Origin of the sequence: Poseidonocella sedimentorum (assembly GCF_900116005.1) — a bacterium.
Classification (GTDB): Bacteria; Pseudomonadota; Alphaproteobacteria; order Rhodobacterales; family Rhodobacteraceae; genus Poseidonocella; species Poseidonocella sedimentorum.
Genome location: NZ_FOYI01000004.1, coordinates 115,344 through 168,527, shown reverse-complemented (window position 1 = coordinate 168,527; position 53,184 = coordinate 115,344). Strand labels below are relative to the sequence as shown.

The following is a 53,184-nucleotide window of genomic DNA, read 5'->3' as shown; positions in this document are numbered from 1 at the left end:
TGAGCTGCACCTCAACATCGTTGAAGTGCGCAAGCCGGAGCTTGACGCCCAGCTGGTCGGCGAGAGCATCGCCCAGCAGCTTGAGCGCCGTGTTTCCTTCCGCCGCGCCATGAAGCGCGCGGTGCAGAACGCGATGCGCATGGGTGCTCTCGGGATCCGGGTCAACGTTTCGGGCCGTCTTGGCGGCGCCGAGATCGCGCGGACCGAATGGTACCGTGAGGGTCGCGTTCCGCTTCACACGCTGCGCGCCGACATCGATTACGCACATTCCGAAGCGATGACCCCCTACGGGATCATCGGGATCAAGGTCTGGATCTTCAAAGGTGAGATCATGGAGCACGATCCTTCGGCGCGTGATCGTCGCACGCAGGAAATTCAAGATGGTCCGGCGCCCCGCGGCGCTGGCGGCCGTCGCTGAGGAGGACTGAGAGATGCTGCAACCAAAGCGCACAAAGTTCCGCAAACAGCATAAAGGCCGGATCAGCGGGCTCGCCAAAGGCGGCTCCGATCTGAACTTCGGCAGTTATGGTCTGAAAGCGACACAGCCCGAGCGCGTCACCGCGCGCCAGATCGAAGCCGCACGTCGTGCCATGACGCGTCACATGAAGCGTCAGGGCCGCGTCTGGATCCGGATCTTCCCGGACACCCCCGTGACCTCCAAGCCCACCGAAGTTCGGATGGGTAAAGGTAAGGGCTCGGTCGATTACTGGGCGTGCAAGGTCAAGCCGGGCCGCGTGATGTTCGAGATCGACGGTGTTGGCGAAGACATCGCCCGCGAGGCCCTGCGCCTTGCCGCGATGAAACTTCCGATCAAGACCCGTATCGTGGAGCGCGAGGACTGGTAAGTCCCGCGCCACACAGGCAAGACGACAAAAAACCCCGCCGGGCGATCGGCGGGGTTTTTCTATTCTCGGCGGTGTGGCGCCAGAGGCGTCAGGCCCATTTATAGTTGAAGGACACCGAAATCCGCTCATCTTCGGACATGTTCATCGGAACCTCGTGGCGCAGCCAGCTTTCCCACAGCAGCACGTCGCCCACATCTGGCGCAACATAGACGAAGCTTTTCAACTCGCGGCGCGCGTCTTTGCGGCGGGGCGGGGCGGCCATCATCATCGGGTGGCGCGGGTCTTCGTATTTGATCGCGCTCGCCCCTTCGGGCATGGCGACATAGGTGGTGCCGCTGATGACGGAATGGGGATGGATATGCGCCGCATGCGTCCCGCCTTCGGGCAGGATGTTGATCCAGATATCCTCGAGCACCAGCGATTGCCCGTCGAGGTCGAACTCGAGGTCCTCCACGAAGGCGGCGACGTGTTTGTCCAGCGCTGCCACGAGATCCCCGAAAATCGGGAAGCGCCAGGGCAGGTCGCTGAGCGAGGCGTAGGAGGTGTAGCCGGGATAGGCGTTTTCCTCGCACCAGGTCTGGCCGGCCTCATCGTCGTTGGCGATGGCCCAGCAGGAGGCTTCGAGCTCGGATTGGTCTATGGGATCGCCGTGCTCTGAGAGCTTGGCGCGGTAGAGGCGGGTGGCGAAGAGCGACTCGATCTGTGACATGGATCTGTGTTACCGCAGAAGCCGCGCTGCGGCGAGGCCCGATCCGGCCGCCGGGCAGGCCTCGGGACCGGGCAGGGGGAGCAAGATTGGCCAATCCCGGGCATCGGGGGTTGCCAGCAGGCGCAATGGCCCCTATACGGCCCCTTCATCACGAACTCCACCAGATTCGCGGTGACCTCAACTATTTGAGGGCCGACTGGTGATGTTGGAAAGGAAGACAGGCGATGAACGCCAACGAACTGCGTGACAAGACGCCCGATCAGCTGCGCGAGCAGCTGACGGCACTCAAGAAAGAGGCTTTCAACCTCCGCTTCCAGCAGGCCACTGGCCAGCTTGAAGGCACCGCACGGATGCGGACCGTCCGCCGCGACGTCGCGCGCGTCAAGACGATCCTCAACCAAAAAGCCGCTGCGGCAGCCGAGTAAGGAGACAAGATATGCCCAAACGCATCCTGCAAGGCACCGTGACCAGCGACGCCAACGAACAGACCGTCACCGTTCTGGTCGAGCGCCGCTTCAAGCATCCGCTGCTGCACAAGACCGTCCGTAAGTCCAAGAAATACCGGGCCCACGACGAAAAGAATACCTTCAAGGTCGGCGACACAGTCCGCATCGCGGAATGCGCGCCGAAATCGAAGACGAAACGCTGGGAGGTCCTGGAAGCGTAAGCTTTCAAGGCCTTTCGGTTTGAGCGAAACCCTGGGGACAAGGCCATGAGCGCCCCCCACAGGTCGGGAGAAACCAAATGATCCAGATGCAGACCAATCTGGATGTCGCTGACAACTCCGGCGCACGCCGGGTGCAGTGCATCAAGGTCCTGGGTGGTTCCAAGCGTAAATACGCATCCGTGGGCGACATCATCGTCGTCTCGGTCAAGGAAGCCATCCCGCGCGGCCGCGTCAAGAAAGGCGATGTCCGCAAGGCAGTCGTCGTACGCACCGCCAAGGAAGTCCGTCGTGAAGACGGCACCGCAATCCGCTTTGACCGCAACGCCGCCGTCATCCTGAACAACGCGGGCGAGCCTGTCGGCACCCGTATTTTCGGGCCGGTCGTGCGCGAGCTGCGGGCGAAGAACTTCATGAAGATCATCTCGCTTGCTCCGGAGGTGCTCTGATGGCTGCGAAACTTCGTAAAGGCGACAAGGTCGTCGTGCTTGCCGGCAAGGACAAGGGCAAGGAAGGGACCATCCAGTCCGTTTCCCCCACCACCGGTAAAGCCGTGGTCGAAGGCATCAACATGGCCATCCGCCACACACGTCAGAGCCAGAACAGCCAGGGCGGCCGCATCCCCAAGGCGATGCCGATCCAGCTGTCCAACCTCGCTCTGCTCGACAAGAACGGCAAGGCCACCCGCGTCGGCTTCCGCATGGAAGGCGACAAGAAGGTCCGCTTCGCCAAGACCACGGGGGACGTGATCGATGCTTGATACGGCAGCCTATACCCCGCGTCTGAAGACGCATTACCGCGAAACCGCGCGCCCGGCTCTCAAGGAAGAGTTCGGCTACGCCAACGACATGCAGATCCCGCGTCTGGACAAGATCGTCCTGAACATCGGCTGCGGCGCTGAAGCGGTGAAAGACAGCAAGAAGGCCAAATCGGCGCAGGAAGACCTCTCTTCCATCGCCGGCCAAAAAGCCGTCACCACCAAGGCCAAGAAATCCATCGCCGGTTTCCGCGTTCGCGAAGACATGCCGATGGGCGCCAAGGTCACCCTGCGCGGCGACCGGATGTATGACTTCCTTGACCGTCTCGTGACCGTCGCGATGCCCCGCATCCGCGACTTCCGCGGCATTTCGGGCAAGAGCTTTGACGGCCGTGGCAACTACGCCATGGGCATCAAGGAACACATCGTCTTCCCCGAGATCGACTACGACAAGGTCGACGAGGTCTGGGGCCTGGACATCATCATCTGCACCACCGCGCAAACCGATGCGGAAGCAAAGGCGCTGTTGACGCAATTCAACATGCCCTTCAACAGCTGATCCGCGGGAGAAAAAGACATGGCTAAAAAAGCAATGATCGAACGCGAGAAGAAGCGTCAGCGCCTGGTGGAGAAATACGCCGCCAAACGCGCCGAGCTCAAAGAGATCGCGAATGACGAATCCAAGCCGATGGAAGAGCGCTTCAAGGCGCGCCTGAAGCTTGCCAAACTGCCGCGCAACAGCTCGCCGACACGGTTGCACAACCGCTGCCAGCTGACGGGCCGTCCGCACGCCTATTACCGCAAGCTCAAGATCTCCCGGATCGCGCTGCGTGAACTGGGCTCCGCCGGGCAGATCCCCGGCATGGTCAAATCGAGCTGGTAAGGAGATCACGAGATGAACGATCCTATCGGCGATATGCTCACCCGTATCCGCAACTCGCAGATGCGCGGCAAAACCACCGTCATCACGCCGGCATCCAAGCTGCGTGCCTGGGTTCTCGATGTTCTCGCGGACGAAGGCTACATCCGCGGCTATGAGAAGGTGACCGGCGCAAACGGTCATCCGGCGCTCGAAATCAGCCTCAAGTACTTTGACGGCACCCCCGTCATCCGCGAGCTGAAGCGCGTCTCCAAGCCTGGCCGTCGCGTCTACATGGGCGTGAAGGACATCCCGCAGGTCCGTCAGGGCCTTGGCGTTTCCATTGTCTCCACGCCCAAGGGCGTGATGTCGGATGCAGCTGCACGTTCTGCCAATGTTGGCGGCGAAGTGCTCTGCACCGTCTTCTAAGGAGGTCACTATGTCTCGTATTGGGAAAAAACCGGTCGAGCTGCCCTCCGGGGTGGAGGCGAACGTCTCCGGTCAGACGATCGAAGTGAAGGGCCCCAAGGGCACCCGCAGCTTCACCGCGACCGACGATGTTACGCTCACGGTCGAGGACAGCTCCATCACCGTGACGCCGCGCGGCAAGTCCAAGCGCGCCCGTCAGCAGTGGGGCATGTCCCGCACATGTGTGGCGAACCTCGTCACCGGTGTGACGCAGGGCTTCAAGAAAGAGCTCGAAATCCAGGGTGTGGGCTATCGTGCCCAGATGCAGGGCAACACGCTCAGGCTGAACCTTGGTCTCAGCCATGACGTCGATTTCCAGGTTCCGGACGGGGTCACCGTGACCGCGCCGAAACAGACGGAAATCGTCATCGAAGGCAATGATGAGCAGCTCGTCGGTCAAGTCGCGGCCAACATCCGCGAGTGGCGCAAGCCGGAGCCCTACAAGGGCAAGGGCATTCGCTACAAGGGCGAGTATATCTTCCGTAAGGAAGGCAAGAAGAAGTAAGGACGCGGAAAATGGCAAACAGCAAAAGACAACTGTTCCAGAAGCGCCGCCTGCGCGTCCGGAACAAACTTCGCAAGGTGAACGCAGGGCGCCCGCGCCTTTCGGTCCACCGTTCCAACAAGAACATCAGCGTTCAGCTGATCGACGACGTCAACGGCGTGACCCTGGCTTCGGCCTCCACGCTGGAGAAAGACCTCGGCTTCGTCGGCAAGAACAACCTCGAAGCGGCCGCCAAGGTTGGCGCGACCATCGCCGAACGTGCCAAGAAGGCCGGCGTGGAACAGGCCTACTACGATCGTGGTGGCTTCCTGTTCCATGGCTCCGTCAAGGCGCTGGCTGATGCGGCGCGTGACGCCGGTCTGAAGATCTGAGGAGAGACGATATGGCAAGAGAAGGTCAACACCGGGGCAACCGTCGCGATCGCGACGAAGCTCCCGAATTCGCCGATCGTCTGGTTGCGATCAACCGGGTCAGCAAGACGGTCAAGGGCGGTAAGCGCTTCGGCTTTGCTGCTCTGGTTGTCGTGGGCGATCAGAAGGGCCGCGTCGGCTTCGGCAAGGGCAAGGCCAAAGAGGTCCCCGAGGCGATCCGTAAGGCCACCGAGCAAGCCAAGCGTCAGATGGTCCGCGTGCCGCTGCGCGAAGGCCGCACGCTGCACCACGACATCGAGGGCCGCCATGGTGCGGGCCGCGTTGTGATGCGCAGCGCGCCGACCGGGACCGGGATCATCGCCGGTGGTCCGATGCGGGCCGTGTTCGAGATGTTGGGCATTCAGGACGTCGTCGCCAAGTCGATCGGCTCCCAGAACCCCTACAACATGATCCGCGCGACCCTCGACGGTCTTGCCAAGGAGGCAAGTCCCCGCATGGTCGCTCAACGCCGCGGCAAGAAGGTGGCTGATATCCTGCGCAAGGATGAAGCCCAGCCCGAAGCGGCCGAAGCGTAAGGAGTAGGGACACATGGCCAAGACCATCGTCGTCAAGCAGATCGGCTCGCCGATCCGACGCCCCCAGGACCAGCGCCAGACGCTGATCGGCCTGGGGCTGAACAAGATGCACAAGACCCGCGAGCTGGAGGACACCCCCTCCGTGCGCGGCATGATCAGGAAGATCCCGCATCTGGTGGAAATCGTCGAAGAGCGCGGCTAAAGCGCTTTTTCCGATACGCTTCAGAAGGCGCCCTGCAGGAGACTGTGGGGCGTTTTCGCGTTTGGGCGGGGCGATTCCGGGCCTTCGCTGCATTGCAGAAACTGCATAGCGGCTTGTCCGTTCTGGACATTGTTAGCGCCAACATCGGGGCCTATCTCTCAGTCATCAAGACAAACCGAGCGGTTCAGACAACCGCGAATGACTGATAGAAAGAGGACCTGATCCATGGCATATGCAGCCAACGCACAAAACACCCTGACCTTCGCCAACTTCGTCAGCGAACCGGTCGCCGCCGTCAAAGCCGCCTTCACGCGCCGCGCGGCCTACAACCGGACCTACAGCGAGCTTTCGGCCCTGACCGACCGCGACCTGAACGACCTCGGCATCAGCCGCTCCGACATCGAGCGGATCGCCCGCGAAGACGCCTACGGCAAGTAAGCCGCGCGTCCGACCGCGGCCGGGGATCGCCCCCAACTCGCTGCCAAAACGCCTCCCGCCCCACGTGGCCGGGGGGCGTTTTTTTATGGTTTGTGCACCAATCCAATACGGCCTTTTAACGCTCTGTTGACCAGGTTCCCGATACTTCTGGCCCAAGAGCAGGTTCCGGCACAAAAATGACGGCCGGGAAGCGGGGCAAGATGGAACACCAAAGAATTCGTCAACTTGACGGTTTGCGCGGACTCGCCGCGCTCGCGGTCGTTGTATCCCATTGTGCCAACGCCGGGCTCATTCCAGAGATTTTCGGTAAGGGCTTCGGCAAGATGGGCGTCGCCCTGTTTTTCGCGCTGAGCGGGTTGCTCATGGGGCGCCTCTACCTCGATCGTCCATTCACCGGGCGGGACATCTGGGGTTTCGCGATCAGCCGGATCGCGCGCGTGCTTCCACTGTACTACGTCGTCCTGCTGCTCGGCCTGATCTTCGGTTTGTCATTCGATGGCGCCCCCGAGGGGCTGAGCTGGGGGAGCGCAGCCCTCGACAGCGCTCTGCTCTGGCGTGGCAATGGCGTTCTGTGGTCCGTGCCGGTCGAGATGCAGTTCTACCTCGCGTTCCTCGCCCTGTGGTGCATCGTGCGCCTGTTGCACCTGTCCTTCGTCCAGGTCGTCCTCTGCGCCCTGACGGCGCAAGCCCTCTGGATCGCCGAGGGCGGGCACGAGCTTTTGCGGGACTGGGGCGAAACCCTGCCGCTCTGGATCCATCTTTTCCTCTTCGGGCTGCTCTTGTCGCGCATTCCCGATCACAGCCGCGCCCGGCTGAGCCGGGCGTTGGACCATGGCCTACCGCCGGCGACCGGGTTTTTCCTCGTCGCGTTGCTGCCCCTCGCGCTCCCGGAGTTGCGGCGCCAGGTGGGCCTTCCGGTCATGCACAACGCGATCGACCCGATCTCCGTCGGGGTTCCGGTCGCCCTGCTCTTTCTGGCCTTCATCGAATCGCGCGGGCTGGGCTGGCTCGCTTCGCGTCCGCTGCGCACCCTCGGGGCGCTGTCGTTCGGCGTCTATCTCGTGCACCTGCCGATCCTGAGCCTGATCCAGCGCACCGCTCTGGTCGAGGTCAGCCCGGCCCTCGCGGCGCTTGCGGTGGCTGTGCTGTCGGTGCTCATCGCCGCCGGCCTCCACGTTTTGGTGGAGCGCCCCGCGCAACGGGCGATAAAGGGGGCCGCACAGCGCGCCCCGACCCCGTGCACGGGCAACTGCCCCGCACCCTGACCGGCGGGGATTCCGCGGGCTCTGTTCCCCTTGCACTGCTCTTCAATCGCGTCTATACGCCCCCGGTGGTCCTGCGGGGCCTCATAACAATTGAAGAAATGCCGTGTCTGGCCCGTCTCGCTTCGGGGGTCAGTTCCGGCTCGAAAGGAAGCGACATGAAACTCAATGAACTGCGCGACAATCCCGGCGCTGCGAAAAAGGCCAAGCGCGTTGGCCGTGGTCCCGGCTCCGGCAAGGGCAAGACCGCTGGCCGTGGTATCAAGGGCCAGAAATCCCGTTCGGGTGTGGCGATCAACGGCTACGAAGGCGGCCAGATGCCGCTCTACCAACGCCTGCCGAAACGCGGCTTCAACAAGCCCAACCGCAAATCCTACGCGGTGGTGAACCTCGGCCTGATCCAGAAATTCGTCGACGCCGGCAAGCTCGATGCCTCCGCCGCGCTGACCGAGGACAGCCTGCTTGAAAGCGGTCTGATCCGCCGCAAACTCGACGGTGTGCGCGTTCTGGCTAAGGGTGAAATCACCACCAAGCTGACCCTCTCCGTGACCGGCGCATCCCGCGCAGCGGTCGAGGCGGTGGAGAAAGCCGGGGGCTCACTGACGGTCACGACCGCTCAAGTCGCCGAATAAGGTGTTGTGGGCGGCGCCCGAGCCGCCTACATATCACCCGATGTTTTCCAAAGACGCCGCCGGCCGGGGAACGGGCTCGGCGGCGCTTGCATGAAAGAGACCCGCGAATGGCATCCGCAGCAGAGCAAATGGCCGCCAACACCAGCTGGGCCGCCCTTGGCAAAGCAACCGATCTTCGCAACCGCATCTTGTTCACGCTCGCACTGCTCATCGTCTACCGGCTCGGGACCTACATCCCGGTCCCCGGGATCGACGGCGGCGCGCTGCGCGATTTCATGGATGAGGCCGCGACCGGCATCGGCGGTATCCTCAACATGTTCACCGGCGGCGCGATCTCCCGGATGGGGATCTTTGCGCTCGGGATCATGCCCTATATCTCGGCCTCGATCATCATCCAGCTTCTGGCCTCGATGGTCCCCTTCCTTGAGCAGCTCAAGAAAGAGGGCGAGCAGGGGCGCAAGAAGATCAACCAATACACCCGCTACGGCACGGTGATCCTTGCGACATTCCAAGCCTACGGGCTCGCCGCCTCGCTCGAAGCGGGCGATCTTGCGACCGACCCGGGCTGGTACTTCCGCGCGGCCTGCGTCATCACGCTGGTGGGCGGGACGATGTTCCTGATGTGGCTCGGCGAGCAAATCACCGCGCGCGGTATCGGCAACGGCATCTCGCTCATCATCTTCGTCGGCATCATCGCCGAGGTCCCCGCCGCGCTGGCGCAGTTCTTCGAGAGCGGCCGCACGGGCGCGATCTCGCCCGCGGTGATCATCGGAGTGATCGCGATGGTCGTGGCGGTGATCGCCTTCGTGGTCTTCATGGAGCGCGCCTTGCGCAAGATTCACATCCAGTATCCGCGCCGCCAGGTGGGGATGAAGGTCTATGATGGCGGCTCGTCGCACCTGCCGGTCAAGGTGAACCCCGCGGGCGTCATCCCGGCGATCTTCGCCTCGTCGCTGCTGCTGCTGCCGACCACGATCGCGACCTTCTCGGGCCAGCAGACCGGCCCGGTCATGTCCACCATCCTCGCCTATTTCGGCCCCGGACAGCCGCTCTACCTGCTGTTTTTCGCGGCCATGATCGTGTTCTTCGCCTATTTCTACACGTTCAACGTCTCGTTCAAACCCGACGAAGTGGCGGACAACCTCAAGAACCAGAACGGCTTCGTGCCCGGCATCCGCCCCGGCAAGAAGACCGCCGAGTACCTCGAATACGTGGTCAACCGCGTGCTTGTCCTCGGCTCGGGCTACCTCGCGCTGGTATGTCTGCTTCCGGAAATCCTGCGTAACGAGTTTTCCATCCCCTTCTACTTCGGCGGCACCTCGGTGTTGATCGTGGTGAGTGTGACGATGGACACGATCCAACAGGTCCAGAGCCACCTTCTCGCCCACCAGTACGAGGGGCTGATCGAGAAGTCGCAACTGCGCGGCCGCTCCGGTGCCAAACGCAAGAAACGCAATACGGGACGTCGATAATTCCATGAACATCATCCTTCTCGGACCGCCGGGCGCGGGCAAAGGGACGCAGGCGAAGATCCTCGTCGAGACCCGCGACATGATCCAGCTTTCCACCGGCGACATGCTGCGCGAAGCGCGCAGCTCCGGGACGGAGATGGGCAAGAAGGTTGCCGATATCATGGATCGCGGTGAGCTGGTGACGGACGAGATCGTGATCGGCCTCATCCGTGAGAAGCTTCAGGGCGACAAGAAGGGCGGCTTCATCTTCGACGGCTTCCCCCGGACGCTGGCCCAGGCCGATGCGCTGTCGGATCTGCTGGTGGACAATGGCGAGCAGCTCGATGCGGTGATCGAGATGCAGGTCGATGACGAGACGCTGGTCAAGCGCATCGTGGGTCGCGCCGCCGAAGCCGTGGCCGCCGGCCAGACCGCCCGCGCCGATGACAACGAGGCCAGCGTGCGCATCCGGCTGATGGAATACTACAAGAAGACCGCGCCGCTCATCGGCTACTACTACGCCAAGGGTACCCTGCGCTCGATTGACGGGCTCGGCGCCATCAGTGAGGTTTCGGCCTCAGTGGCGGGTATCCTCGACAGCTGAACGCGGCCTGGCCCGACCCGGATCTGTTGCATTCGGGCGGGTTTCGGCCCTGGGTTGGGAGACTCCCGCCAGAGGGGGTTGACCTCCGGACCCATCCCCCATAAGCAGCGCCATCCCGCAAGGGAGCTATCCGTGCCGATGCGAATCGGCCCAGATCACCTAAACTCAAAGGCCTTCCCTCATTCGTGGGGGCCGGTTGTGAAAAAAGAGCCTGGCGCTACGGGCTCGCAACGTAAAAGGACATGACACGTGGCACGTATCGCCGGCGTTAACATCCCGACTGCCAAACGGGTTCCGATCGCCCTCACCTACATCACTGGAATTGGCCCTTCCTCCGCCAAGAGCATTTGCGAAGCCGTGGGGATTGACCCGTCGCGCCGCGTGAACGAGCTCTCCGACTCCGAAGTCCTCGCCATGCGTGAGCATATCGATGCGAACTTCACCGTCGAAGGCGACCTGCGCCGTGAAGTGCAGATGAACATCAAGCGCCTGATGGACCTTGGCTGCTACCGCGGCCTGCGTCATCGCCGCAACCTCCCCGTGCGCGGTCAGCGTACTCACACCAACGCTCGTACCCGCAAGGGCCCGGCGAAGCCGATCGCCGGCAAGAAGAAGTAAGGGAGGCACTCAGATATGGCACGTGATACCCGTCGCGGAGGCAAGAAGAAGGCCTCCAAGAACATCGCCGCAGGCGTGGCGCATGTGAACTCGTCGTTCAACAACACCAAGATCCTGATCTCGGATGTGCAGGGCAACGCGATCGCATGGTCGTCCGCCGGCACCATGGGCTTCAAGGGCTCGCGCAAGTCGACGCCCTACGCCGCTCAGATGGCTGCGGAAGACGCAGGCAAAAAAGCGCAGGAACATGGCGTTCGTACCCTCGAAGTTGAAGTTCAGGGCCCCGGCTCGGGCCGCGAGTCCGCGCTGCGCGCGCTGGCCGCGATCGGCTTCAACATCACCTCGATCCGCGACGTCACGCCGATGGCCCACAATGGTTGCCGTCCGCCGAAACGCCGTCGCGTCTAAGACAGGCATAACCGACCTTCGGGGGCCGCGTGAATTTCACGGCCCCCTTACGTCATTTGTAAACCTCGGGCGCTTCTTGCCTTTGGACATGGGGCAGAAGCAGGAATGGAGGGACGCATGATCCATAAGAATTGGGCAGAACTGATCAAGCCGACACAGCTTGACATTCGTCCGGGCAACGACCCGGCCCGTCAGGCGACCGTGGTCGCCGAACCGCTGGAGCGTGGCTTTGGCCTCACGCTCGGCAACGCGCTGCGCCGCGTGCTGATCAGCTCGCTGCAAGGCGCGGCGATCACCAGCGTGCAGATCGACAACGTGCTGCACGAGTTCTCCTCGGTGCCGGGCGTTCGCGAGGACGTGACCGACATCGTCCTCAACCTCAAGGGCGTGAGCCTGAAGATGGACGTCGAAGGCCCCAAGCGCGTATCGATCAACGCCAAAGGCCCCGGAGCCGTCACCGCCGGCGACATCTCCGACAGCGCGGGCATCGAAGTGCTCAACCGCGAACACGTGATCTGCCACCTCGATGAGGGCGCGGATCTCTACATGGAACTGACCGTCAACACCGGTAAGGGCTATGTCGCGGCTGACAAGAACAAGCCGGAAGACGCGCCCATCGGGCTCATCCCGATCGATGCGATCTATTCGCCGGTCAAGAAAGTCGCCTATGACGTGCAGCCGACCCGTGAGGGCCAGGTGCTCGACTATGACAAGCTGACGCTCAAGATCGAAACCGACGGCTCCGTCACGCCGGAAGACGCCGTGGCCTACGCCGCGCGTATCCTGCAGGATCAGCTGTCGATCTTCGTCAACTTCGACGAGCCGGAATCGGCGGGCCGTGAGTCCGAGGACGATGGGCTGGAATTCAACCCGCTTCTCCTCAAGAAGGTCGACGAACTCGAGCTTTCGGTGCGGTCCGCGAACTGCCTGAAGAACGACAACATCGTCTACATTGGCGACCTGATCCAGAAGACCGAAGCCGAGATGCTCCGCACTCCGAACTTCGGCCGCAAGTCGCTCAACGAGATCAAGGAAGTGCTCTCGGGCATGGGTCTGCACCTCGGCATGGATGTCGAGGATTGGCCGCCGGAGAACATCGAGGATCTCGCCAAGAAGTTCGAAGACAACTTCTGAGTTGTCTTCGCGCTCCTGCCCATGATATCGCGCCGCGGCGCGCCATCGTGGACGGGGGCGCATCACGACCCGGGCATAATGCCCCAATAGGTGAGGGCTCTGCACGCAACAGGGCTCCGGACAAAGCAAAATGTAAAAGGATCAACCCATGCGTCACGCACGAGGCTACCGCCGCCTGAACCGCACCCATGAGCACCGCAAGGCGCTCTTTGCCAACATGGCCGGCTCGCTCATCGAACATGAGCAAATCAAGACGACCCTGCCCAAAGCCAAAGAGCTTCGGCCCATCGTCGAAAAACTCATCACGCTTGCCAAGCGCGGCGACCTGCACGCCCGCCGTCAGGCCGCATCCCGCCTCAAGCAGGATGCCTATGTCGAGAAACTCTTCGAAATTCTTGGACCGCGCTACGCCGAGCGTCAGGGCGGCTACGTCCGTATCCTGAAAGCGGGTTTCCGCTATGGCGACATGGCGCCGATGGCGATCATCGAATTCGTTGACCGCGACGTCGATGCCAAAGGCGCAGGCGACAAGGCGCGCCTTGAAACTGCGGAAGCAGCCGACGAGTAAAGCGCGTCTCGCGACCGAAATTCAGAGGCCTCGCTGGGTTCAGCGGGGCCTTTTTCGTTTGCGCTCGAAAGACCTATTTCGCCGAGACCGCCGCTCTGGCCTTTCGCCGCAGGTGCCGCTCGTAGATGATCCGGGCGACGATGTGACGGTAGGACCAGTCCGACACCTGATGGAGGATGGGCAGGCGGAATACCCGCGCGAGAAGCCGGTAGCGCGGCATCTGCGCCCAGAGGATCAGCATTGCATCGAACCCGATGTGGAGCTTGCCTTCGTGAACCACGTGGAGCAGCCGCGTCGCGTCGTCTTCGGTCACGCCCCACGCCGCCAGATCAATCTTGTTCAGATCGTCAAAGGCAATCGGGAGGCCGGCCTCGGCGGCATAGGCCTCGTAGTGGCACATCTCCGAATTGCAGACGGGGCAATCGCTGTTGTAGAGCGCGCGGGTCCTGGCGGGTTTGGTCATGGGCGAGGCCTCCTGATCGCAACATAGGACCGATCGGATCGCGGGCCAAGCGGCGAACTGCCGCGGAGGGGCGCGCGCATGGCTTGCATGAACCGTCGGGCGGGGACATACCGGACGAGCCCCCGGCGCCAGGTTGGGGCCGATCGAGGAAAGCATGGCGGATGGCCGATCTCTTTGAAAGCTCCACGAACACGTCCCAAGCCCCGGCCGCGGGCATCGAGACGCGCCCCCTCGCGGACCGCCTGCGGCCCAAGGCGCTTGGCGAGGTCATCGGGCAGGAGCAGGTGCTTGGGCCCGATGCGCCGCTGGGCGTCATGCTCGCGTCGGGCAGTCTGTCGTCGCTGATTTTCTGGGGGCCTCCGGGTGTCGGCAAGACGACCATCGCGCGACTCCTTGCGGATGAAACCGATCTCAACTTCGTTCAGATCAGCGCGATTTTCTCCGGTGTGCCGGAGCTGCGCAAGGTCTTCGAAGCGGCCAAACACCGGCGCGCGAACGGGCAGGGGACGCTGCTCTTTGTCGACGAGATTCATCGGTTCAACAAGGCGCAGCAGGACGGGTTCCTGCCGCATATGGAAGACGGAACGATCCTGCTCGTGGGCGCCACGACCGAGAACCCGTCGTTTGAGCTCAACGCCGCCGTGCTGTCGCGCGCGCAGGTTCTCATCCTCGAGCGCCTGTCGCTGGCCGATCTGGAGCGCCTTGCTCAGCGGGCCGAACAGGAGCTTGGCAAAGCGCTCCCGCTGGACGGCCCCGCGCGTGAGGCGCTTCTGGAGATGGCCGATGGCGACGGGCGGGCGCTGCTCAATCTGATCGAACAGATCATGGCCTGGACGGTCAAGGGCAAGCTCGACCCCAAGGGTCTTTCGACCCGGCTCATGCGGCGGGCGGCGCAATACGACAAGTCGGGCGACGCCCACTACAACCTGATTTCCGCGCTGCATAAATCGGTGCGCGGCTCTGACCCGGATGCGGCGCTTTACTGGTTCGCGCGGATGCTGGAAGGGGGCGAGGACCCGCGCTACCTTGCCCGCCGGATCACGCGGATGGCGGTTGAGGATATCGGCCTCGCCGATCCGCAGGCGCAATCGATCTGCCTGCAAAGCTGGGAAACCTATGAGCGCCTGGGCAGCCCCGAGGGCGAGCTCGCGCTGGCGCAGGCGCTGGTCTATCTCGCGCTCGCGCCGAAATCGAACGCCGCATATGTGGCCTACAAGGGTGCGGTTTCCGCGGCCAGGAAAACCGGCAGCGCGCCGCCCCCCAAACACATCCTCAACGCGCCCACTTCGCTCATGAAGGAGCAAGGATATGGCTCCGGCTACGCCTATGACCACGACGCCGAAGACGGGTTTTCGGGCCAGAACTACTTCCCCGACGGCATGGCGCGCCCGGCCCTCTATGCGCCGGTCGAACGCGGCTTCGAGCGGGACCTGAAGAAGCGACTGGACTATTTCGCCAAACTTCGGACCAAGCGGGCCGGCGAAGCGCCCGGCGACGCTTGACAAGCCCGCCCCCTCACGCGACACGATCCTCATGCTGGCAAATATCTTATCCGTCGCTGCGGGTGGCGCGATCGGCGCAACGCTGCGCTACCTGACCGGGATCGGGGTGCTGCGCCTCGTCGGGCCGGGCTTCCCCATGGGCGTCATCACCGTCAATATCCTGGGCTCCTTCATCATGGGGGTTTTCGTGGTCATGGCCGCCCATCGCGGGCTGACGCATCTGAGCCCCTTCGTGATGACCGGGCTGCTCGGCGGCTTCACGACCTTCTCCGCCTTTTCGCTTGAAACGGTGACCCTGCTGGAGCGGGGCCAGGCCGGGCAGGCGGCGCTCTACGTACTCATCTCGGTGGCGCTGTCGATCCTTGCGCTGATGGCCGGGGTCATGATCGCACGCGGGGTTTACGCATGAGCCGGGTCCAGACCATCACCGTCGACGAGGGCGACAGCGACCAGCGGCTGGACCGCTGGCTCAGGCGCCTCTTTCCGCAGCTGACGCAGGGGCGCATCGAGAAGATGTGCCGCAAGGGCGATCTGCGGGTGGATGGCAAGCGCGTCAAGGCCAACAGCCGGCTCGAAGCGGGGCAGGATGTGCGCGTCCCGCCCCTGCCGGATGCCAACGCGCCGGAGCCGGACAAGGGGCCGCGGATTTCGCAGGCCGATGAAAAGATGATCCAGGGCGCGGTGATCTACCGCGACGACCACATCATCGCGCTCAACAAACCGCCCGGCCTGCCGGTGCAGGGCGGCAGCAAGCTGACCCGCCACGTGGACGGGCTAGGGGCCGCGCTGCGGTTCGGGCTCGACGAGAACCCGCGCCTCGTCCACCGGCTCGACAAGGACACGTCAGGCGTTCTGCTGCTGGCGCGGAGCCGGGCCGTCGCCGCGGATCTGACCGCCGGCTTCCGGCACCGCAACACGCGCAAGATCTATTGGGCCGCGGTCGGCGGCGTGCCGAGCCCGGCGATGGGGACGATCAAATACGGGCTGATCAAAGCGCCCGGGCACGGCGAGTCGGGTGAGGGCGAGAAGATGCGCTGCGTGCTGCCGGGCGAGGTGGACCGCACCCCCGGCGCCAAGCGCGCCGAGACCGACTACGCCGTGCTCGCGCCGCTCGCCAAACGCGCGGCCTGGGTCGCGCTGGAGCCGATCACGGGCCGGACCCACCAGCTTCGCGCGCACATGGCCGAAATCGGGCACCCGATTATCGGCGATGGCAAATACGGCGGCTCGGGGCAGGAAAACCTTGGCGATGGCTGGGGCGCCCAACTGGGCGGCCAGATCAGCCGCAAGCTGCATCTCCACGCCCGCAGCCTCACCGTGCGCCACCCGGTGAGCGGCCGCTCCCTGACCCTCACCGCCGCGTTGCCCGAGCACATGGCCCGCACCTGGGACTTCATGCAATGGCGCGACGGGGACGTGCCGGCGGATCCCTTCGGGGAGGACGGGGCATGACGCGCAAGCTCGTGGTCTTTGACGTCGACGGCACACTCGTCGACAGTCAGGCCGATATCATCCACGCGATGACCGCCGCCTTTGCCGCCATCGGCGCGCCCGCCCCCTCGCGCGGGCAGGTGCTCTCGATCGTCGGGCTTTCGCTGCCACAGGCCATCGCCCGGCTGTCCCCCGGCCAGAGCGAGGCGGTTCTGGCGCAGATGGTCGACGCCTACAAGGAAGCCTATTTCGACCGGATGGAGGGCGGCGCGCCAGAGCCGCTGTTCGACGGGGCGCGGGAGGTGCTCACCCTGCTCAACAGCCGGGAGGATTTCGTCCTTGGCGTGGCCACCGGGAAGTCCCGCCGCGGGCTGGACCGGCTGATCGAGGCGCATGGGCTCGTCGATATGTTCGTCACGCTGCAGACCGGCGATGTCCATGCCTCCAAGCCGCACCCCGAGATGTTGCAGGCCGCGCTTGCGGAGGCCGATGTGGAGCCGGACGCCGCCGTGATGATCGGCGACACAAGCTATGATATGGGCATGGCGCGCGCCGCCGGGGTCGCCGCATTCGGCGTCACCTGGGGCTATCACCGCGCCGAGGAACTGGGGGAGGCCACGCGGCTCGTCTCCCATTTCCACGAGGTGCCCCCGGCGCTGGCCCAGCTCTGGAGATATCCCGTATGAGCGGTGTGGCGGCGAAACGGTTCTGGACGGCGAGCGAGGTCGCGCCGGAAGACACAGGGTTTGGCGTACGGCTCGACGGTCGCCCGCTGCGCACCCCGGCCAAGACGCCGCTTGCGGTCCCCTCCCGGGCCATGGCCGAGGCGATTGCCGAGGAATGGGCAGCACAAGGCGAGCGGGTCGATCCGCTGAGCATGCCGGTCACGCGCGCGGCGAACGCGGCGATTGACCGGGTCGTGCCGCAGTTCGAGGAGGTCTGTGACCACCTTGCCGAGTACGGCGAGACGGATCTTCTGTGCTACCGCGCCGAGAGCCCCGAGAGCCTCGTCCAGCGCCAGAACGCGGGCTGGGATCCGCTGCTTGACTGGGCCGCCGAGCGCTACGGCGCGCCACTGGAACGGGCGCGCGGGGTGATGTTCGTGCCCCAACCGGACGCGAGTCTCAAAGCGCTTTCGCACGTTTTGCGGGCTTTCGATCCGTTTGAGCTGACCGCCGTGCACGAATTCGTCACGCTCACCGGCTCGCTCATATTGGGGCTCGCTGCCGAAAATCATCGCATGAGCATGGATGATATCTGGGCACTGTCCCGTCTGGACCAACGCTACCAGCAGGAAATCTGGGGCGTGGACGCCGAGGCCGAACAAGAAAATGACTATAAATTACAAGAATTTAAACGCGCTCGCCGCTTCCTCGATCTGCACCGCGCCTGAGCCGCGTCTCGGGCCCGCGCGGCGCCGTGCTTCATTTGAAGGCGACTGCACGTCAATCGATCAAAATTGCTGATCTATGCCTTGACGAATTCAGATGAATCCCCCCACACTTTGTCCACTCAATGGGGGACGACCTCGATTGGGCAAAGAGATGCACCATCGAGGTTGCGTAATTCGTCCTGGGACAGGGACGTGTAAGACAGGAAGAGGTAGACATGAAAAAGACAGTGTTCTTTGGAGCGCTCGTTGGGGCGGGGCTTGTGGCCGGCGCATCGGCGGCAGCAACGCTCGACGACATCAAGGATCGCGGTAAAATCCATTGTGGCGTGACAGAGGGAACACTCGGCTTCTCCGCGCGCGACAGCGAAGGCAACCACCAGGGCTTCGATGTTGATTTCTGCCGTGCGCTCGGCGCCGCCATCTTCAACGACAGTGACGCGGTGGAATACATCGAGCTGTCGTCGAAAAACCGCTTCACCGCGCTGAGCTCCGGTCAGGTCGACCTGCTCTACCGCACCACCACATGGACCTTCTCGCGCGACGTGGACCTCAAGACCACCTTCGTCGGCATCAACTATTACGACGGCCAGGGCTTCATGGTCCCCAAGGAGCTTGGCGTGACCTCCGCCAAGGAGCTTGAAGGCGCGACCGTCTGCATCGAGACGGGCACCACCACCGAGCTCAACCTCGCCGACTTCTTCCGCGTCAACGGCATGTCCTACGAGCCGCTGCCCGTCGGCGGCACGACCGAAGCCAAGGCCCTCTTCGAAGAAGGCGCCTGCGACGTCTACACCACCGACGCCTCCGCGCTTGCCGGTGTCCGCGCCGCTCTGAAAGACCCCGCCGCCTACATCATCCTGCCCGAGATCGTCTCCAAGGAGCCGCTTGGCCCCGCAGTGCGTCACGGCGATGATGAATGGGCCGACGTGGTCCGCTGGGTGCAAAACGCGCTGGTTGCCGCCGAAGAAACCGGTGTGACCTCCGCCAACGTGGCAGAGCTCGCCAAAGGGACCGACAACCCCGAAATCAACCGGATGCTCGGTTCCGAAGGCAGCCTCGGCGCGATGCTGGGCCTCGACGCGGACTTTGCCGTGCGCGCGATTGCCGCCGTGGGCAACTACGGTGAGATCTTCGAACGCAACATCGGTGAGAACACGCCGATCGGCCTTGCGCGCGGTCTGAACGCGCTCTGGACCGAGGGCGGGCTGCAATACTCGCCGCCGTTCCGCTAAGATCATGAGAGAGGGTGCAGTGATCTGCGCCCTCTCTTCTTTCGACCTGCCCGAATTTTCGAGGCCCGATGACCCGGGCCGATGTGGCCATCCCACAGCACGCGCCAGGGTCTCTTTCCGGCGCAACAGGTGAGACATGTCCGACGCAGCCATTCCCCAAGCAGAGCGCTTCAAGCTCTCGATGCTGATCTACGATTCGCGCTATCGATCAGCGACAATCCAAGCCGTCGTCCTGACGCTCGTCCTCGCCTTCGTCTTCTGGATCGTGAACAACGCGGTCACGAATCTCGCCGCGCTCGGAAAGCCGATCCGGTTCGATTTCCTCGGCGACACGGCCAGCTACGACATCAACCAGAAGCTCATCGAGTATTCCTCGACCGACAGCCACGGCCGCGCCGTTCTGGTAGGGCTGCTCAACACGCTCCTCGTCGCTTTCATGGGCTGCGTGACCGCGACGGTCATCGGCGTGATCGGCGGGGTGCTGCGGCTCTCCAACAACTGGCTCGTCTCGCGCCTGATGGTGCTCTACGTCGAGATTTTCCGCAACGTGCCGCTGTTGCTGTGGATCTTCGTGTGCATGTTCACCCTGACGGCGCTGGCGCCGCAGCCGCGCGCATTCCGGGGCGAAAACCCCGAAGCGACGATGAAGCTGTGGGACTCCATCGCGATCACCAACCGCGGGATCTACCTGCCTGAACCGCTCTTCAGCCGCTCGCTCGGCAATATCGATATCGGCATTTTCCTCATCAGCGTCGATCTGCTGGCCATCCTCGCCGTGCTCGGGGCCGGGATCTTCGCCGCCCGCTGGAACTCCAAACGCGCCAACGCGATCCAGACCGCCACCGGCGATCGCCCCAAGACGCTCGGGGTCAACACCGCGCTCATCGTGGTGCCGGTGCTGGCGCTGCTTGTCATCCTCGGGTTCCACATCGGCAAACCGGCGCTGGCCGGCTTCAACTTCCGCGGCGGGATCAACATGAGCGCGCCGCTGATCGCACTGTGGCTCGGGCTCTCGCTCTACACCGGGACCTATATCGTCGAGGCGGTACGCTCGGGCATCCAGGCTGTGAACAAGGGCCAGACCGAAGCCGCCTCCGCCCTCGGCATCCGCCCCGGCCGGACCATGAGCCTCGTCGTGCTGCCGCAGGCGATGCGGATCATCATCCCGCAGCTCATTTCGCAATACCTGAACCTGACCAAGAACTCCTCGCTTGCCATCGCCATCGGTTACATGGACCTCGTCTCGACCCTCGGCGGCGTGACGCTGAACCAGACCGGGCGCGAGATGGAGTGCATCCTGCTGCTCATGGCGATTTACCTCACGATCTCGCTGCTGATCTCGGGCGGGATGAACTGGTACAACGAACGCGTCAAACTGGTGGAGCGCTAAGATGGCCGATCTCTCCTATGTCCGTCTCGAAATGCTCCCCCAGAAAGAGCCGCCGCGCAGCAGCGTGGGCGTGCAGGGGTGGATGCGGATCAACCTGTTCTCCTCGGGTGCCAATACCATCCTGACGATCGTCGCCGCCGTCCTCGTGCTGATGATCCTGGCATCGATCCTGCCCTGGATCTTCGGGGGCGTGTGGAACGCCTCCTCGCTCAGCGAATGCCGCGAGATCTTTGCCGAGCGCTATGGCAACGGGACGGAATATGCCTGCTGGGCGGTGATCAAGGACCGCTGGCACCAGATCATCTTCGGCTACTACGCGCCGGACCAATACTGGCGTCCGGTCCTCGGCTTCCTGCTGATCCTGCTCGCCTTCGCGCCGGTGCTCTTTCCCAAATTGCCGAGCCAGATGTTCTACATCACGCTGGCGTCGATCTTCATCTACCCTTGGCTGATCTGGGGCGGGACGATCTGGTCGCCGATCATCGCGGCGCTCGGTGTCGCGGTGGGCTACGGGGTCTACGTGCTCGCCTCACGCGCACTCGGCTCCCTGATCGGTCTGCTGCTGGGGTGCGCCGCGGCGATTCTGTGGTGGTCTGCGATCTCCGGCGCCCTGACCGATGCGCTGTCCAGCACCATCCCCGCCTCGCTCGAAACCATGTCCTCGCTCAACCTCGCCGGCTTCGTGCTCTCGATCACCATCGGTATTGTGGCCATTGCCGCCTCCCTGCCGCTCGCGATCGTTCTGGCGCTCGGGCGCCAGTCGGACATGTGGATCGTGAACAAGCTCTGCACCGGGTTCATCGAAATCATCCGGGGCGTCCCGCTCATCACACTGCTCTTCGTGGCGACGGTTCTTCTCAACTACTTCCTGCCGCGCGGCGTCGAGTTCGACGTGATCCTGCGGGTCATGATCCTCGTGACGCTCTTCACCGCGGCCTATATCGCCGAGGTCATCCGCGGCGGGCTCGCGGCCCTGCCCAAGGGGCAATACGAGGCCGCCGACGCGCTCGGGCTCACCTACTGGCAGGCGCAGCGGCTCATCATCCTGCCGCAGGCGCTCAAGATCTCGATCCCCGGGATCGTCTCCAACTTCATCTCGGTCTTCAAGGATACCACGCTGGTCTCCATCGTCGCGTTGAATGACCCGCTGGGGATCGCCAACAACATCCGCGCCAACTCCGACTGGAACGGCATCGTCTGGGAGCTCTACGGCTTTATCGGCCTGATCTTCTGGATCTTCTGCTTCTCCATGTCCCGTTATTCCATGTGGCTGGAGCGCCGTCTCCAGACCGGTCACCACTAGAAGGAACACCCATGTCCGACACGGCAGCCCAACTCGCCAGCAATGTCTCCAACGAGGTGGCCATCGAGGTCATCAAGATGAACAAGTGGTACGGCTCGTTCCACGTTCTGCGGGACATCGACCTGACCGTTTACCGCGGCGAACGCATCGTCATCGCGGGCCCGTCTGGCTCCGGTAAATCCACGCTCATCCGCTGCATGAACCGGCTGGAGGAACACCAATCCGGCCAGATCGTGGTGGACGACATCGAGCTCACCTCGGATCTCAAGAACATCGACAAGATCCGCTCCGAGGTCGGCATGGTGTTCCAGCATTTCAACCTCTTCCCGCATCTGACCATTCTGGAGAACTGTACGCTCGCGCCGATCTGGGTCCGCAAGGTTCCGCGCAAGGAGGCCGAGGAAACGGCGATGCACTTCCTCGAAAAGGTCAAGATCCCCGATCAGGCGCTGAAATATCCCGGCCAGCTTTCGGGGGGCCAGCAGCAGCGCGTCGCCATCGCGCGCTCGCTGTGCATGCGCCCGCGGATCATGCTGTTTGACGAGCCGACCTCGGCGCTCGATCCGGAGATGATCAAGGAGGTGCTCGACACCATGGTCGAGCTCGCCGAAGAGGGGATGACCATGCTCTGCGTGACCCACGAGATGGGCTTCGCGCGGCAGGTTGCCAACCGGGTGATCTTCATGGATCAGGGGCAGATCGTCGAGCAGAACGAGCCCGAAGAGTTCTTCAACAACCCGCAGTCCGAACGCACGAAGCTCTTCCTGAGCCAGATCCTCGGCCACTGACCCTTCGGGGTCAGGCCAGCTCCCGCGGGACGATGAAATCGACCACGCGGCCAGTGCCCGGCATGAGCGCGTCCCAGCTTGCGATGTCGAAATCCAGCACCAGCGTCGCGCCGGTGGGATAGTCAGAGAATCGCGTGTGTTTCGGTGGGCGAGTGACGAGTGACATCGCGAAATCGGCGATGCCCGGGTTGTGCCCGATCATCAGTACCGCGTTGCCGTTGGCCGCAGTGAGCGCGTCGAACATGGTTGACGGGCCGGCGAGGTAGAGGCGTTTCTGTAGTTTGGCCGGCGCGTCCAGAGCGAGGCCCGCCAGCGTCTCGCAACAGCGCCGCGCGCTGGAGCACAGGATCTCGTCGGGGAGCACACCGCGCCCCGTGAGCCAATCGCCCAAGGCTCCGGCGGCGAGCCTGCCGCGGGAATTGAGCGGCCGGTCATGGTCCGCGTCGCCGCTGGACCAATCAGATTTCGCATGTCGCATCAGTGTCAGACACCGTCCCATGCCGCGAGGTTAGCGCAATCATGGCCGGAGGCAATGGGGCAATTGGGAGGGGGCTCAGCCCTTGCGCGCGTCCCGGCTCTTGTCGGAGCGGATGATCGAGCCCGCGCCGTGATCGGTGAAGAGCTCCAGAAGGCAGGCATGGGGCGCCCGCCCGTCGAGGATCACCGCCGCCCGAACCCCGTCAACGACCGCGTTGCGCGCGGTTTCGGTCTTGGGGATCATGCCGCCCGCGATGGTGCCGTCGGCGATCATCTCGTCGATCTGGGTATAGGTGAGCTCGGTCACGATCTCGCCCGCCGCGTTCTTGACTCCGCTCACATCGGTCAGCAGAAGCAGCCGGTCGGCCTTCAGCGCCGAGGCGATTGCGCCCGCGGCGGTGTCGCCGTTGATGTTGAAGGTCTCGCCATTCCGCCCCGCGCCGAGCGGCGCGATCACCGGGATGCTGCCGCGCTCGAAGAGGTCCTTGAGGATTTCCGGCCGGATCTCCGTCGGCTCGCCGACAAAGCCCAGATCGGCGTTGGTCTGCTCGCAGGTGATCAGGCTGGCGTCCTTGCCCGAAAGCCCGACCGCCTTGCCGCCCTGTTTGTTGATCGCCTGCACGATGCGCTTGTTGACGCGCCCCGAGAGGATCATCTCGACCACCTCGACAGTCGCCGCATCGGTCACGCGCTTGCCGCCGACGAAGCTGCTCTCGATCCCGAGCTTGTCGAGCATCGCGTTGATCATCGGCCCGCCGCCATGGACAATCACCGGGTTCACCCCGACCTGCCGCATCAGCACCACGTCGCGGGCGAATTCCTCCATCGCTTCATCCGAGCCCATCGCATGACCGCCGAGCTTGATGACGACAACAGCGCCCGAATAGCGCTGCAGATACGGGAGCGCCTGGCTCAGGGTGCGCGCGGTGCCGATCCAGTCACGGTTCATGTCTTGTGTCTTCATCTTGTGCCCTCGGGTTCGCCCGTTTATCCGGGATCGCCCGCGCAGGCGCAAGAGGGCAGGGGCTCAGGCGAGCCCGGCGATGATCGCGCGCAGGGTCGCGAGCCCCTCGCCCTTGGCGCTGGAGGTCAGCACCAGTTCAGGGAAGGCGGCCGGATGGGTCGCAAGGCGACCGCGGACTTGCGCCAGCACCTTGTCCAACTCGCCCGCCTTGAGCTTGTCGACCTTGGTCATGACGCATTGGAAGGTCACGGCGCTCTTGTCCATCAGCGCCATGATCTCTTCGTCCACCGGTTTGACCCCGTGCCGCGCGTCGATGAGAACGAACACCCGCCGAAGGGTCTGGCGGCCCGAGAGGTACTGTTTCAGCAGCCGCTGCCAGGCGTCGACCTTGGCGAGCGGCGCGTTGGCATAGCCGTAGCCGGGCAGGTCGACGAGGTATTCCAGACCGCCGAGATCGAAGAAGTTGATCTCCTGCGTGCGGCCCGGCGTGTTGGAGGTCCGGGCCAGCGCCTTGCGCCCGGTGAGCGCGTTGATCAGGCTCGACTTGCCGACGTTGGAGCGCCCCGCGAGACAGATCTCCGGCCGGTCCGCCGGCGGCAGGCCGGACATGGCCACGACGCCTTTGACGAAATCGCAGTCGCCCGCAAACAGCTTGCGCCCGCGCTCGACGGCCTCGGCCTCCGGCTCCTCCGCGATGGGAAAGGACAGGTTCATCTCAGCTGCGCCCCTCGCTCATCTCAGTCCTTCTCCACGGCCTTGCGGCTGAAGCTCTTGCGGATGTTTCCGAAGACGTCAGGCGTGTACCCCTGGCTGCGCATGATGAGGTACTGCTGGATGAAGGTGATGGTGTTGTTCGCGATCCAGTAGATCACGAGCCCCGAGGCGAAGCCGCCGAGCATGAACATGAAGACCCAGGGCATCCAGGCGAAGATCATCTGCTGGGTCGGATCGGCGGGCGCGGGGTTGAGCTTTTGCTGTAGCCACATCGAGACGCCGAGGAGGATCGGCAGCGCGCCGATGAACACGAGCGCGAGGATCGAGCCCGGCTCGGGCGGAGCCCAGGGCAGGAGGCCGAAGAGGTTGTAGAGCGAGGAGGGATCCGGCGCCGAAAGATCCCGCAGCCAGCCGATGAAAGGCGCGTGGCGCAGCTCCAGCGTGACGAAGATCACCTTGTAGAGCGAGAAGAAGATCGGGATCTGCATCAGGATCGGCAAGCAGCCGGAGGCCGGGTTGACCTTTTCCTTCTTGTAGAGCGCCATCATCTCCTGCTGGAGTTTCTGGCGGTCGTCGCCCGCGCTTTCCTTGATCTTCTCCATCTCCGGCTGGAGTTCCTTCATCTTCGCCATGGACGCGTAGGATTTGTAGGCCAGCGGGAAGAGCAGCGCCTTGATCAGGAAGGTCAGCGCGATGATCGCCCAGCCCATGTTGCCTATGAGTTGGTTGAGATAGTGCAGCACGGCGAAGATCGGCTTGGTCAGGAAGAAGAACCAGCCCCAGTCGATGGAATCGACGAAGCCCTGGATCTCCGGTTCGGACGGGTCGATCTCGGCGCCGAAGAGCCTGGACCAGAGGCCGGGGTTGTTCTGGTAATCGCGGATCGTTTCCCATTCCTTGGCGCCCGCAAAGAGCCGGGTTTCGACCGTGGCGCTCTCGCCGGGGGCGACGGTGACGGGCGGCAGGACGGTCTCGACCTGATAGACATCGCGCGTGTCGAAATATTTGGCGGTGGAGCGGAAGGCGGTGCCGGGTTGGGGGATGAGCGTGGTCATCCAGTAGTGATCGGTGAAGCCGATCCAGCCGTTCTCCGCGACCTCGATCCGCTCGGCCTGGGCGCGCTCGCGCTCGTCGAGCGTGTAGTCGGTCATCCCGTCGTAGTCGGTTTCTTCCAGCGTCCCGTCGGACATGCGGATCATGCCCTCGTGCAGGATGAAGAAGTTCTTGATGTCCGTGGGCTCGCCGTGGCGGCGCAGTAGGCCGTAGGCGCGCAGGGCTGCGGTGTCGGCGCCGTCGTTGCGCACGGTTTGCGCGATGTCGAACATGAAGTCTTCGTCGACCGAGATGCGGCGCTCGAAGGTCAGGCCGGCGCCGTTCGTCCAGGTGAGAACAACCGGGGTGTCGATGGTGAGGGTTGCGCCTTCGGCCAGGGACCAGAGCGTGTCGGGCCCGGGCACCGCATCGGCGGCAACGCCGGACGCCGCGGCCCAGCCGTAAAGCGCGTAATAGGCATCCGCCTGCCCCACGGGGCGCAGCACGGTCACAATCTCGGAGTCCGGCTCGACCGACGCGCGGTAGTCCTTGAGGCGCAGATCGTCGATGCGCCCGCCGAGCAGCGAGATCGACCCTTCGAGCCGGCTCGTGTCGATGGCCACGCGCGGAATGTCTTCGCTTGGGGCCTCCGCCGCTGCGTTGGCGGTCACGCGACCGGGCGTCTCCACCGCCGGCAAGGTGCCGTCAGCCTGCGACTGCGCCACGGGCGCTTCGGTCTGGGCCGGTTCCAGCGGGGCATCCGGCGGGGGGAAGAGAAGGAACCACACGAGGATCACGACGAAAGAGAGCGCTGTCGCGAGGATGAGGTTCTTGTTCTGACCGTCCATGTGGAACCACCGTTTGAGCATCGGAAACTTGGTGGGGGTTCAACAGGCCATTGCTCGGAAGGTCAAGCGGATTCGCCCCGGCGTGACCGGTCAAAGCCCCTTGCCTGCAAGGGCTCCGGCCTGGGTCTGAATCAGGATTTGCGGGAAAGGAACACCGGCGGCTGGGCGAGGCCGGAGCGGTGGTCCTCGATCCAGGTCATGGTGTTTTCCAGCGGCATGGGTCGTGCGATGCCGAAGCCCTGCACATTGCCGCAGCCGAGCTGGGCCAGCGTGGCGTGTTCGGCGGAGCTTTCGATCCCTTCGGCGATGGTCTCCAGCCCGAGTTGCTCGGCCATGGTGAGCATCGCGGAGACGACGCGTTTTTGCTCGGGGTCGTGATCGACGCCGCTGACGAAGGTGCGGTCGATCTTGAGGCGGTTGATCGCGAAGCGCCCGATCGCCGTGATCGAGGCGTTGCAGGTCCCGAAATTATCCAGATCGATCCGGCAGCCGGTCTCGCGCAGGGTCTCCAGCCCGCGGATCACCATCTCTTCGGCCTGGCCGGAGAGCGCGGATTCCGGGACCTCAATGGCCAGCCGTTCGGGCGCGAGCGCGTAGCGGTCCAGCTCCCACGAGATGCGGTCGACAAGATCGGGGCTGGCCAGCTCGGCCTCGGAGAGGTTGATGCTGACATGCGGGATCTCGAGCCCCGCGAGATCCCATTTGCGCACCGCGGCGAGGGCATTGTCGAGGATGAGCGTGCTGAGCCGTTCCATCGCGCCGGCGGCTTCGAGCGCGGGCAGGAAGTGATCGGGCGAGAGCGGGCCTTTTTCGGGGTGCATCCAGCGCGCGAGCGCTTCGAACCCGGTGATCTCGCCGGTATCGGTCGAGACCTGCGGCTGAAACCACGCGGCGATCTGGCGGCGTTCGAGCGCGTGCAGCGCCTCTGAGCTGTCGCTGCCGGTGGTCGCGGTGGCGTGGTGGAGGGCGCGGACGAAGGCGCGGATCGATCCCGGCCCCTGTTCAACCGCGTCGCCGAGCGCGGATTCGGCCGCGTCGAGGATGGCATGGCCCGAGGGTTCGGGCGACCGGCTGGCAAGGCAGAACCCGACCGCGCAGTCGGCCATCGGAGGCGCGCGCTCGTCGAGCCCGGTCAGCGGCTGATCGAGGGCGGCGAGCAGGCGCCGCGAAAGCTGGATCGCGGCTTCGAGGTCGAGCGAAGCGCTGTTGGGCAGCACGAAGCCGAAACGGGTGGGGCCGAGCGCGTGGATCACATCGTGATCGCGGGAGGTGGCCTTGAGGCGCTTGGCGATCTCCATGCGCAGGGCCTTGGCCCCGCTGGCGCCGTATTGCTGGGCGATGGCGTCGTGGTTGAGAACGTCGACCACGAGACAGGCGCTCTCGCCCGCATCGGCCGGCAGGCGGAACAGATGGTCGAGCCGATTGAGTAGGTCAGGCCGCTGCGGCAGGCCGGTGTCGGCATCGCGGGCGGGCTGATCCGCCGCCGCCCCGGCGTGATCAGGCGCGAGCCAGGCCGAGAGCAGGGGAAAAAGGATCGCGGTTCCGAGCAGGGCGATCTCGCCGCCGCCCCAGAACGCCGCAAGGGACACCGCGGGCGTAAACGCGACCACTTGCGGCCGCGCAAAGGCGAACCTCGCCATATTCCACAAAAATCGTACCCGCATACTCGGCATGGTCCCACAGTTTTCGTTGTTCACCCGGCGGCCAAGAGAGCGGTTTTGGCGTGTAGGTCAAGTTAACGAAGGCTGGGAATCTCGTTCGACTTTTCGTCAAATTCCGCCTCGGCGTCGCGGGTGAGCCCGGCGAAATCGAAGAGCTTGGGGTCGAGCAGGTGCGAGGGGCGGGCGTTGGTCAGGGCGCGGAACATGACCTGCCGGCGCCCGGGGCTGTTGCGTTCCCACCCATCGAGGATCTGTTTGACCTGCTGGCGCTGGAGCCCGTCCTGACTGCCGCAGAGATCGCAGGGGATGATCGGGTAATTCATCGCCGTGGCGAACTTCTCGCAATCGGCCTCGGCCACATGGGCGAGCGGGCGATAGACGAAAAGATCGCCCTCTTCGTTGACCAGTTTGGGCGGCATGGTCGCGAGGCGCCCGCCGTGAAAGAGGTTCATGAAGAAGGTTTCGAGGATATCGTCGCGATGATGGCCGAGCACCACCGCCGAGCAGCCTTCCTCGCGCGCGATGCGGTAGAGGTTGCCCCGCCGCAGACGCGAGCAGAGTGCGCAAAAGGTCCGCCCGGCGGGGACCTTGTCGACCACGATGGAATAGGTGTCCTGATACTCGATCCGGTGGGGGACGCCCATCTTCTCGAGGAACTCCGGCAGGACGGTCGCCGGGAAGCCCGGCTGGCCCTGATCGAGGTTGCAGGCGAGGATATCGACCGGCAGCAACCCGCGCCACTTGAGCTCGTGCAGAACCGCGAGGAGCGTGTAGCTGTCCTTGCCGCCCGAGAGGCAGACCAGCCAGCGCGCGCCGGGTTCGATCATGCCGTACTGCTCGATCGCCTCGCGGGTGTGCCGCACGATGCGCTTGCGCAGCTTCTTGAACTCCGTGCTGGTCGGAGCGCCCGCGAAGAGCGGGTGGATATCGTCGGCCTCGTCGAACATGTCCGGGTCTTAGGGCAGGGGGTGCGCTCGGGCAAGGGGATTGCGGGGTTACCGGCGGGCCTTGGGGACGGGATCGTAGCCGTCACGCCCCCAGGGGTGGCATCGTCCGATCCGCCGCAGGGCGAGCCAGCCGCCCCGCAGGGCGCCATGCGTCTCAAGCGCCTCAAGCGCATAGGCCGAGCAGGTCGGCTGGTAGCGGCAATTATGCCCGACCCAGGGGGAGAAGATCAGCCGATAGGCGCGGACAGGCAGGGCGAGGAGATGGGCGAGCGGGGTCATCGGCGGGGCCGGTTGATCCGGGAGAGCGCGGCGCGCAGATCGTCCTGGAGCGCGGTGAAGTCCCGGCGCGCGGTCACGTCCCGCCGCCCGATGAGCACATAGTCCCAGCCCGGTTGCCCCGCCTCCGGCAGCACCAGCCGCGCGATCTCGCGCAGCCGCCGCTTGGCGCGGTTGCGCGCAACGGCGTTGCCCACCTTCTTGGAGCAGGTGAAGCCCACATGGGCGCTCGGGTCGCCATCGCGCCGGTCAAAGGCTTGCAGGATGAACCCCGGCATCGCCTGTCGCGGCCCGCGCGCGCAGCGCAGGAACTCGGCCCGGGTCTTCATGCCCAGCAGACATACCGAAACCGCCGGAGGCGTCGTCCCCGCGGGTGTCTCGGGGGCCTCAGGCGGTCTCAACATCGGTCAGAACTTTCGCCTTAAGCGCTGAGTTCCTTGCGGCCACGGGCGCGGCGCGCGTTGAGGATCTTGCGGCCAGCCTTGGTGGCCATGCGCGCACGGAACCCATGCCGCCGCTTGCGGACGAGGTTCGAGGGTTGGTAGGTGCGTTTCATCGCTCCGTCTCCATAATCTTGGGCGCGGATCGACGGATCACGTCGGCGCCTCTCGCGTTCGAAGACCTGCCTATACGCAAGCCGTCTGGCCAAGTCAAACACCCTGCGCCCGGTTTGTTGCAAAAAACCGCAAGGCCCCGCCGGGATTGTTTCAATACCCCGGTTTGGGGCGCAGCAAGGTCTGATCTCGCTCACCGGCGATCAATCAGCCGTGAAACGCCGTATCAAATTAGGCATTTGCCGCGCATCTGGGCTGTAGCAACGCGGCAAGCGGGATAGGATGCGAGGATGCAACAGTATGGCCGATAAGATGAAAGACAACAGATCGGGCGCCGGTTCGGGGGCGCTCTGGCGCCGCGCGCCGCTGGTGGCGATTCTCGTCATTGCGGGGGCGGGGCTGATCCTTCTGCGCGATCATCTGAGTTTCGAAGCGCTGCGCGACAACCGCGACGCGCTTCTGGCCTTCCGCGATTCGCACTACCTTCTGGCGGTTGGCGGTTTCATCGCGGCCTATGTCGCAATCGTAGCCTTCTCTCTGCCCGGGGCGACTGTGGCGACACTGACGGGCGGGTTCCTCTTCGCGACCTTCCCCGGCGCGCTCTTCAACATCGCCGGCGCCACCATCGGCGCCGCGCTCATCTTCCTCGCCGCGCGTCTGGGGCTCGGGGACCGGCTGGCCGCGCGGATGGACACAGGCGAGGGCGCGATCCGCCGCATCAAGCAGGGGATCGATTCCAACCAATGGTCGATGCTCTTTCTCATCCGCCTCGTGCCGGCGGTGCCGTTCTTCGTGGCCAATATCGTGCCTGCGCTCGTCGGTGTGCCGTTTTACCGCTTCGTGATTTCGACCGCGATCGGCATCATCCCCGGCGCGGTGGTCTATACCTCCGTCGGCGCGGGGCTGGGCGAGGTCTTCGAGCGCGGCGGGGTGCCCGATCTTGGGATCATCTTCGAGCCGCGTATCCTGCTTCCCCTTCTGGGCCTCTGCGCGCTCGCGACGCTGCCCATCATCATCAAGGCCGTGCGCGGCAAATCGGAGCTCTGATCATGACGGATATCAAGACCGACCTGCTGGTCATCGGCGCCGGATCCGGGGGGCTCTCGGTCGCGGCGGGCGCGGTGCAGATGGGCGCGGATGTGACGCTCGTCGAGGCGCACCGAATGGGCGGCGATTGCCTCAACTTCGGCTGCGTGCCGTCCAAGGCGCTGATCGCGGCGTCGAAAATCGCCCACCACCAACGCAACGCAGCGAGTTTTGGCATTGCCGACGTTGCGCCGGAGATCGACTATTCCCGCGCCATGGAGCACGTGGCCGGGGCCATCGCCCAGATCGCGCCGGTGGACAGCCAGGAGCGTTTCGAAGGGCTCGGCTGCCGGGTCCTGCGCGACTGGGCGCGGTTTCTTGATGACCGGCGCGTGGCCGTGGGCGATGACATCATCACCGCGCGCCGCATCGTGATCGCCACGGGCTCCTCGCCGCTCGTGCCGCCGATCCCGGGGCTGGACGGCGTTCCCTATCTGACCAACGAATCCCTGTGGGATCTGCGCGAGCGGCCCGCTCATCTGCTGATCATCGGCGGCGGGCCCATCGGGCTTGAGATGGCGCAGGCGCATCGCCGGCTCGGCGCCGAGGTGACGGTGATCGAAGGCTCGCGTGCCTTGGGCAAGGATGACCCGGAGGCGGCGGCGCTCGTGCTCGGGCGGCTGCGCGATGAAGGGGTGCGGATTGTCGAAGGGGTCGAGGCGAAACGCGTGAGCGGCGGCGCCGGCGCGATCGTGGTGGAGGGCTCGGACGGCGAGAGCTATCGCGGCTCGCACCTTCTCGTCGCGGTCGGGCGGCGCGCCAATCTCGGCCGGCTCGATCTGGACAAGGCAGGGATCGAGACCGAGGGCAACGGCATCAAGGTCGATGCCGGCCTGCGGACCACCAACCGCCGCGCCTATGCCATCGGCGACGTGGCCGGCGGGATGCAGTTCACCCATGTCGCGGGCTACCACGCCTCCGTCATCATCCGCCCCATGCTCTTCGGCCTGCCGGCCAAGGCCAAGACCGCGCATCTGCCCCATGCGACCTATACCGACCCAGAGCTCGCCCAGGTCGGGCTCACGGAGGCGGATGCGCGCGCCGAACATGGCGACGCGCTGGACGTCGCGCGGTTCGACTATCACCACAACGACCGGGCCATCGCCGAGCGGCGCGACGAGGGGTTCATCAAGGTCATGGTGGTCAAGGGCCGCCCGGTGGGCGCGACAATCGTCGGCGCCCAGGCGGGCGAGCTCATCTCGCTTTGGTCGTTGGCCATTGCCAACCGGCTGAAGATGTCCCAGATTTCCAACATGGTCGCGCCCTATCCGACGATCTCCGAGGTTAACAAACGCGCGGCGGGTGCCTATTTTAGCCCGAAGCTCTTCGAGAACTCCACAGTGAAGCGGGTGGTCCGGCTGGTTCAGCGCTGGCTACCCTGAAGAAAGGCGCAGCGCCGGGCCATGTTCAGATCCCTCTCCGGCCGGTTTCTGATTCTGACCGTGATCTTCGTCATGCTGGCGGAGATCCTGATTTTCCTGCCGTCCGTGGCGCGCTTCCGGCAGGAGTACCTGCTCGATCGGCTGGAACGGGCCCAGATCGCCTCGCTCGCGCTGCTGGCCGATGACGAACTCGATCCCGATCTCGAGGCCGAGCTGCTGGAAAACGCGCGTGTCTACAACGTCGTGCTGCACCGCGACGACATGCGACAGCTGGTGCTCGCCTCGCCGATCCCCGAAACCATCTCGGCCAGCTTCGATCTGCGCGAGGCCACGGCGTGGAGCCTCATCGGCCAGGCGGTCCGGCGGCTGCTGACCCCGCGCGACGAGGTGTTGCGGGTGATTGGCGTGCCGTCGAGCGATGCGGGGATGCTCATCGAGGTGACGATGTCCTCGGCGCCGCTGCGCATGGCGATGCTGGACTACGGAATGCGCATCCTGCTGCTCTCCGCCGTGATCTCGGTAATCACCGCGATCCTGCTCTTCTTTGCCGTGCGCCGCCTGCTGGTCACGCCCATTCATGACGTGGTCGCGGCGGTGCAGACCTATGCCGCCGCCCCCGAGGACGCCCGCCGGATCATCGAGCCGCGGAGCGGGATCACCGAGGTGCGCGAAGCGGAAGAGGCGCTGCGGTCGATGCAGGTGGAGCTCACGGCGGCACTCAAGCAAAAGGAGCGGCTCGCCCAACTGGGGCAGGGGGTCGCCAAGATCAGCCACGATCTGCGCAACATCCTCACCAGCGCGCAGCTTTTCGGCGACCGGATCGAGACCAGCGAGGATCCGGTGGTGCGCCGGCTGGCGCCCAAGCTGATGAACTCGGTGAGCCGCGCGATCAACCTCAGCGAGGCGACGCTGGCCTTCGGCCGCTCGGAGGAGCCGCCGCCCAAGCTCTCGCGCTTCCTGCTCGAAGATGTGGTGCATGATGTGATCGAATCCGAGCGTCTCGCGGCGGGGGATCACGACATCAGTTTCGCCGAGGACGTCCCCTCCGGGCTTCAGGTGCGCGGCGATCCCGAACAGATCTACCGCGTGCTGTCCAACCTCGTGCGCAACGCGCGCCAAGCCATCGTGGCCACCGGCGAGCCGGGGGAAATCTGCATCCATGCGGAAGAGGACGCCGAGTACTGGCGCATCGAAGTGCGCGACACCGGGCCGGGCCTGCCGCCCAAGGCGCGGGACCATCTCTTCGAGCCGTTTCAGGGCTACACCAGCAAGGGCGGCTCCGGTCTTGGCCTGACGATCAGCCTCGAATTGCTGCGCGGCCACGGTGGCGATCTCAAGCTCATCGAGACCGGCGAGGGCGGCTGCACCTTCGAAATCCGCCTGCCGCAGGCGGCGGCGCTGACGGTGTGAAAAAACATCTCACCTTTTCCAGATTGCCCCTTGCAAACCCCTCCGCCCTGCAATAATTCAGCGCTCCACGGACTGGTAGCTCAGTTGGATAGAGTACTTGACTACGAATCAAGGGGTCGGGGGTTCGAATCCTCCCCAGTCCGCCACTTTCCCCTGAAGACATCGCAATAAGCCCCTGCAAACAGGGGTGTGAAATTCGCGTGGCGAGACGCGTCCGCTCCCGGCTCGAATGGTTGCCGGACACAGGCTGCTCAGGGGTGGTGGAGGGCGAATTGGGTACGGGAAACCTTCCCGCACCCATTGGCGTCAGGTCTTCAAATCTCGACGCGTTCCGCTTTGCCGCTGCTCAGCGCGCGATAGGCAGCCTCGGCCAGGGCGAGGGCTTTGAGGCCGTCGTCGAACACCGGAATGTCGGCGTCCTGCCCGGAGACCTTGTCCAGAAAGCCGGACAACTGCGCGACGAATGCGTCGCGATACCGTTCGATGAAGAAGGTGTGGTAGGGCTGCTGCACCTCGGTGGCGGCGGCGCCGAAACGTTTGAGGCCGTGCGGCGTTCGGTTCGTGCTTTGGAGCATCCCGTCGCTGCCGACGGCTTCGAGGCGTTGATCATAGCCGTAGGGCGCCTGACGCGCGTTGTTGATGCAGATCTGGCGGCCGGCCGCGGTGCGCATCACGATCATCGCGCAGTCGATCTCGTCAATATCGGCCATGCCGGGATCAATCAGCGGCGCGCCTGTCGCCCAGAGCTCGACGGGCTCGTCGTCCCCGAGGATGAACCGGGCGAGGTCGAAGTCGTGGATCGTCATGTCGCGGATCATGCCGCCCGCGCCGGTGAGGTAGTCCCGGCCCGGCGGCGAGGGATCGCGCGAGGTCACGATCAGCTGCACCAGTTTGCCGATCTCGCCGGCCGACACCGCATCGCGCAAGGCGCGGTGGCCGGGATCGAAGCGGCGGTTGAAACCGATCTGGACCGGCACGTCGCTGCCCGCGATCGCGGCCTGACAGGCTTTGACGCGCGCGATGTCGAGGTCGATCGGCTTTTCGCACAGGACCGGCTTCCCGGCGGCCACCGATGCCTCGATGTAGTCGGCATGGGTGGAGGTCACGGAGGCGACGATGATCGCATCCACATCGGGATCCGCGAAGATTTCCTCGGGGGAGGCGGCGGCCCTTACTGGTGCATCGCCGATCAGGGCGGCCACCGCGTCGGGATTGACGTCATGGACGCTGACCAGCCGGCTGCGCGGATTGGCCTGGACCAGCTCTGCGTGCATGCGGCCGATCCGGCCACAACCGATGAGGGCAATGTTCACCATTCCGGGGTACTTCCTTGAGTGTGGTTTGCGGTGAGGGGGCGTGCGGGCAACGCGGTGGGGCTAGCCATCTGTGCCCCCCTTGAACCCCCGCAGGACGTTGCGCGTGGCGGCGACGAGCGGCTCATGGGTGTCTTTGAGGATCTGGACCCGGTCGAAACGGTCGGGATCGCGGTTGACCGCCTCGCGGAGCGCGGCGCCAAAGGCCATGCGCAGCTCGGTGCCGATGTTGAACTTGCAGATTTTCGAGCCCCGCGCGAGGCGTGTGCGCTGCTCAAACGGTACGCCGGAGCCGCCGTGGATCACCAGCGGCACCTCGGTCACCGCCTCGATCGCGCGGATGCGCGCCTCATCGAGGCCGCCTTGCTTGTCCTGTTGCAGGTGTACGTTGCCGACCGAAATCGCCATCGCGTCCACCCCTGTTTCCCGCGCGAATTGCGCGGCTTCGTCCGGGTCGGTTCCGGCGGAGCCTTCGCCGCCCGAATAGCCCACGAACCCGATCTCGCCTTCGCAGGAGACACCGGCGGCATGGGCCATCTCGGCGATGGCGGCGGTTTCGTCGATGTTCTCGGCCAAAGGCTTGCGCGAGCCGTCGAACATGACGGAGGTAAAGCCGCTGTCGATGGCGATCCGGCAATCTTCGGAGGTGTAGCCGTGATCGAGATGCGCCACGACCGGAACAGACGCGGCTTCCGCCAGATTGCGGAACATCGCGCCGAGCACGGGGAGCGGCGTGTGGTCGCGACAAGACGGCCCGGCTTGGAGGATCACCGGGCAGTTTTCCGCCTCGGCCGCGGCCACGTAGGCGCGCATGTCCTCCCAACCGAGCGTTACCAGACCCGCGACGGCATGGCCGTCCCGGAGCGCTGTCCTCAGGACCTCTGAGAGTGTGACCAGGCTCATTTGAACTTCGCCACCATGTCCATGATCCCGGGGATCGTGTGCAGCTGTTCTTCGTGGGTCGGCTGGAAATACTGCTTCAGGCTGCGCTGGGTGAGGCCGCCAAGGATGGTGAAGTAGTACATCTCATAGCCCGGCAGAACGGCGCAGGGATGGTAGCCCTTGTCGATGAGGATCGTGGAGCGGTCCATGATGTGATAGGCGTCGCCCGGCGCGTTGTCCTCGCGTTGCAGCATCTGCATCCCCGAGCCCTTGTTCGGGCGGAACCGGAAGTTGTAGGTCTCGTCGTGGCGTGTCTCGATCAGCTCGCCGTTCTCATCTCGCCGGTCGGTGTCGTGCTTGTGGCTCGGAAAACCGGACCAGCCGCCCGCGCCGACGGTGTAGAGTTCGCTGACCAGCAGGCGGCCGACCTTGCCATGCTGGGCCCCGCCCAGAATGTGCTTGATCTTGCGGTGGGTCTTGGTGTCGTCGCTGCCGTATTGCACGAGGTCGAGCTCGGCTTCGCGCACATCGAAGGGCTCCAGGACCTTGTCGTATTTCGCCCCGGCGATGAAGACCTCCGCCGTCTCGCTGACGCAGGTCAGCCGGGTCTTGGCGCCGGTCGGGACATAGACGCCCTCGGGCTCGCCGTCCCAGACGTCGACGCCGCGGTTGCCGAGCTTGGCAAAGCCCGCGCCGTCCACATCCACGTCGATGGTGCCGGTGGCGGGCACGACACAGGTCTCGTACCCCGGCACGGCGTAGTCGAAGCTCTCGCCCTGTTTCAGCGTGACGATGTTGAAATAGTTCAGCGGGACAAGGTCGTGGTCCACGTCCACGATGGGTTTGTTCCGGTTGTCGTGCGGCGCGATATGCATGGGGTTTCCTTTCAGATGTCCGTCGGGCCGGAGCGCGCGGCCAGAAAGGCGTCGAGCTCGGGCGTGGTGGGCATTGCGGGGGCGCAGCCGGGTTGGCTGACGACGATCGAGGCGCAGGCAGAGCCGCGCAGGACGGCCTCTTTCAGGGGGCGCTCCTCGGCGATGGCGGCCAGAAGTCCGGCCATGAAGCTGTCGCCGGCGCCGTTGGGTTTGACGGCGGTGACGGGGTAGATCCCGGTGCGGATTTCCGCGCCACCCGCGAAGGTCAGCGCGCCTTCCTGCCCCATCTTGTAGATCACCAGCTTGCCCGCGGCGGCCAATTCGCGGGCCTTGTCGAGGCCTTTCTCGATGCCGCCCGCCATGAAGCCGAACTCCTCGTCGTTGCCGACAATGAGATCGCTCTCTTCGCCCGCGCGGGTCAAGACCTCGGCGGCGACTTCGGGCGATGGCCAGCTGTAGGGGCGGTAATCGATGTCGAAGATCACCGGGATCCCGGCGGCGCGGGCGTTCTCGAAGGCGCGGAAGGTGCTGGAGCGCGATGGCTCGGCGGCAAAGACCGTCCCGGCGGTGATCAGCGCGCCGAAACTGCTGTAATCGACGCGGTCCACGTCCTCTTCCGTCACCTGAAAATCCACCGCGTTGTTGCGATAGATGCAGAGCTGGAAGTCGTCCATCGTGCTTTCATAGACCGCAAGCGAGACGCGGTATTCGCCGCGCAATACCTTGATATATTGCGTATCGACGCCGTAGTGGCGCAGCCGGTTGGTACAGAACCGGCCCACGTTGTCGTCGCTGACCGAGGTGATCAGCGCCGATTGCATACCCAGCTTGCACAGCCCGGCACAGATGTTGGCCGACGATCCGCCCAGGTCGGCGCGGAAGGTCTCGGCGTGCTCGGCCTTGGTGCCGGCGGGGTCGGCATACATGTCCATGCCCGCCCGCCCGAAGACCGCGAAATTGCCCTTGCGGATACCGTTGATCAGGTGGTCCGACATCAGACACCCCTCCGCTGGCGGGAGCGGGTCGATTCCCACTCCTCATGCGCCGCGCGCACCCGGTCGCTCTTGGTGATGTGCGGCGTGCCGACCTCCCACCAGGCATGGCCCTCGGTGGTCCAGCCCTCATAGGCATCGACGTCCATGACGATCACCGTGGTCTTGTCCGAGGCCTTGGCGCGCTTGAACGCCTCGCCGAGCTCAGCAGGGTTGGCGACCTTTTCGGCCTCGGCTCCCATCGCGGCCGCATGGGCCACGAAATCGACGCCGAAGGGCTGCGGGATGGTCGGACAATCTTCGAGCAGGTTGTTGAAGCTCTCGTTGCCGGTGTTGTTCTGCAGCTTGTTGATGACGGCAAACCCGCCGTTGTCGAGCAGCATGATGATGAGCTTCTTCTGGCTCAGGACGCTGGAATAGATGTCGGAGTTGAGCATCATGTAGGAGCCGTCGCCGCAGAAGGTGATGGTGTCCTGCTCCGGCTCCTGTTCGGCTTGCGCGATACGCGCGCCCCAGGCGCCCGCGATCTCGTAGCCCATGCAGGAGAAGCCGAATTCGACATCGACCGTACCCGTCTCAAGCGTGCGCCAGTTGGCGGTCACCTCCGCGGGCAGCCCACCGGCCGCCGCGACCACCCGATCGCGCGGATCGCAAAGATCGTTCACCACGCCGATGGCCTGCGCATAGGAGTTCGGGCGGTTGCCGGGTTTGACGTTCTCGGCGACATAGGCGTCCCATTTGCCGCGCGCCTCCTGTGCGAAGCTGACCCAGCTCTCCGGCGCGGTGTAGTCCAGCGCCTTGTCCAGTGCGGCGAGCGACAGTTTCGCGTCGCCCACGACGGGCAGCGACATGTGCTTGCCCGCGTCATGCCGCGCGGCATTGAGGCCGATGATCTGCGCGTCCTTGGCGAAGGCCGTCCAGGAGCCGGTGGTGAAATCCTGCAGCCGCGTGCCGACGGCGAGGATCACATCGGCCCGTTCCGCGATCGCGTTGGCGCTGTCCGATCCGGTGACACCGATCGGGCCGATGTTGAGCGGATGCGTCGCCACCATGTTGGCGCGCCCGGCGATTGTCTCGACCACCGGGATCTGATGCGCTTCGGCGAACCCTTTCAGCTCCGCCACGGCGCGGGAATATTGCACCCCGCCACCGGCGATGATCATCGGGCGCTGGGCGCCCTTGAGCGCGGCGACCGCATCGGCGATCTCGGCCGTATCGGGCGACTGGCGGCGGATCCGGTGGACCTTCCTGGCGAAAAACGCCTCGGGGTAGTCATAGGTCCAGCCCTGCACATCCTGCGGCAAGCCGATGAAGGCCGGCCCGCAATCGGCGGGGTCCAGCATCGTCGCGAGCGCATTGGGCAGGGACTGAATCACCTGCGCCGGGTGGCAGATACGGTCCCAGTAGCGCGTCACGGGCTTGAATGCATCGTTCACGCCAAAGGTCGGATCGTAGTAATTCTCCATCTGCTGGAGCACCGGGTCGGGCAGGCGGGTGATGAATGTATCGCCGCAGAGCATCAGCATCGGCAGGCGGTTGGCATGGGCCAGCCCTGCCGCGGTCAGCAGGTTCGCGGTGCCGGGGCCTGCGGAGGCGGTGCAGAACATGAAGCGCTGGCGCAGCCATTGCTTGGCGTAGCCGGCGGCGGCGAATCCCATGCTGGTCTCGTTCTGGCCGCGATAGAGCGGCAAGGCGTCCTGCACGCCGTGCAGCGCCTCGCCGAGGCAGGTCACGTTGCCGTGGCCGAAGATGCCGAAACCGCCACCGCAGACACGCATCTCCTGCCCTTCGATGTCGATATACTGATTGGACAGCCAGCGAATGATCGCTTGGGCCGTGGTCAGCCGGATGGTGCCATCTGTCGTGCTCATGTGCGCGAACCCTCCCTGGTAAATCCTTGCAGCCGGTCGATTGCGGCTTGCGAGATGTGTAGACTCACGATACAACTTTTGCAACCGGTTGCAAACCGTATTCGCGAAAAAAGGGAGGGGAGGCGATGGCTGAAATCGGCATCGGCATCTTGGGCGGCGGCTACATGGGCAAGGCGCATGCTGTGGCCATGTCCTCCGTGGGGGCGCTGTTCAACACCGCGCTACGCCCGCGGCTCGAGATGGTCTGCGCCTCTACACCTCAGAGCGCGGAGCGGTATCGCAAGGCGTATGGCTTTTCGCGCGCCACCGACGACTGGCGCGCGCTCGTGGCCGACCCGGGTGTTGAAGCCATCATCATCGCAACGCCGCAGGAAACCCACCGCGAGATCGCGGAAGCGGCATTTGCGCGTGGCAAACCAGTGTTTTGCGAAAAACCCCTCGGCGCATCTCTAGAGGACAGTGCGGCCATGGTCGCTGCAGCCGAGGCCGCTGGCGCGGTGAACATGGTGGGCTTCAACTATATCCGCACGCCGGCCAGCCAGTTTGCGCGCAAGCTCATCGCCGGCGGTGAAATCGGCGATATCACCTGGTTTCGCGGCGAGCATACCGAAGATTTTCTCGCCGATCCCGAGGCGCCGGCGAGCTGGCGCACGCAGGGCATGGCCAACGGCACGATGGGAGATCTGGCCCCGCACATGATCAATGGCGCGCTCGCGTTGATGGGGCCGATCACCCGCGTGATGGGCATTCATGAAACCGTTCACAAGACGCGCCCCGGCGGCGCGGTGACCAACGATGACCATGCCCAGATGATGTGCAGGTTCGAAAACGGCGCCATGGGCCAGATGTATTTCAGCCGCGTCGCGACCGGCCGCAAGATGGGCTATGCCTACGAGATTTCGGGCACCAAGGGCGCGATCCGCTTCGATCAGGAAGATCAGAACGCGCTCTGGCTCTACCGGATGGAGGGTCCTGAGGCGACGCGCGGATTTACCAAGATCCTGACGGGCCCGGCCCACCCCGATTACGAGCCCTTCTGTCAGGGGCCGGGGCATGGCACCGGGTATCAGGACCAGATCATCATCGAGGCCAAGGACTTCCTGACCGCGATCGACGCGGGCGAGGCGCTCTGGCCCACGTTCCGGGACGGGCACGAGGTCAACCGAGTGATCGCCGCGTCGCTGGCCTCCGCCGTAGCGGGGGCATGGATGGAAATCAACGAATTCTGATGACAGGAGACATCACGCAATGACGATCAGAATTGGCAACGCTCCCTGTTCCTGGGGCGTCGAGTTCGCAGACGACAAACGCAACCCGACCTGGCAGCATGTCCTCAAGGAATGCGCCGAGGCGGGCTACACGGGGATCGAGCTTGGCCCCGTCGGCTTCATGCCCGAAGATCCCGCAATGCTGCGCGATGGGCTGGAGGCGCACGGATTGGAGCTGATCGGCGGCGTCGTCTTTCGCCCCTATCACGATCCGGCGGCCTGGGAAGATGTTCTCGACGCCACCCATCGTACCGCGAAGGCGCTCAAGGCGCATGGCGCCGAGCATATGGTCCTGATCGATTCGATCTCGCCGCGCCGTGCGCCCACCGCGGGCCGCGCCGGCGAGGCCGAGCAGATGGACAGCGCAGAATGGGCCGCCTATCGCGACCGGATCGCGGAAAGCGCGCGGATCGGCGCCGAAGAGTACGGGCTGACTGTCGGCATCCACGCCCATGCGGCGGGCTTCATGGATTTCGAGCCGGAGCTCGAACGCCTGCTGGACGAGGTGGACGAGAAGATCCTCAAGATCTGCTTTGACACCGGCCACCATTCCTATGCCGGCTTTGACCCGGTGGCCTTCATGAAAAAGCACATCTCGCGAATTTCATACATGCATTTCAAGGACATAGATCCCAAGGTGAAGGCTCGGGTGATCGAAAGCCGCACCGGATTTTACGATGCCTGCGGTCAGGGGATCTTCTGCAATCTCGGCGAGGGCGATGTGGACTTTCCCGCCGTGCGCCAGGTCCTGCTTGATGCCGGTTTCACAGGGTGGTGCACGGTCGAGCAGGATTGCGATCCGACGCTCGACCCCGACACGTTGGGCGACGCGCGCAAGAACCGCGAATACCTCGAATCCATCGGTTTCGTCTGAGGAGACAGAAGATGAGCAAACTGAACTGGGGCATGATCGGCGGCGGCGAAGGCAGCCAGATCGGGCCCGCCCACCGGCTCGGCGCACAGGCCGACGGCCGTTTCAACTTTGCCGCCGGCGCGCTGGATCACCGGCCCGAAGAGGGCCGCGCCTATGCGCAGCGGCTGGGGATCGCGGCCGACCGGGCCTATGGCGACTGGACAGAGATGCTGGCGGGTGAAAAGGGGCGCGACGATCGGATCGATCTGGTGACGGTGGCCACGCCCAACGCCACCCATTTCGAGATCGCCAAAGCCTTTCTCGAAGCGGGTTTCAACGTGTTGTGCGAAAAGCCGATGACCATGACGGTCGAAGAGGGCGAGGAGATCGTCCGCGTGGCCGAGGCATCCGGCAAGATCTGCGCGGTGAACTACTGCTATTCCGCCTATCCGATGGTGCGCCAGGCGCGGGCGATGGTGCGCGCCGGCGAGATCGGCAAAGTCCGGCTGGTTGTCACCAACTTCAGCCACGGCCACCACGGCGACGCCACCGATGCGGATAACCCCCGCGTGCGCTGGCGCTATGATCCCAAGATGGCGGGGGTCTCGGGCCAGTTCGCCGATTGCGGCATCCACGCGCTGCACATGGCGAGCTTCGTCTGCGACGACGAGGTGGAAACGCTCTCGGCCGATTTTGCCTCGACCATCCCCTCGCGCGAGCTGGAAGATGACGCGATGGTCAATTTCCGCATGGCGGGCGGCACGGTCGGGCGGCTCTGGACCTCATCCGTCGCGATCGGGCGGCAGCACGGGTTCGACATCCAGATCTTCGGCGAGACCGGGGGCCTTCGCTGGGCATCGGAGCAGCCTAACCAGCTGATCTACACGCCCGTCGGCGGCCGCACCCAGATCATCGAGAAGGGCGAGGGCGGGTTGCATGCGGAGGCGCAGCGGCTCAGCCGCGTGTCGATCGCGCACCCTGAAGGCTTCCCGCTGGCAGTGGCCAACATCTACTGCGATCTTGCCGATGCGATTGCGGGCGAGACCCGGGACGGATTGCCCGGCGCGGAGGCGGGCGTGCGGTCGATGGCGGCGGTGCATACCGCGGTGGCCTCGGCCAAGCAGAGCGGCGCGTGGATGGACGCGCGCCCGCCGATGTTCCGCTGACTCTAGGGAGCGGGGCGCAGGGTGCCCCGCTCCACCACCGTGCAGGAGAAGATGCGCGCCTCCGGGTAGCGGTCCCGGTCTTCCAGCGTGGCCGCCATCAACTCGATGGAGGAGGTCACGATCTGGCGAATGGGCTGGTGAATGGTCGTCAGATCGATGTTCGCCCAGCCGGCCATTTCCATGTCATTCAGCCCCAGGATCCCGACATCGCCCGGGCAATCCAGCCCGCTGTCGCGGATCGCCGAGAGCGCGCCGATCGACAGAACATCGTCACCGCCGAAATAGGCCTCTGCCGGCTGGCCCTTGAGCAGGCGCAGCATCTCGCTCCGCCCGGCATCGAAGGAATAGGCGCCGGCAAAAGAGTAGGAGACCTTGATCTTCGGGTAGGCCGCGAGTTCCGACACGAACCCGGTGTAGCGGTCCTGAGTCGAGGTGGCGGATTCCGGGCCGCCCATGAAGCCGACGTGGGAATAGCCCCGCGCGACCAGTGTCCGCGCAGCCAGGCGCCCGGCTTCGCGGTTGTCGATCCCCACAACATGCACTTCGGGCGCCGAGGAATAGCGGCCAAAGGCATGCACGACGGGCACGCCCGCATCGCGAAACGCCTTGGCGAACCCGGGCGGCAAGGTCGAGGAGGCAACGATCACCCCGTCGACCGAATATTGCCGCAGCATCCGGACGGAGGCTTCGGGGTCGGTCTCCTCCGACAGGTTGACGAGCAGGGGCCGCAGCTCCCGGTCCTGAAGCCCGCGCGTGAAAAGGTCGAAGACCTCAAGGAAAATCGGGTTGTGGAAGTTGTTCGACACCAGCCCGATCAGCTTGGTCCGGCCGGTGGTGAGCGACGAGGCGAGTGCGTTGGGGCTGTAGCCCAGCTCGCGCGCGGCCTTTTCGACCTTGCGCCGCATCGCCTCAGAGACCGAGGCGCCATCGGTAAAGGTCCGGGACACCGCAGAGCGCGAAACTCCGGCTCTTTCCGCAACCTCTTTCAATGTCACCGCCATCAAGATGCACCCGTACTCCACTGTGTTTTCGATATCTTATCCCAATTCTGCCGGCGGAAAAGCAGATTCGCCAGAAATAATATGCAACCGGTTGCAACAAATCTGACTTGCTGTTACGTTAGGTGACGAGAGGCGGGTTCGGTCCGTCTCTAAAATCGGGACTTCAGGGAGGAAGCCATGAAATCGATCATCACGAAACTCGCTCTGGCCACGGCGGTTGCCGCGGTGCCGCTGGTCGCGGCCACGGGCGCGTCTGCCGAAGGTGAGAAATACGTTCTCGTCAGCCACGCTCCGGACAGCGACAGCTGGTGGAACACCATCAAGAACGGCATCGCGCTGGCAGGCGAGCAGATGGGCGTCGAGGTCGAGTATCGCAACCCGCCGACCGGCGACCTTGCTGACATGGCGCGCATCATCGATCAGGCCGCGGCCTCCGGCCCGCACGGCATCATCACCACGCTGGCGGACCCGGACATCCTCGAAGGCCCGATCCGCAACGCGATCGACAGCGGCATCGACGTCATCATCATGAACACCGGCTCGCCCGAAAAGGCCCGCGAAATCGGCGCTCTGATGTATGTCGGCCAGCCGGAATACGACGCGGGCTATGCCGCTGGCCTGCGCGCCAAGGGCGATGGCATCGAATCGTTCCTCTGTGTGAACCACTACATCGTGCAGCCCTCCTCGCAGGAACGCTGCCAGGGGTTCGCGGACGGTCTGGGCGTCGAGCTTGGCAACCAGATGATCGATGCCGGGCAAGATCCGGGCGAGATCAAGAACCGCGTTCTGGCCTATCTCTCGGCCAACCCCGACACCGACGCCGTGCTGACCCTCGGGCCGACCTCGGCCGATCCGACGCTGCTGGCGCTGGAAGAAAACGGCATGGCCGGCGACATCTACTTCGGCACCTTCGACCTTGGCGGCGAGATCGTCGAGGGCATCAAGAACGGCGTCATCCAGTGGGGCATCGACCAGCAGCCCTTCCTCCAGGCCTACCTTCCGGTTGTGGTCATGACGAACTACCACCGCTACGGCGTCCTGCCGGGCAACAACATCAACTCCGGCCCCGGCTTCGTGACCGCCGACGGCCTTGAAAAGATCGAGCAATTCGCGGGCGAATACCGCTAATTCTCACCTCGGAAGGGGGCCGCCCCGGCGGCGCCCTTCCCCCACCCTCGTTCCTGAAAACCAAGTCATTGGGGAGATGTCGCATGACAAACGCGACCCAACCCACGGCCGCTTCCGACGAACGCATCAAGGATATTTCCGCGTTTCGAAACGCGATGATCCGCCCCGAGCTGGGTGGCATCGTCGGAACCGTCGCCGTGTTCACGTTCTTTTTGCTATTCGCTTTCGACAGCGGGATGTTCAACAGCCAAGGCGTCATGAACTGGTCGATCGTTTCGGCGCAATTCATGATCATCGCGGTTGGCGCGTGTCTGCTGATGATCGCTGGCGAGTTCGACCTTTCCGTGGGCTCGATGATCGGGTTCGCAGGCATGATGATCGCGATTTTCTCGGTCACATACGGCTGGCCGGTCTGGCTCGCCATCATGACGACCTTCGTGCTCTGCACGGCCATCGGCGCGTTCAACGGCTGGATCGTCATCCGCACCGGGCTTCCCAGCTTCATCGTGACGCTGGCCTTCCTGTTCATCCTGCGCGGCTTCACGATCTTCCTGCCCCAGGTGATCGAGCGCAAGACGATCATCGGCGGCATCCTCGACGTGGCCGAAGGCGACTGGCTCGCCCCGATTTTCGGCGGCAAGATCCTGCAGGGTGTCTTCACCTGGCTCGGGGATGCGGGCATCATCGCCACGTTCGAGCGCGGCACCAAACAGGGTCAACCGGTCGTTGACGGCGTCCCGATGCTGATCGTCTGGGCCATTGTGCTGGTCATCTTCGGCCATGTGCTGCTGACCAAGACCAAGTTCGGCAACTGGATCTTCGCCGCCGGGGGCGACGCGGAAGCCGCGCGCAATTCCGGCGTCCCGGTCAATCGGGTCAAGATCCTCATGTTCATGTTCACGGCCTTCTGCGCGACGGTTTTCGCTGTCTGTCAGGTCATGGAGTTCGGCTCCGCCGGCGCGGACCGGGGGCTGCTCAAGGAGTTCGAGGCGATCATCGCGGTGGTCATCGGCGGCGCGCTCCTGACGGGCGGCTACGGCTCGGTCCTCGGGGCGGCGCTCGGCGCGCTGATCTTCGGTGTCGTGCAACAGGGGTTGTTCTTTGCCGGGGTCGAAAGCTCGCTCTTCCGGGTGTTCCTGGGGGTGATCCTGCTGGGGGCCGTGATCCTGAACACCTACATCCGCCGCATCATCACCGGGGAGCGTTGATATGGCTCAGGACAGCACATTCCACCACGGCGAGACGGCCAGTGCCGCGCCGATCATCGAGATGAGGAACATCGAAAAGCATTTCGGCCGCGTGATCGCGCTGGCCGGTGTGAGCTTCGATGTGCGGCCCGGCGAGTGTCACTGCCTTCTGGGCGACAATGGCGCCGGCAAGTCGACCTTCATCAAGACGATGTCGGGCGTTCACAAGCCGACCGCGGGCGAGATCTTTTTCGAAGGCAAGCCGATGCGCTTCGAAGATCCGCGCGATGCGATCGAGGCCGGGATTGCCACGGTGCACCAGCACCTTGCGATGATCCCGTTGATGAGCGTCAGCCGCAACTTCTTCATGGGCAACGAGCCCGAGAAGAAGGTGGCGGGGATCAGCTTTTTCGACAAGAAGAAGGCCGACGAGGTGACCATGGAGGAGATGCGCAAGATGGGCATCAACCTGCGCGGGCCCGATCAGGCGGTCGGCACGCTTTCGGGCGGCGAGCGACAGACCGTCGCGATTGCCCGGGCGGTTCATTTCGGCGCCAAGATCCTGATCCTGGACGAGCCAACCTCGGCGCTTGGCGTGCGCCAGACGTCGAACGTACTGGCCACGATCGACCGGGTCCGCAAGCAGGGGATTGGCGTCGTCTTCATCAGCCACAATGTGCGCCATGCGCTGGCCGTGGGCGACCGGTTCACCGTGCTCAATCGCGGGCAGACCCTGGGGACGGCGACGCGCGGCGAGATCTCGCCCGAGGAGCTGCAGGACCTCATGGCCGGTGGGCAGGAGCTTGCGCAGCTCGAAGGATCGCTGGGCGGCACTGTCTAAGAGCGGCCTGACCTGGTAAAAGTCCCGAGGCCCCCCGCGTGGGCCTCGGGGAAGCTACTTGCCCGAGCCCGTTCCGCGGCCAGCCCAAGCCGCACCGCGCGCACCCCATTCCCGAGCTCGACCTTGAGCCCGAATGGACTGGATCCTGTCCCGCCAAGGCGCAGTTGCGCTTTTCCGCTGCCGACCGGTATGACTGCGGCACATCCCTGCGAGGGCGGAACTCCTCTGCACCGAAGGGCCGGACCGAAAGACAGGAGCGCAGCCATGCCCTTTGCCCCCATCGACACAGAGATCACCATCCAGCAGCTGACCGACGATCCCTATCCGGTCTACAAGCGGCTGCGCGCCGAGCGGCCGGTGCTGCGGGTCGAGGCGGTCAAGCGGACCTTGCTTACCAAGGCCGAGGATTGCCGCATGGTGAAGGACAACCCCGCGCTGTTCAGCTCCAACGATCCCTCGACCCCGATGGAAAAGGCCTTCGAGGCGCATACGCTGATGCGCAAGGATGGCGAAGAGCACATGCGCGAACGTCTGGCGATGACGCCGAGCTTTTCGGCGCGGAACCTCAAGGGGATCTGGTCGCCCGCCTATGAGGCCCATGCCCATGCCTATCTCGACCGCCTGCCGCGCGGCGAGGTGGTGGACTTGTTCCCGGCTCTGGCCGGCCCGCTTTCGGCGCGGATCCTCGCCGAGGTGCTCGGCATTCCCGACGCGACCGACACCCAGATGCAGCATTGGTCGCAGGCGCTGATCGACGGGGCAGGGAATTTCGGCTGGTTCGATGAGCCGTTCGAGCGGGTGGCGGCGGCCAATGTCGAGATGAACGCCTGTATCGCGGCCAATGCAGAGCGCCTGCGGGCCGATCCGGATCAATCGGCGCTCTCGGTGATGGTCAATGCCGAAGATCCCATCGCCTGGAGCCAGATCCTCGCCAATATCAAGATCGCCATCGGCGGCGGCATCAACGAGCCGCGCGATGCAATGCTGACGATCCTCTTCGGGCTGCTGCAGGCCCCGGAGCAGCTGGTGGCGCTGAAGGTGTCCGGCGAGTGGGGCAAGGCCTTCGAAGAGGGGGTCCGCTGGGTCGCGCCGATCCAGGCCAGCTCACGGCTCGTCATGGAGGACACCGAAATCCGCGGAATCACGATCCCCAGGGGCGAGGTCGTCATGACGATTCAGGCCTCCGCCAACCACGACGAAGAGCGCTTCGACGCCCCCGAGACCTTCAACGTCTTCCGCGAGCGCAACATCCACCAGAGTTTCGGCAGCGGCCCGCACCATTGCATGGGCACGCATATGGCGCGGCTGATGGTGGGCAAGATCCTGTTGCCGCTGATCTTCGAGCGCTTCCCCGACATGGAGCTGGTCGATCCGGCGAGCGTGGTCTGGAAGGGCTTTGGCTTTCGCGGGCCGCTCAACCTGCCGGTGCGGCTCAACTGAAGCGCGGCGTGCCCTTCTGGCGCCATCCGGGAGGGGCTAGTCGAAATACTCCGAATGCTTCTCGTGGATCTCGATGATCGCCTCGTCCAGACGGCCCAGATGGCGGCGGAAGACCTTTTCGACTTTCTCCGCCGAGCCCTCCGCGAGCGCCGCTGCGATGTCCTGATGATCGACAAGAACCGCTGAGACTTCGTCCTCCCGCGCGAGGCTGAGCATGCACAGCCGCTCCACCTTCTGCTTGCATTGCATGAGTGTCTTGAAGGCGAGCGGATGGCCGGCAAGGGTGCAGATCATCTGGTGGAATTCGTAGTCGAGCTTGTGGAACCGGTCGATCTGGATCGCCGCGATGGCGGCGCGCTGGCGCTCGATGTTGGCCTCCAGCTTCTGGTGATGCTCCGGCGTCCAGTTGGCGCAGGCCAGCCGCGCAATCTCCAACTCGATGGCCAGCCGGATGAACCGGACGTTCTTGATTTCGGGCATGGAGAAGCCGCTGACGACCGTCGCCCGCTGCGGCCTGATCCGCAGGAGTTGCAGGTTGCTGAGCCGGTTGAACGCATCGCGCACGGGTTGGCGCGACACGCCGAGATTTGCGGCCACTTCGGCTTCGGAAATGCGCGTCCCCGGCAGGATCTTCAGCGTCTGGATCTGCTCGTGCAGCGCATCGAAGACCATGTCGGTCGTGGTGCGCGGCGCGATCTGGTCTGCAGCTTCGAGCATCGCGTCCCTCCTCTTCGGCATTTTGATCGGCGCTCTGGATAAACCGGTTTGCGGCGGAGTGCACGATCGAGCGGCCAACATGGCCCTTCGTGTCCGGATCGGAGCGAAGAAATTTCTGTTGACTTTGTTGGGATACTAGTCACCAATAACCTGTAGTCAAGGTGCTTGTTGCCCGGGAGGGCCCTGCCGATCATGACTGCATAGGGAGGAAATGATGCTTAAGAAACTGACGACATTCTGTGTCGGCGCAGCCACTGTTGCCATGCTCGGATCCGGGGCCATGGCCGACACCTGGCGCGCCTGGAACATTCACAACGACGGCCACCCCAACACCGCCGCGATGGATCGCTTTGCCGAGCTTGTGGCCGAGAAGACCGGCGGCGAGATCACCGTGGATGTCTTCCACGGCGGCGTTCTCGGCTCGCAGCCCGACGCCATCGAACAGGTGCGGATCGGCGCGATCGACATCGGCAATTTCAACCTCGGTCCCATCGGCCAGATCGTGAACGAGGCGAACCTCGTCTCGCTGCCGTTCATCTTCAAGAGCGTGCCGCACATGTTCCGTGTGCTCGACGGCGAAGCGGGCGGGATCATGGCGGAGGCCATGGGCGAGGCGGGCATCCTGCCGATCGCATGGGTCGACGCCGGCGCGCGCTCCTTCTATGCGCAAAAGCCGATCGAGACTCCGGCCGACGTCGAGGGGCTCAAGATCCGCGTGATGAACAACGATCTCTACACCGCGATGATCTCCGCGATGGGCGGCAACCCGTCGCCGATGGCCTTCGGCGAGGTGCAACAGGCGCTCAAGACCGGCGTCGTGGATGGGGCGGAAAACAACTTCCCGTCCTTCCGCAGCGTGGGCCACTACGAGGTCGCGAGCCACTATTCGCTCTCCGAGCACCTGATCATCCCCGAGTGCATCTGCGTCAACACCACCAAGTTCAACGCTTTGTCCGATGAGATGCAGTCGGCCGTGCGCGCCGCGGCGGAAGAGGCCGCGCTCTATCAGCGCGAGCTCTGGGCCGTCGGGTCCGAAAAAGCCCGCTCGGAGGTGGAGGCCGCCGGGATCGTCGTGACCGAGATCGCGGACAAGACCCCGTTCCAGGACGCGATGGCCTCGGTCTACAACGACTATCTCGCCGCCAATCCCGAGATGGCCAAGCTGGTCGAGATCGCCCAATCCACGGACTGATGTCCACGGATTGATCGCGCCCCGGCTGCGCATCCTTCGCCCGGCGCCGACCCACCGGCGCCGGGCCATCCCCCAGCCATCAGTGTGACACAATGCAAGACCCCGAACTTCCCGTGTTCCTGCGGGTGATGGATCAGTGCTATGACCTCATCGCCCGGCTCTGCCAGATCATCGCCGGAACCGCGCTCGTCGTCATGACCGGCATCTTCGCCTGGCTCGTCTTCGGCCGCTACGTGCTCAACGACACGCCCACCTGGGTGGAACAGGTCTCGTTGCTGCTGGTGATGGTCATCGCCTTTTTCGGCGCCGCCGTCGGGGTCCGCGAGCATACCCACCTCTCGGTCATAATTTTTCGCAACATGGTGCCCGCGCCGGTACGGCTTGGCATGGTGATCCTGTCGGATCTGCTGATGCTGATCTTCGGGGCGCTGATGTTCTGGTACGGCTGGGAGCTCACCTTATTCAAATGGAAGGCCCTGATCCCGCTGATCCAATGGTCCGAGGGGCTCCGCTCCTTGCCGATGACCATCGCGGGCGTGCTGCTCTTTCTGTTTTCCGCAGGCCACCTCATCCGGGTGCTGCTCGGGCGCGACACGCGCCAAGACACGTTCGAACAGGGATAAATCATGGGCTTTCTTCTTCTCATGGGCGCGTTCGCCGGTTGTGTGATCATCGGCGTTCCGGTGGCCTTCGCCCTCGGGCTCGCCGCCATCGCCGCCTTCTGGCACGAGGGCCTGCCGCTCTTCGTCGGGTTCCAGCGCATCGTCGCGGGGATCAACGTCTATTCCTTCATGGCGATCCCGTTCTTCATCTTCGCGGGCGAATTGATGTTCCACGGCGGCATCGCCCAGCGGCTGGTCCGCTTCGCCCAGGCCGCGGTCGGGGCCGTGCGCGGCGGGCTGGGGATCGTCAACGTCTTCTCCTCGATGCTCTTCGGTGGCATCTCGGGCTCGGCGATCGCCGACATCTCGGCGCTTGGCTCGATCCTCGTGCCGGTGATGAAGGACAAGGGCTATGACGCCGACTACGCGGTCAACGTCACGGTCACATCCTCCATCGCCGGGATCATCATCCCCCCGAGCCACAACATGATCATCTTCGCGCTGGCCACCGGCGGCGCGGTGTCGATCTCCAAGCTGTTTCTCGCCGGTGTCGTGCCAGGCATCCTGATGTGCCTGTGCCTCGCCGTCGCGGCTTATATCGTCGCGGTCAAACGCGGCTACCGCGCCGAGCGCTTTCCCGGCTGGACCGCGCTGGCGCTCAGCTTCGCCGGGGCGATCCCGGGGTTGCTCACGGCAGTGATCATCGTCGGTGGTGTGCTCTCGGGCATCTTCACCGTGACCGAATCCGGCGCGTTCGGCGCGATGTACGCCCTCGTGGTCACCGCGCTCATCTATCGCAGCCTCACTTGGGAGAAGTTCAAGACCGCCGTGGTCTCCGCTGTGCGGACCACCTCGATGGTCACGATCCTGATCGCCTGCGCCGGCGCCTTCGCCTACATGTTGACCTTCTACCGCGTGCCCGACAACACGGTGAAATTCCTGCTCAGCATCACCGAAAACCCGATCCTCATCCTGCTGATGATCAACGGCGTGCTGCTGCTGCTCGGCATGATCATGGACATGGCGGCGCTGATCCTGATCTGTACGCCGATCTTCCTGCCGGTGATGCAGAGCCTCGGCATCGACCCGGTGCAATTCGGCATGATCCTGCTGGTCAACCTCGGGCTCGGCCTGTGCACCCCGCCGGTCGGGACCTGTCTCTTCGTCGGCTGCGCGGTCGGCAAGCTGCCGATGGAGACGGCGGTCCGCACGATCTGGCCCTTCTACCTCGCGATCCTCGTGGCCTTGATGCTCATCACCTTCGTGCCCGCCATCTCGATGACCCTGCCGAACCTGCTGATCCGCTAAGCTCGCGGCCTTCGGCGCCGCGGCGTTCCGGCTCTGTGATCCGGGGCGGGTCTGTGCGACAACCTCTCCAGAGACGCGGCGCCGGGCGCAGGTGCGGCGGCGCAGGGTGGGGCAACGAACGGACAGTCGAGCAGGCATGGCGAAGGACGAAAGCGGTGCGGCGCAGCGGCCCGGTTCGCGGCCCGGGTCTCAGATCGGCGCGCGGATTTTGGCCCCCGTGGCCCGGGAGCTTCGGATCGCGGGCTGGCTTTCCGTCCTCTCCGGCGCGCTCTGGCCCGTTCAGGCCGCGGCCATAGCCTGGGCCGTCTCGGGCTGGGCCGAAGGGGGGGCACCCTTCGAGCGCGCCTGGATCACAGCGGGCCTCTTCGTGCTCTGCGCGGCCCTGCGGGCTGGGCTGGAGCACCGCGCCGGGGCGCTGCTTTTCGACGCCGCCGACCAGACGATCGCACGCAATCGCGCCCGGCTTCTGACTCGCGAGGCGCGCGCGCCGACCGATGCGGGCTCGGCCAGGATCGCCTCGCTCACCGTCCAGAAACTCCAGCTCCTGCAACCGTGGATCACCCGCTACCACGTCGCCATGATGCGCGCCTCGGTGCTCCCGCTCCTGCTGTTGCTGCTCGCGACC

General features: G+C 64.6%; 63 protein-coding genes and 1 tRNA gene (2 of these 64 running past the window's edge). 46 read left to right on the top strand and 18 right to left on the bottom strand.

What is annotated here, in order from left to right; translation table 11 throughout:
• Together rpsC and rplP are read left to right on the top strand one after the other, a co-directional pair.
• Positions 1-418: the 3' portion of a 30S ribosomal protein S3 gene (rpsC, locus tag BM353_RS07835; protein WP_092078949.1), read on the top strand. It extends 290 nt beyond the left edge of the window; 418 of the gene's 708 nt are visible here — the last part of the coding sequence; the start codon falls outside the window, past its left edge; it ends in the stop codon at positions 416-418.
• Between the two features lie 13 nt (positions 419-431).
• The gene (gene rplP / locus BM353_RS07830) at positions 432-845 is read left to right on the top strand and encodes a 50S ribosomal protein L16 (RefSeq protein WP_092078946.1); all 414 of its coding nucleotides are present in this window, start codon (positions 432-434) and stop codon (positions 843-845) included.
• An 88-nt stretch (positions 846-933) separates the two neighbouring features.
• Here the strand turns inward: rplP and BM353_RS07825 are convergent, their stop codons facing one another.
• The gene (locus tag BM353_RS07825) at positions 934-1,554 is read right to left on the bottom strand and encodes a 2OG-Fe(II) oxygenase family protein (protein WP_092078943.1); all 621 of its coding nucleotides are present in this window, start codon (positions 1,552-1,554) and stop codon (positions 934-936) included.
• Between the two features lie 224 nt (positions 1,555-1,778).
• Between BM353_RS07825 and rpmC the strand changes: the two genes are divergently transcribed.
• From rpmC to rplQ, 20 genes are all read left to right on the top strand, one after another.
• Positions 1,779-1,979, top strand: coding sequence for a 50S ribosomal protein L29 (gene rpmC / locus BM353_RS07820; protein ID WP_092078940.1), 201 nt, complete (start codon positions 1,779-1,781; stop codon positions 1,977-1,979).
• A gap of 11 nt (positions 1,980-1,990) precedes the next feature.
• Complete coding sequence (gene rpsQ / locus BM353_RS07815) at positions 1,991-2,221, top strand: 30S ribosomal protein S17 (protein ID WP_092078937.1); 231 nt, start codon at positions 1,991-1,993, stop codon at positions 2,219-2,221.
• 77 nt (positions 2,222-2,298) lie between these two features.
• A complete protein-coding gene (rplN, locus tag BM353_RS07810) occupies positions 2,299-2,667 on the top strand; it encodes a 50S ribosomal protein L14 (RefSeq protein ID WP_007427594.1) in 369 nt (122 codons plus the stop codon).
• Positions 2,667-2,978 carry a 50S ribosomal protein L24 gene (gene rplX / locus BM353_RS07805; protein ID WP_092078934.1) on the top strand — a complete coding sequence of 104 codons (312 nt, stop codon included), beginning with the start codon at positions 2,667-2,669 and terminating at the stop codon, positions 2,976-2,978. Before rplN ends, rplX begins: the two co-directional genes overlap by 1 nt.
• Positions 2,971-3,534, top strand: coding sequence for a 50S ribosomal protein L5 (rplE, locus tag BM353_RS07800; RefSeq protein WP_092078931.1), 564 nt, complete (start codon positions 2,971-2,973; stop codon positions 3,532-3,534). The genes rplX and rplE overlap by 8 nt, the downstream gene beginning before the upstream one ends.
• An 18-nt stretch (positions 3,535-3,552) precedes the next feature.
• Complete coding sequence (gene rpsN, locus BM353_RS07795; RefSeq protein ID WP_092078927.1) at positions 3,553-3,858, top strand: 30S ribosomal protein S14; 306 nt, start codon at positions 3,553-3,555, stop codon at positions 3,856-3,858.
• Between the two features lie 12 nt (positions 3,859-3,870).
• The gene (rpsH, locus tag BM353_RS07790; RefSeq protein ID WP_092078924.1) at positions 3,871-4,263 is read left to right on the top strand and encodes a 30S ribosomal protein S8; all 393 of its coding nucleotides are present in this window, start codon (positions 3,871-3,873) and stop codon (positions 4,261-4,263) included.
• Positions 4,264-4,273: 10 nt separating this feature from the next.
• Complete coding sequence (rplF, locus tag BM353_RS07785) at positions 4,274-4,807, top strand: 50S ribosomal protein L6 (RefSeq protein WP_092078921.1); 534 nt, start codon at positions 4,274-4,276, stop codon at positions 4,805-4,807.
• A gap of 11 nt (positions 4,808-4,818) precedes the next feature.
• Positions 4,819-5,178, top strand: a complete 360-nt coding sequence (gene rplR / locus BM353_RS07780; protein WP_092078918.1) for a 50S ribosomal protein L18 — start codon at positions 4,819-4,821, stop codon at positions 5,176-5,178.
• A gap of 11 nt (positions 5,179-5,189) precedes the next feature.
• Positions 5,190-5,753 (top strand): 30S ribosomal protein S5, encoded by a 564-nt coding sequence (gene rpsE / locus BM353_RS07775; RefSeq protein WP_092078915.1) that lies wholly within the window; start codon positions 5,190-5,192, stop codon positions 5,751-5,753.
• A gap of 13 nt (positions 5,754-5,766) precedes the next feature.
• Positions 5,767-5,955, top strand: coding sequence for a 50S ribosomal protein L30 (gene rpmD / locus BM353_RS07770; RefSeq protein ID WP_092078912.1), 189 nt, complete (start codon positions 5,767-5,769; stop codon positions 5,953-5,955).
• Positions 5,956-6,180: 225 nt separating this feature from the next.
• Positions 6,181-6,393: a DUF1127 domain-containing protein gene (locus BM353_RS07765; RefSeq protein WP_092078909.1), complete on the top strand. Its 213-nt coding sequence runs from the start codon at positions 6,181-6,183 to the stop codon at positions 6,391-6,393.
• Between the two features lie 200 nt (positions 6,394-6,593).
• Complete coding sequence (locus tag BM353_RS07760; protein ID WP_218155472.1) at positions 6,594-7,658, top strand: acyltransferase family protein; 1,065 nt, start codon at positions 6,594-6,596, stop codon at positions 7,656-7,658.
• A gap of 155 nt (positions 7,659-7,813) precedes the next feature.
• Positions 7,814-8,287 (top strand): 50S ribosomal protein L15, encoded by a 474-nt coding sequence (gene rplO / locus BM353_RS07755; protein WP_092078903.1) that lies wholly within the window; start codon positions 7,814-7,816, stop codon positions 8,285-8,287.
• A 107-nt stretch (positions 8,288-8,394) separates the two neighbouring features.
• On the top strand, positions 8,395-9,759 hold the full coding sequence (gene secY / locus BM353_RS07750; RefSeq protein WP_092078900.1) for a preprotein translocase subunit SecY: 1,365 nt from the start codon (positions 8,395-8,397) through the stop codon (positions 9,757-9,759).
• Between the two features lie 4 nt (positions 9,760-9,763).
• Positions 9,764-10,342, top strand: a complete 579-nt coding sequence (locus BM353_RS07745) for an adenylate kinase (RefSeq protein ID WP_092078897.1) — start codon at positions 9,764-9,766, stop codon at positions 10,340-10,342.
• Positions 10,343-10,591: 249 nt separating this feature from the next.
• Complete coding sequence (rpsM, locus tag BM353_RS07740; protein ID WP_092078894.1) at positions 10,592-10,960, top strand: 30S ribosomal protein S13; 369 nt, start codon at positions 10,592-10,594, stop codon at positions 10,958-10,960.
• Between the two features lie 15 nt (positions 10,961-10,975).
• Entirely contained in the window at positions 10,976-11,368 is a 393-nt protein-coding gene (rpsK, locus tag BM353_RS07735) for a 30S ribosomal protein S11 (protein WP_092078891.1), read from the top strand.
• Between the two features lie 117 nt (positions 11,369-11,485).
• A complete protein-coding gene (locus BM353_RS07730) occupies positions 11,486-12,502 on the top strand; it encodes a DNA-directed RNA polymerase subunit alpha (protein ID WP_092079229.1) in 1,017 nt (338 codons plus the stop codon).
• Between the two features lie 148 nt (positions 12,503-12,650).
• A complete protein-coding gene (rplQ, locus tag BM353_RS07725; RefSeq protein WP_092078888.1) occupies positions 12,651-13,070 on the top strand; it encodes a 50S ribosomal protein L17 in 420 nt (139 codons plus the stop codon).
• A gap of 73 nt (positions 13,071-13,143) precedes the next feature.
• On the opposite strand, the gene BM353_RS07720 is transcribed toward rplQ, so the two are convergent.
• Positions 13,144-13,533 (bottom strand): thiol-disulfide oxidoreductase DCC family protein, encoded by a 390-nt coding sequence (locus BM353_RS07720; protein ID WP_092078885.1) that lies wholly within the window; start codon positions 13,531-13,533, stop codon positions 13,144-13,146.
• A 161-nt stretch (positions 13,534-13,694) separates the two neighbouring features.
• Here BM353_RS07720 and BM353_RS07715 point away from each other — a divergent pair, with 161 nt between their 5' ends.
• The 9 genes from BM353_RS07715 (at position 13,695) to BM353_RS07675 (ending at position 22,572) form a co-directional block, all read left to right on the top strand.
• Positions 13,695-15,035 carry a replication-associated recombination protein A gene (locus BM353_RS07715; RefSeq protein WP_092078883.1) on the top strand — a complete coding sequence of 447 codons (1,341 nt, stop codon included), beginning with the start codon at positions 13,695-13,697 and terminating at the stop codon, positions 15,033-15,035.
• A gap of 31 nt (positions 15,036-15,066) precedes the next feature.
• The gene (gene crcB, locus BM353_RS07710; protein ID WP_092078881.1) at positions 15,067-15,444 is read left to right on the top strand and encodes a fluoride efflux transporter CrcB; all 378 of its coding nucleotides are present in this window, start codon (positions 15,067-15,069) and stop codon (positions 15,442-15,444) included.
• Positions 15,441-16,487 carry an RluA family pseudouridine synthase gene (locus BM353_RS07705; RefSeq protein ID WP_092078878.1) on the top strand — a complete coding sequence of 349 codons (1,047 nt, stop codon included), beginning with the start codon at positions 15,441-15,443 and terminating at the stop codon, positions 16,485-16,487. Before crcB ends, BM353_RS07705 begins: the two co-directional genes overlap by 4 nt.
• Complete coding sequence (locus tag BM353_RS07700) at positions 16,484-17,152, top strand: HAD-IA family hydrolase (protein ID WP_092078875.1); 669 nt, start codon at positions 16,484-16,486, stop codon at positions 17,150-17,152. Before BM353_RS07705 ends, BM353_RS07700 begins: the two co-directional genes overlap by 4 nt.
• A complete protein-coding gene (locus BM353_RS07695) occupies positions 17,149-17,859 on the top strand; it encodes an ATP12 family chaperone protein (RefSeq protein WP_092078872.1) in 711 nt (236 codons plus the stop codon). Before BM353_RS07700 ends, BM353_RS07695 begins: the two co-directional genes overlap by 4 nt.
• Positions 17,860-18,074: 215 nt before the next feature.
• On the top strand, positions 18,075-19,091 hold the full coding sequence (locus tag BM353_RS07690) for an amino acid ABC transporter substrate-binding protein (RefSeq protein WP_092078869.1): 1,017 nt from the start codon (positions 18,075-18,077) through the stop codon (positions 19,089-19,091).
• Between the two features lie 136 nt (positions 19,092-19,227).
• Complete coding sequence (locus BM353_RS07685; protein WP_092078866.1) at positions 19,228-20,481, top strand: amino acid ABC transporter permease; 1,254 nt, start codon at positions 19,228-19,230, stop codon at positions 20,479-20,481.
• Between the two features lies 1 nt (position 20,482).
• Positions 20,483-21,784: an amino acid ABC transporter permease gene (locus tag BM353_RS07680; RefSeq protein ID WP_092078863.1), complete on the top strand. Its 1,302-nt coding sequence runs from the start codon at positions 20,483-20,485 to the stop codon at positions 21,782-21,784.
• A gap of 11 nt (positions 21,785-21,795) precedes the next feature.
• Positions 21,796-22,572, top strand: a complete 777-nt coding sequence (locus tag BM353_RS07675) for an amino acid ABC transporter ATP-binding protein (RefSeq protein WP_092078860.1) — start codon at positions 21,796-21,798, stop codon at positions 22,570-22,572.
• Positions 22,573-22,582: 10 nt separating this feature from the next.
• Here BM353_RS07675 and BM353_RS07670 read toward each other — a convergent pair whose 3' ends face one another.
• From BM353_RS07670 to rpmH, 9 genes are all read right to left on the bottom strand, one after another.
• A complete protein-coding gene (locus BM353_RS07670; RefSeq protein WP_245759600.1) occupies positions 22,583-23,050 on the bottom strand; it encodes a SixA phosphatase family protein in 468 nt (155 codons plus the stop codon).
• Positions 23,051-23,125: 75 nt separating this feature from the next.
• A complete protein-coding gene (argB, locus tag BM353_RS07665) occupies positions 23,126-24,013 on the bottom strand; it encodes an acetylglutamate kinase (protein WP_177220491.1) in 888 nt (295 codons plus the stop codon).
• 63 nt (positions 24,014-24,076) lie between these two features.
• Positions 24,077-24,727, bottom strand: a complete 651-nt coding sequence (yihA, locus tag BM353_RS07660) for a ribosome biogenesis GTP-binding protein YihA/YsxC (protein WP_092078851.1) — start codon at positions 24,725-24,727, stop codon at positions 24,077-24,079.
• A gap of 23 nt (positions 24,728-24,750) precedes the next feature.
• Positions 24,751-26,607 (bottom strand): membrane protein insertase YidC, encoded by a 1,857-nt coding sequence (yidC, locus tag BM353_RS07655; RefSeq protein ID WP_092079226.1) that lies wholly within the window; start codon positions 26,605-26,607, stop codon positions 24,751-24,753.
• Between the two features lie 131 nt (positions 26,608-26,738).
• Positions 26,739-28,196 (bottom strand): GGDEF domain-containing phosphodiesterase, encoded by a 1,458-nt coding sequence (locus BM353_RS07650; RefSeq protein WP_177220490.1) that lies wholly within the window; start codon positions 28,194-28,196, stop codon positions 26,739-26,741.
• Between the two features lie 146 nt (positions 28,197-28,342).
• Positions 28,343-29,215, bottom strand: a complete 873-nt coding sequence (ttcA, locus tag BM353_RS07645) for a tRNA 2-thiocytidine(32) synthetase TtcA (protein ID WP_092078845.1) — start codon at positions 29,213-29,215, stop codon at positions 28,343-28,345.
• Between the two features lie 48 nt (positions 29,216-29,263).
• On the bottom strand, positions 29,264-29,494 hold the full coding sequence (yidD, locus tag BM353_RS07640) for a membrane protein insertion efficiency factor YidD (RefSeq protein ID WP_092078842.1): 231 nt from the start codon (positions 29,492-29,494) through the stop codon (positions 29,264-29,266).
• Positions 29,491-29,820, bottom strand: a complete 330-nt coding sequence (rnpA, locus tag BM353_RS07635; protein ID WP_245759599.1) for a ribonuclease P protein component — start codon at positions 29,818-29,820, stop codon at positions 29,491-29,493. Before rnpA ends, yidD begins: the two co-directional genes overlap by 4 nt.
• Positions 29,821-29,912: 92 nt before the next feature.
• Positions 29,913-30,047 (bottom strand): 50S ribosomal protein L34, encoded by a 135-nt coding sequence (gene rpmH / locus BM353_RS07630; protein WP_008554144.1) that lies wholly within the window; start codon positions 30,045-30,047, stop codon positions 29,913-29,915.
• A 310-nt stretch (positions 30,048-30,357) separates the two neighbouring features.
• On the opposite strand from rpmH, the gene BM353_RS07625 reads away from it, so the two are divergent.
• The 4 genes from BM353_RS07625 to BM353_RS07610 all read left to right on the top strand — a co-directional run bounded on the left by BM353_RS07625 (position 30,358) and on the right by BM353_RS07610 (position 34,069).
• Entirely contained in the window at positions 30,358-31,092 is a 735-nt protein-coding gene (locus tag BM353_RS07625; RefSeq protein ID WP_092079223.1) for a TVP38/TMEM64 family protein, read from the top strand.
• A 2-nt stretch (positions 31,093-31,094) separates the two neighbouring features.
• Entirely contained in the window at positions 31,095-32,513 is a 1,419-nt protein-coding gene (locus BM353_RS07620; protein WP_092078836.1) for a dihydrolipoyl dehydrogenase family protein, read from the top strand.
• A gap of 21 nt (positions 32,514-32,534) precedes the next feature.
• Entirely contained in the window at positions 32,535-33,923 is a 1,389-nt protein-coding gene (locus BM353_RS07615) for a sensor histidine kinase (protein ID WP_092078833.1), read from the top strand.
• 69 nt (positions 33,924-33,992) lie between these two features.
• Positions 33,993-34,069 (top strand) — tRNA-Arg (locus BM353_RS07610).
• Between the two features lie 168 nt (positions 34,070-34,237).
• On the opposite strand, the gene iolG is transcribed toward BM353_RS07610, so the two are convergent.
• From iolG to iolD, 5 genes are read right to left on the bottom strand one after another with little or no spacing between them, the layout of a single operon-like run.
• On the bottom strand, positions 34,238-35,239 hold the full coding sequence (gene iolG / locus BM353_RS07605) for an inositol 2-dehydrogenase (protein WP_092078830.1): 1,002 nt from the start codon (positions 35,237-35,239) through the stop codon (positions 34,238-34,240).
• 60 nt (positions 35,240-35,299) lie between these two features.
• The gene (locus tag BM353_RS07600; protein ID WP_092078828.1) at positions 35,300-36,139 is read right to left on the bottom strand and encodes a class II fructose-bisphosphate aldolase; all 840 of its coding nucleotides are present in this window, start codon (positions 36,137-36,139) and stop codon (positions 35,300-35,302) included.
• A complete protein-coding gene (locus tag BM353_RS07595) occupies positions 36,136-36,993 on the bottom strand; it encodes a 5-deoxy-glucuronate isomerase (RefSeq protein WP_092078825.1) in 858 nt (285 codons plus the stop codon). The genes BM353_RS07600 and BM353_RS07595 overlap by 4 nt, the downstream gene beginning before the upstream one ends.
• Before the next feature lie 11 nt (positions 36,994-37,004).
• Complete coding sequence (iolC, locus tag BM353_RS07590) at positions 37,005-37,988, bottom strand: 5-dehydro-2-deoxygluconokinase (protein WP_092078822.1); 984 nt, start codon at positions 37,986-37,988, stop codon at positions 37,005-37,007.
• Positions 37,988-39,856 (bottom strand): 3D-(3,5/4)-trihydroxycyclohexane-1,2-dione acylhydrolase (decyclizing), encoded by a 1,869-nt coding sequence (gene iolD, locus BM353_RS07585; RefSeq protein WP_092078819.1) that lies wholly within the window; start codon positions 39,854-39,856, stop codon positions 37,988-37,990. The genes iolC and iolD overlap by 1 nt, the downstream gene beginning before the upstream one ends.
• A 125-nt stretch (positions 39,857-39,981) precedes the next feature.
• Between iolD and BM353_RS07580 the strand changes: the two genes are divergently transcribed.
• Genes BM353_RS07580 through BM353_RS07570 form a run of 3 tightly spaced genes read left to right on the top strand, consistent with a single transcriptional unit; the run spans position 39,982 to position 43,143 of the window.
• On the top strand, positions 39,982-41,085 hold the full coding sequence (locus BM353_RS07580; protein WP_092078816.1) for a Gfo/Idh/MocA family protein: 1,104 nt from the start codon (positions 39,982-39,984) through the stop codon (positions 41,083-41,085).
• Positions 41,086-41,104: 19 nt separating this feature from the next.
• A complete protein-coding gene (locus tag BM353_RS07575; protein ID WP_092078813.1) occupies positions 41,105-41,998 on the top strand; it encodes a TIM barrel protein in 894 nt (297 codons plus the stop codon).
• Between the two features lie 11 nt (positions 41,999-42,009).
• Positions 42,010-43,143 carry a Gfo/Idh/MocA family protein gene (locus BM353_RS07570; protein WP_092078810.1) on the top strand — a complete coding sequence of 378 codons (1,134 nt, stop codon included), beginning with the start codon at positions 42,010-42,012 and terminating at the stop codon, positions 43,141-43,143.
• 2 nt (positions 43,144-43,145) lie between these two features.
• Here BM353_RS07570 and BM353_RS07565 read toward each other — a convergent pair whose 3' ends face one another.
• Positions 43,146-44,144, bottom strand: a complete 999-nt coding sequence (locus tag BM353_RS07565; RefSeq protein ID WP_092078808.1) for a LacI family DNA-binding transcriptional regulator — start codon at positions 44,142-44,144, stop codon at positions 43,146-43,148.
• Positions 44,145-44,321: 177 nt separating this feature from the next.
• Between BM353_RS07565 and BM353_RS07560 the strand changes: the two genes are divergently transcribed.
• The 4 genes from BM353_RS07560 to BM353_RS07545 all read left to right on the top strand — a co-directional run bounded on the left by BM353_RS07560 (position 44,322) and on the right by BM353_RS07545 (position 48,740).
• A complete protein-coding gene (locus tag BM353_RS07560; RefSeq protein WP_092078806.1) occupies positions 44,322-45,272 on the top strand; it encodes a sugar ABC transporter substrate-binding protein in 951 nt (316 codons plus the stop codon).
• Between the two features lie 83 nt (positions 45,273-45,355).
• Positions 45,356-46,480, top strand: a complete 1,125-nt coding sequence (locus BM353_RS07555) for an ABC transporter permease (RefSeq protein ID WP_092078803.1) — start codon at positions 45,356-45,358, stop codon at positions 46,478-46,480.
• A gap of 1 nt (position 46,481) precedes the next feature.
• On the top strand, positions 46,482-47,300 hold the full coding sequence (locus BM353_RS07550) for an ATP-binding cassette domain-containing protein (protein WP_092078800.1): 819 nt from the start codon (positions 46,482-46,484) through the stop codon (positions 47,298-47,300).
• Between the two features lie 264 nt (positions 47,301-47,564).
• Positions 47,565-48,740 carry a cytochrome P450 gene (locus BM353_RS07545; RefSeq protein ID WP_092078797.1) on the top strand — a complete coding sequence of 392 codons (1,176 nt, stop codon included), beginning with the start codon at positions 47,565-47,567 and terminating at the stop codon, positions 48,738-48,740.
• A 36-nt stretch (positions 48,741-48,776) separates the two neighbouring features.
• On the opposite strand, the gene BM353_RS07540 is transcribed toward BM353_RS07545, so the two are convergent.
• Complete coding sequence (locus tag BM353_RS07540) at positions 48,777-49,457, bottom strand: GntR family transcriptional regulator (protein WP_177220489.1); 681 nt, start codon at positions 49,455-49,457, stop codon at positions 48,777-48,779.
• 262 nt (positions 49,458-49,719) lie between these two features.
• Here BM353_RS07540 and BM353_RS07535 point away from each other — a divergent pair, with 262 nt between their 5' ends.
• The 4 genes from BM353_RS07535 to BM353_RS07520 form a co-directional block, all read left to right on the top strand.
• Complete coding sequence (locus tag BM353_RS07535; protein ID WP_245759598.1) at positions 49,720-50,649, top strand: TRAP transporter substrate-binding protein; 930 nt, start codon at positions 49,720-49,722, stop codon at positions 50,647-50,649.
• A 92-nt stretch (positions 50,650-50,741) separates the two neighbouring features.
• Positions 50,742-51,272, top strand: coding sequence for a TRAP transporter small permease (locus BM353_RS07530; protein ID WP_092078788.1), 531 nt, complete (start codon positions 50,742-50,744; stop codon positions 51,270-51,272).
• Positions 51,273-51,275: 3 nt separating this feature from the next.
• Positions 51,276-52,559, top strand: a complete 1,284-nt coding sequence (locus BM353_RS07525) for a TRAP transporter large permease (protein WP_092078786.1) — start codon at positions 51,276-51,278, stop codon at positions 52,557-52,559.
• 136 nt (positions 52,560-52,695) lie between these two features.
• A protein-coding gene (locus tag BM353_RS07520) for an ABC transporter ATP-binding protein/permease (RefSeq protein ID WP_092078784.1) crosses the window boundary here: on the top strand, positions 52,696-53,184 show its start. 1,194 nt of this gene lie beyond the right edge of the window; only the first 489 of its 1,683 coding nucleotides appear in the window; its start codon is at positions 52,696-52,698; its stop codon lies beyond the right edge, outside the window.

Bases quoted from the DNA above. Each gene is read 5' to 3' on its own strand.
- rplP (WP_092078946.1), top strand. From the start codon at position 432: ATGCTGCAACCAAAGCGCACAAAGTTCCGCAAACAGCATAAAGGCCGG.
- BM353_RS07825 (WP_092078943.1), bottom strand. From the start codon at position 1,554: ATGTCACAGATCGAGTCGCTCTTCGCCACCCGCCTCTACCGCGCCAAG.
- rpmC (WP_092078940.1), top strand. From the start codon at position 1,779: ATGAACGCCAACGAACTGCGTGACAAGACGCCCGATCAGCTGCGCGAG.
- rpsQ (WP_092078937.1), top strand. From the start codon at position 1,991: ATGCCCAAACGCATCCTGCAAGGCACCGTGACCAGCGACGCCAACGAA.
- rplN (WP_007427594.1), top strand. From the start codon at position 2,299: ATGATCCAGATGCAGACCAATCTGGATGTCGCTGACAACTCCGGCGCA.
- rplX (WP_092078934.1), top strand. From the start codon at position 2,667: ATGGCTGCGAAACTTCGTAAAGGCGACAAGGTCGTCGTGCTTGCCGGC.
- rplE (WP_092078931.1), top strand. From the start codon at position 2,971: ATGCTTGATACGGCAGCCTATACCCCGCGTCTGAAGACGCATTACCGC.
- rpsN (WP_092078927.1), top strand. From the start codon at position 3,553: ATGGCTAAAAAAGCAATGATCGAACGCGAGAAGAAGCGTCAGCGCCTG.
- rpsH (WP_092078924.1), top strand. From the start codon at position 3,871: ATGAACGATCCTATCGGCGATATGCTCACCCGTATCCGCAACTCGCAG.
- rplF (WP_092078921.1), top strand. From the start codon at position 4,274: ATGTCTCGTATTGGGAAAAAACCGGTCGAGCTGCCCTCCGGGGTGGAG.
- rplR (WP_092078918.1), top strand. From the start codon at position 4,819: ATGGCAAACAGCAAAAGACAACTGTTCCAGAAGCGCCGCCTGCGCGTC.
- rpsE (WP_092078915.1), top strand. From the start codon at position 5,190: ATGGCAAGAGAAGGTCAACACCGGGGCAACCGTCGCGATCGCGACGAA.
- rpmD (WP_092078912.1), top strand. From the start codon at position 5,767: ATGGCCAAGACCATCGTCGTCAAGCAGATCGGCTCGCCGATCCGACGC.
- BM353_RS07765 (WP_092078909.1), top strand. From the start codon at position 6,181: ATGGCATATGCAGCCAACGCACAAAACACCCTGACCTTCGCCAACTTC.
- BM353_RS07760 (WP_218155472.1), top strand. From the start codon at position 6,594: ATGGAACACCAAAGAATTCGTCAACTTGACGGTTTGCGCGGACTCGCC.
- rplO (WP_092078903.1), top strand. From the start codon at position 7,814: ATGAAACTCAATGAACTGCGCGACAATCCCGGCGCTGCGAAAAAGGCC.
- secY (WP_092078900.1), top strand. From the start codon at position 8,395: ATGGCATCCGCAGCAGAGCAAATGGCCGCCAACACCAGCTGGGCCGCC.
- BM353_RS07745 (WP_092078897.1), top strand. From the start codon at position 9,764: ATGAACATCATCCTTCTCGGACCGCCGGGCGCGGGCAAAGGGACGCAG.
- rpsK (WP_092078891.1), top strand. From the start codon at position 10,976: ATGGCACGTGATACCCGTCGCGGAGGCAAGAAGAAGGCCTCCAAGAAC.
- BM353_RS07730 (WP_092079229.1), top strand. From the start codon at position 11,486: ATGATCCATAAGAATTGGGCAGAACTGATCAAGCCGACACAGCTTGAC.
- rplQ (WP_092078888.1), top strand. From the start codon at position 12,651: ATGCGTCACGCACGAGGCTACCGCCGCCTGAACCGCACCCATGAGCAC.
- BM353_RS07720 (WP_092078885.1), bottom strand. From the start codon at position 13,533: ATGACCAAACCCGCCAGGACCCGCGCGCTCTACAACAGCGATTGCCCC.
- BM353_RS07715 (WP_092078883.1), top strand. From the start codon at position 13,695: ATGGCCGATCTCTTTGAAAGCTCCACGAACACGTCCCAAGCCCCGGCC.
- crcB (WP_092078881.1), top strand. From the start codon at position 15,067: ATGCTGGCAAATATCTTATCCGTCGCTGCGGGTGGCGCGATCGGCGCA.
- BM353_RS07705 (WP_092078878.1), top strand. From the start codon at position 15,441: ATGAGCCGGGTCCAGACCATCACCGTCGACGAGGGCGACAGCGACCAG.
- BM353_RS07700 (WP_092078875.1), top strand. From the start codon at position 16,484: ATGACGCGCAAGCTCGTGGTCTTTGACGTCGACGGCACACTCGTCGAC.
- BM353_RS07695 (WP_092078872.1), top strand. From the start codon at position 17,149: ATGAGCGGTGTGGCGGCGAAACGGTTCTGGACGGCGAGCGAGGTCGCG.
- BM353_RS07690 (WP_092078869.1), top strand. From the start codon at position 18,075: ATGAAAAAGACAGTGTTCTTTGGAGCGCTCGTTGGGGCGGGGCTTGTG.
- BM353_RS07685 (WP_092078866.1), top strand. From the start codon at position 19,228: ATGTCCGACGCAGCCATTCCCCAAGCAGAGCGCTTCAAGCTCTCGATG.
- BM353_RS07680 (WP_092078863.1), top strand. From the start codon at position 20,483: ATGGCCGATCTCTCCTATGTCCGTCTCGAAATGCTCCCCCAGAAAGAG.
- BM353_RS07675 (WP_092078860.1), top strand. From the start codon at position 21,796: ATGTCCGACACGGCAGCCCAACTCGCCAGCAATGTCTCCAACGAGGTG.
- BM353_RS07670 (WP_245759600.1), bottom strand. From the start codon at position 23,050: ATGCGACATGCGAAATCTGATTGGTCCAGCGGCGACGCGGACCATGAC.
- argB (WP_177220491.1), bottom strand. From the start codon at position 24,013: ATGAAGACACAAGACATGAACCGTGACTGGATCGGCACCGCGCGCACC.
- yihA (WP_092078851.1), bottom strand. From the start codon at position 24,727: ATGAACCTGTCCTTTCCCATCGCGGAGGAGCCGGAGGCCGAGGCCGTC.
- yidC (WP_092079226.1), bottom strand. From the start codon at position 26,607: ATGGACGGTCAGAACAAGAACCTCATCCTCGCGACAGCGCTCTCTTTC.
- ttcA (WP_092078845.1), bottom strand. From the start codon at position 29,215: ATGTTCGACGAGGCCGACGATATCCACCCGCTCTTCGCGGGCGCTCCG.
- yidD (WP_092078842.1), bottom strand. From the start codon at position 29,494: ATGACCCCGCTCGCCCATCTCCTCGCCCTGCCTGTCCGCGCCTATCGG.
- rnpA (WP_245759599.1), bottom strand. From the start codon at position 29,820: ATGAAGACCCGGGCCGAGTTCCTGCGCTGCGCGCGCGGGCCGCGACAG.
- rpmH (WP_008554144.1), bottom strand. From the start codon at position 30,047: ATGAAACGCACCTACCAACCCTCGAACCTCGTCCGCAAGCGGCGGCAT.
- BM353_RS07625 (WP_092079223.1), top strand. From the start codon at position 30,358: ATGAAAGACAACAGATCGGGCGCCGGTTCGGGGGCGCTCTGGCGCCGC.
- BM353_RS07620 (WP_092078836.1), top strand. From the start codon at position 31,095: ATGACGGATATCAAGACCGACCTGCTGGTCATCGGCGCCGGATCCGGG.
- BM353_RS07615 (WP_092078833.1), top strand. From the start codon at position 32,535: ATGTTCAGATCCCTCTCCGGCCGGTTTCTGATTCTGACCGTGATCTTC.
- iolG (WP_092078830.1), bottom strand. From the start codon at position 35,239: ATGGTGAACATTGCCCTCATCGGTTGTGGCCGGATCGGCCGCATGCAC.
- BM353_RS07600 (WP_092078828.1), bottom strand. From the start codon at position 36,139: ATGAGCCTGGTCACACTCTCAGAGGTCCTGAGGACAGCGCTCCGGGAC.
- BM353_RS07595 (WP_092078825.1), bottom strand. From the start codon at position 36,993: ATGCATATCGCGCCGCACGACAACCGGAACAAACCCATCGTGGACGTG.
- iolC (WP_092078822.1), bottom strand. From the start codon at position 37,988: ATGTCGGACCACCTGATCAACGGTATCCGCAAGGGCAATTTCGCGGTC.
- iolD (WP_092078819.1), bottom strand. From the start codon at position 39,856: ATGAGCACGACAGATGGCACCATCCGGCTGACCACGGCCCAAGCGATC.
- BM353_RS07580 (WP_092078816.1), top strand. From the start codon at position 39,982: ATGGCTGAAATCGGCATCGGCATCTTGGGCGGCGGCTACATGGGCAAG.
- BM353_RS07575 (WP_092078813.1), top strand. From the start codon at position 41,105: ATGACGATCAGAATTGGCAACGCTCCCTGTTCCTGGGGCGTCGAGTTC.
- BM353_RS07570 (WP_092078810.1), top strand. From the start codon at position 42,010: ATGAGCAAACTGAACTGGGGCATGATCGGCGGCGGCGAAGGCAGCCAG.
- BM353_RS07565 (WP_092078808.1), bottom strand. From the start codon at position 44,144: ATGGCGGTGACATTGAAAGAGGTTGCGGAAAGAGCCGGAGTTTCGCGC.
- BM353_RS07560 (WP_092078806.1), top strand. From the start codon at position 44,322: ATGAAATCGATCATCACGAAACTCGCTCTGGCCACGGCGGTTGCCGCG.
- BM353_RS07555 (WP_092078803.1), top strand. From the start codon at position 45,356: ATGACAAACGCGACCCAACCCACGGCCGCTTCCGACGAACGCATCAAG.
- BM353_RS07550 (WP_092078800.1), top strand. From the start codon at position 46,482: ATGGCTCAGGACAGCACATTCCACCACGGCGAGACGGCCAGTGCCGCG.
- BM353_RS07545 (WP_092078797.1), top strand. From the start codon at position 47,565: ATGCCCTTTGCCCCCATCGACACAGAGATCACCATCCAGCAGCTGACC.
- BM353_RS07540 (WP_177220489.1), bottom strand. From the start codon at position 49,457: ATGCTCGAAGCTGCAGACCAGATCGCGCCGCGCACCACGACCGACATG.
- BM353_RS07535 (WP_245759598.1), top strand. From the start codon at position 49,720: ATGCTCGGATCCGGGGCCATGGCCGACACCTGGCGCGCCTGGAACATT.
- BM353_RS07530 (WP_092078788.1), top strand. From the start codon at position 50,742: ATGCAAGACCCCGAACTTCCCGTGTTCCTGCGGGTGATGGATCAGTGC.
- BM353_RS07525 (WP_092078786.1), top strand. From the start codon at position 51,276: ATGGGCTTTCTTCTTCTCATGGGCGCGTTCGCCGGTTGTGTGATCATC.